This is a genomic window from Lysinibacillus sp. RC79 (assembly GCF_041262405.1).
Lineage (GTDB): Bacteria > Bacillota > Bacilli > Bacillales_A > Planococcaceae > Lysinibacillus.
Genome location: NZ_JBGCCD010000016.1, coordinates 1 through 57,671 on the forward strand (window position 1 = coordinate 1; position 57,671 = coordinate 57,671).

The 57,671-nt window shown below is 37.9% G+C and carries 51 protein-coding genes; 35 read left to right on the forward strand and 16 right to left on the reverse strand.

Translation table 11 applies throughout. The annotated features are described in order from the left end of the window. Positions 1–119 precede the first annotated feature (119 nt). The gene (locus ABH968_RS15670; protein ID WP_370045349.1) at positions 120–791 is read right to left on the reverse strand and encodes a LytTR family DNA-binding domain-containing protein; all 672 of its coding nucleotides are present in this window, start codon (positions 789–791) and stop codon (positions 120–122) included. Between the two features lie 214 nt (positions 792–1,005). Between ABH968_RS15670 and aceA the strand changes: the two genes are divergently transcribed. Together aceA and aceB are read left to right on the forward strand one after the other, a co-directional pair. Further along, on the forward strand, positions 1,006–2,289 hold the full coding sequence (gene aceA / locus ABH968_RS15675) for an isocitrate lyase (RefSeq protein ID WP_370045351.1): 1,284 nt from the start codon (positions 1,006–1,008) through the stop codon (positions 2,287–2,289). Positions 2,290–2,399: 110 nt separating this feature from the next. Further along, a complete protein-coding gene (gene aceB / locus ABH968_RS15680) occupies positions 2,400–3,998 on the forward strand; it encodes a malate synthase A (RefSeq protein WP_370045352.1) in 1,599 nt (532 codons plus the stop codon). A gap of 478 nt (positions 3,999–4,476) precedes the next feature. Here the strand turns inward: aceB and ABH968_RS15685 are convergent, their stop codons facing one another. After that, complete coding sequence (locus tag ABH968_RS15685; RefSeq protein WP_370045354.1) at positions 4,477–5,142, reverse strand: O-methyltransferase; 666 nt, start codon at positions 5,140–5,142, stop codon at positions 4,477–4,479. 126 nt (positions 5,143–5,268) lie between these two features. Between ABH968_RS15685 and ABH968_RS15690 the strand changes: the two genes are divergently transcribed. From ABH968_RS15690 to ABH968_RS15715, 6 genes are all read left to right on the forward strand, one after another. Beyond that, a complete protein-coding gene (locus tag ABH968_RS15690; protein WP_370045356.1) occupies positions 5,269–6,156 on the forward strand; it encodes a LysR family transcriptional regulator in 888 nt (295 codons plus the stop codon). 78 nt (positions 6,157–6,234) lie between these two features. Further along, positions 6,235–6,630, forward strand: a complete 396-nt coding sequence (locus ABH968_RS15695; RefSeq protein WP_370045358.1) for a GntR family transcriptional regulator — start codon at positions 6,235–6,237, stop codon at positions 6,628–6,630. A 3-nt stretch (positions 6,631–6,633) separates the two neighbouring features. Beyond that, a complete protein-coding gene (locus ABH968_RS15700) occupies positions 6,634–7,731 on the forward strand; it encodes a DUF1648 domain-containing protein (protein WP_370045360.1) in 1,098 nt (365 codons plus the stop codon). Between the two features lie 396 nt (positions 7,732–8,127). Beyond that, positions 8,128–8,799, forward strand: coding sequence for a response regulator transcription factor (locus ABH968_RS15705; protein ID WP_370045362.1), 672 nt, complete (start codon positions 8,128–8,130; stop codon positions 8,797–8,799). After that, positions 8,799–10,169, forward strand: a complete 1,371-nt coding sequence (locus tag ABH968_RS15710) for a sensor histidine kinase (RefSeq protein ID WP_370045519.1) — start codon at positions 8,799–8,801, stop codon at positions 10,167–10,169. Before ABH968_RS15705 ends, ABH968_RS15710 begins: the two co-directional genes overlap by 1 nt. A 75-nt stretch (positions 10,170–10,244) precedes the next feature. After that, positions 10,245–10,649, forward strand: a complete 405-nt coding sequence (locus ABH968_RS15715) for a hypothetical protein (RefSeq protein ID WP_370045364.1) — start codon at positions 10,245–10,247, stop codon at positions 10,647–10,649. Positions 10,650–11,157: 508 nt separating this feature from the next. On the opposite strand, the gene ABH968_RS15720 is transcribed toward ABH968_RS15715, so the two are convergent. Then, entirely contained in the window at positions 11,158–13,095 is a 1,938-nt protein-coding gene (locus ABH968_RS15720; RefSeq protein ID WP_370045366.1) for a tetratricopeptide repeat protein, read from the reverse strand. Then, entirely contained in the window at positions 13,092–13,394 is a 303-nt protein-coding gene (locus ABH968_RS15725; RefSeq protein ID WP_370045367.1) for a hypothetical protein, read from the reverse strand. The genes ABH968_RS15720 and ABH968_RS15725 overlap by 4 nt, the downstream gene beginning before the upstream one ends. A 243-nt stretch (positions 13,395–13,637) precedes the next feature. Here ABH968_RS15725 and ABH968_RS15730 point away from each other — a divergent pair, with 243 nt between their 5' ends. The 4 genes from ABH968_RS15730 (at position 13,638) to ABH968_RS15745 (ending at position 17,516) form a co-directional block, all read left to right on the forward strand. After that, the gene (locus tag ABH968_RS15730) at positions 13,638–14,348 is read left to right on the forward strand and encodes a glycosyltransferase family 2 protein (RefSeq protein WP_370045368.1); all 711 of its coding nucleotides are present in this window, start codon (positions 13,638–13,640) and stop codon (positions 14,346–14,348) included. Between the two features lie 89 nt (positions 14,349–14,437). Then, positions 14,438–14,698, forward strand: a complete 261-nt coding sequence (locus ABH968_RS15735; RefSeq protein ID WP_010857552.1) for a metal-sensitive transcriptional regulator — start codon at positions 14,438–14,440, stop codon at positions 14,696–14,698. Positions 14,699–14,953: 255 nt separating this feature from the next. Further along, positions 14,954–16,108 (forward strand): transglutaminase domain-containing protein, encoded by a 1,155-nt coding sequence (locus ABH968_RS15740; protein ID WP_370045369.1) that lies wholly within the window; start codon positions 14,954–14,956, stop codon positions 16,106–16,108. A gap of 103 nt (positions 16,109–16,211) precedes the next feature. After that, entirely contained in the window at positions 16,212–17,516 is a 1,305-nt protein-coding gene (locus tag ABH968_RS15745) for a transglutaminase domain-containing protein (protein WP_370045371.1), read from the forward strand. 357 nt (positions 17,517–17,873) lie between these two features. Here the strand turns inward: ABH968_RS15745 and ABH968_RS15750 are convergent, their stop codons facing one another. The 6 genes from ABH968_RS15750 to ABH968_RS15775 all read right to left on the reverse strand — a co-directional run bounded on the left by ABH968_RS15750 (position 17,874) and on the right by ABH968_RS15775 (position 24,833). Further along, positions 17,874–18,821 (reverse strand): N-acetylglucosamine kinase, encoded by a 948-nt coding sequence (locus tag ABH968_RS15750; RefSeq protein ID WP_370045373.1) that lies wholly within the window; start codon positions 18,819–18,821, stop codon positions 17,874–17,876. Further along, positions 18,818–20,332 carry an argininosuccinate lyase gene (argH, locus tag ABH968_RS15755; protein WP_370045375.1) on the reverse strand — a complete coding sequence of 505 codons (1,515 nt, stop codon included), beginning with the start codon at positions 20,330–20,332 and terminating at the stop codon, positions 18,818–18,820. Before argH ends, ABH968_RS15750 begins: the two co-directional genes overlap by 4 nt. A gap of 27 nt (positions 20,333–20,359) precedes the next feature. Further along, positions 20,360–22,081, reverse strand: coding sequence for an ABC transporter permease (locus ABH968_RS15760; RefSeq protein ID WP_370045377.1), 1,722 nt, complete (start codon positions 22,079–22,081; stop codon positions 20,360–20,362). Positions 22,082–22,092: 11 nt separating this feature from the next. Next, on the reverse strand, positions 22,093–23,163 hold the full coding sequence (locus ABH968_RS15765) for an ABC transporter ATP-binding protein (RefSeq protein WP_370045378.1): 1,071 nt from the start codon (positions 23,161–23,163) through the stop codon (positions 22,093–22,095). A 31-nt stretch (positions 23,164–23,194) separates the two neighbouring features. Then, entirely contained in the window at positions 23,195–23,467 is a 273-nt protein-coding gene (locus tag ABH968_RS15770; RefSeq protein WP_370045380.1) for a hypothetical protein, read from the reverse strand. Positions 23,468–23,732: 265 nt separating this feature from the next. Continuing rightward, positions 23,733–24,833: an extracellular solute-binding protein gene (locus tag ABH968_RS15775; RefSeq protein ID WP_370045381.1), complete on the reverse strand. Its 1,101-nt coding sequence runs from the start codon at positions 24,831–24,833 to the stop codon at positions 23,733–23,735. A 435-nt stretch (positions 24,834–25,268) separates the two neighbouring features. Between ABH968_RS15775 and ABH968_RS15780 the strand changes: the two genes are divergently transcribed. The 3 genes from ABH968_RS15780 (at position 25,269) to ABH968_RS15790 (ending at position 32,939) form a co-directional block, all read left to right on the forward strand. Further along, positions 25,269–25,499, forward strand: a complete 231-nt coding sequence (locus ABH968_RS15780; protein ID WP_370045382.1) for a hypothetical protein — start codon at positions 25,269–25,271, stop codon at positions 25,497–25,499. 995 nt (positions 25,500–26,494) lie between these two features. Then, positions 26,495–29,206 carry a leucine-rich repeat protein gene (locus ABH968_RS15785; RefSeq protein WP_370045384.1) on the forward strand — a complete coding sequence of 904 codons (2,712 nt, stop codon included), beginning with the start codon at positions 26,495–26,497 and terminating at the stop codon, positions 29,204–29,206. 595 nt (positions 29,207–29,801) lie between these two features. Further along, a complete protein-coding gene (locus tag ABH968_RS15790) occupies positions 29,802–32,939 on the forward strand; it encodes a leucine-rich repeat protein (protein WP_370045386.1) in 3,138 nt (1,045 codons plus the stop codon). Between the two features lie 74 nt (positions 32,940–33,013). Here ABH968_RS15790 and ABH968_RS15795 read toward each other — a convergent pair whose 3' ends face one another. Continuing rightward, positions 33,014–33,931: an EamA family transporter gene (locus ABH968_RS15795; RefSeq protein WP_370045388.1), complete on the reverse strand. Its 918-nt coding sequence runs from the start codon at positions 33,929–33,931 to the stop codon at positions 33,014–33,016. Positions 33,932–33,949: 18 nt separating this feature from the next. Then, positions 33,950–34,513: a GNAT family N-acetyltransferase gene (locus ABH968_RS15800; protein ID WP_370045390.1), complete on the reverse strand. Its 564-nt coding sequence runs from the start codon at positions 34,511–34,513 to the stop codon at positions 33,950–33,952. Positions 34,514–34,689: 176 nt separating this feature from the next. On the opposite strand from ABH968_RS15800, the gene ABH968_RS15805 reads away from it, so the two are divergent. The 8 genes from ABH968_RS15805 (at position 34,690) to ABH968_RS15840 (ending at position 42,451) form a co-directional block, all read left to right on the forward strand. Beyond that, complete coding sequence (locus tag ABH968_RS15805) at positions 34,690–35,637, forward strand: carbohydrate kinase family protein (protein WP_370045391.1); 948 nt, start codon at positions 34,690–34,692, stop codon at positions 35,635–35,637. Between the two features lie 20 nt (positions 35,638–35,657). Then, a complete protein-coding gene (locus ABH968_RS15810; protein ID WP_370045393.1) occupies positions 35,658–36,089 on the forward strand; it encodes a protein-tyrosine phosphatase family protein in 432 nt (143 codons plus the stop codon). Between the two features lie 502 nt (positions 36,090–36,591). Beyond that, a complete protein-coding gene (locus ABH968_RS15815; RefSeq protein WP_370045395.1) occupies positions 36,592–38,277 on the forward strand; it encodes a hypothetical protein in 1,686 nt (561 codons plus the stop codon). A 404-nt stretch (positions 38,278–38,681) separates the two neighbouring features. Further along, a complete protein-coding gene (locus ABH968_RS15820) occupies positions 38,682–39,362 on the forward strand; it encodes an acyltransferase (protein WP_370045397.1) in 681 nt (226 codons plus the stop codon). Between the two features lie 131 nt (positions 39,363–39,493). Then, positions 39,494–39,697: a PLDc N-terminal domain-containing protein gene (locus ABH968_RS15825; RefSeq protein WP_049663636.1), complete on the forward strand. Its 204-nt coding sequence runs from the start codon at positions 39,494–39,496 to the stop codon at positions 39,695–39,697. Continuing rightward, positions 39,694–40,587 carry an ABC transporter ATP-binding protein gene (locus ABH968_RS15830; protein WP_370045399.1) on the forward strand — a complete coding sequence of 298 codons (894 nt, stop codon included), beginning with the start codon at positions 39,694–39,696 and terminating at the stop codon, positions 40,585–40,587. Before ABH968_RS15825 ends, ABH968_RS15830 begins: the two co-directional genes overlap by 4 nt. Next, positions 40,584–41,366, forward strand: coding sequence for an ABC transporter permease (locus ABH968_RS15835; protein WP_370045401.1), 783 nt, complete (start codon positions 40,584–40,586; stop codon positions 41,364–41,366). Before ABH968_RS15830 ends, ABH968_RS15835 begins: the two co-directional genes overlap by 4 nt. A 380-nt stretch (positions 41,367–41,746) precedes the next feature. Beyond that, positions 41,747–42,451 carry a CBS domain-containing protein gene (locus ABH968_RS15840; protein ID WP_370045403.1) on the forward strand — a complete coding sequence of 235 codons (705 nt, stop codon included), beginning with the start codon at positions 41,747–41,749 and terminating at the stop codon, positions 42,449–42,451. 18 nt (positions 42,452–42,469) lie between these two features. Here ABH968_RS15840 and ABH968_RS15845 read toward each other — a convergent pair whose 3' ends face one another. Continuing rightward, positions 42,470–43,195, reverse strand: coding sequence for a DUF421 domain-containing protein (locus ABH968_RS15845; RefSeq protein WP_370045405.1), 726 nt, complete (start codon positions 43,193–43,195; stop codon positions 42,470–42,472). A gap of 118 nt (positions 43,196–43,313) precedes the next feature. On the opposite strand from ABH968_RS15845, the gene ABH968_RS15850 reads away from it, so the two are divergent. Next, positions 43,314–44,519 carry an MFS transporter gene (locus tag ABH968_RS15850; protein WP_370045407.1) on the forward strand — a complete coding sequence of 402 codons (1,206 nt, stop codon included), beginning with the start codon at positions 43,314–43,316 and terminating at the stop codon, positions 44,517–44,519. Positions 44,520–45,075: 556 nt separating this feature from the next. On the opposite strand, the gene ABH968_RS15855 is transcribed toward ABH968_RS15850, so the two are convergent. Then, entirely contained in the window at positions 45,076–45,762 is a 687-nt protein-coding gene (locus tag ABH968_RS15855) for a histidine kinase (RefSeq protein ID WP_370045409.1), read from the reverse strand. A gap of 973 nt (positions 45,763–46,735) precedes the next feature. On the opposite strand from ABH968_RS15855, the gene ABH968_RS15860 reads away from it, so the two are divergent. The 11 genes from ABH968_RS15860 (at position 46,736) to ABH968_RS15910 (ending at position 56,448) form a co-directional block, all read left to right on the forward strand. After that, on the forward strand, positions 46,736–49,150 hold the full coding sequence (locus ABH968_RS15860; RefSeq protein ID WP_370045410.1) for a Na+/H+ antiporter subunit A: 2,415 nt from the start codon (positions 46,736–46,738) through the stop codon (positions 49,148–49,150). Next, on the forward strand, positions 49,137–49,559 hold the full coding sequence (locus tag ABH968_RS15865; protein WP_349661496.1) for a Na(+)/H(+) antiporter subunit B: 423 nt from the start codon (positions 49,137–49,139) through the stop codon (positions 49,557–49,559). Before ABH968_RS15860 ends, ABH968_RS15865 begins: the two co-directional genes overlap by 14 nt. Before the next feature lie 3 nt (positions 49,560–49,562). Further along, positions 49,563–49,901, forward strand: coding sequence for a Na(+)/H(+) antiporter subunit C (locus ABH968_RS15870; protein ID WP_370045412.1), 339 nt, complete (start codon positions 49,563–49,565; stop codon positions 49,899–49,901). Further along, a complete protein-coding gene (locus tag ABH968_RS15875) occupies positions 49,894–51,399 on the forward strand; it encodes a Na+/H+ antiporter subunit D (protein WP_370045414.1) in 1,506 nt (501 codons plus the stop codon). The genes ABH968_RS15870 and ABH968_RS15875 overlap by 8 nt, the downstream gene beginning before the upstream one ends. Further along, positions 51,399–51,881: a Na+/H+ antiporter subunit E gene (locus tag ABH968_RS15880; RefSeq protein ID WP_370045416.1), complete on the forward strand. Its 483-nt coding sequence runs from the start codon at positions 51,399–51,401 to the stop codon at positions 51,879–51,881. The genes ABH968_RS15875 and ABH968_RS15880 overlap by 1 nt, the downstream gene beginning before the upstream one ends. Beyond that, positions 51,881–52,165: a Na(+)/H(+) antiporter subunit F1 gene (locus ABH968_RS15885; RefSeq protein WP_249076134.1), complete on the forward strand. Its 285-nt coding sequence runs from the start codon at positions 51,881–51,883 to the stop codon at positions 52,163–52,165. The genes ABH968_RS15880 and ABH968_RS15885 overlap by 1 nt, the downstream gene beginning before the upstream one ends. Next, a complete protein-coding gene (locus tag ABH968_RS15890; RefSeq protein WP_370045418.1) occupies positions 52,143–52,502 on the forward strand; it encodes a Na+/H+ antiporter subunit G in 360 nt (119 codons plus the stop codon). Before ABH968_RS15885 ends, ABH968_RS15890 begins: the two co-directional genes overlap by 23 nt. Before the next feature lie 371 nt (positions 52,503–52,873). Continuing rightward, positions 52,874–53,674 (forward strand): transporter substrate-binding domain-containing protein, encoded by an 801-nt coding sequence (locus ABH968_RS15895; RefSeq protein ID WP_370045419.1) that lies wholly within the window; start codon positions 52,874–52,876, stop codon positions 53,672–53,674. 85 nt (positions 53,675–53,759) lie between these two features. Beyond that, a complete protein-coding gene (locus tag ABH968_RS15900) occupies positions 53,760–54,419 on the forward strand; it encodes an amino acid ABC transporter permease (RefSeq protein WP_370045421.1) in 660 nt (219 codons plus the stop codon). Further along, positions 54,412–55,134, forward strand: a complete 723-nt coding sequence (locus tag ABH968_RS15905) for an amino acid ABC transporter ATP-binding protein (protein WP_370045423.1) — start codon at positions 54,412–54,414, stop codon at positions 55,132–55,134. Before ABH968_RS15900 ends, ABH968_RS15905 begins: the two co-directional genes overlap by 8 nt. 498 nt (positions 55,135–55,632) lie before the next feature. Next, positions 55,633–56,448 carry a metallophosphoesterase gene (locus ABH968_RS15910; RefSeq protein WP_370045425.1) on the forward strand — a complete coding sequence of 272 codons (816 nt, stop codon included), beginning with the start codon at positions 55,633–55,635 and terminating at the stop codon, positions 56,446–56,448. Between the two features lie 13 nt (positions 56,449–56,461). On the opposite strand, the gene tatC is transcribed toward ABH968_RS15910, so the two are convergent. Together tatC and tatA are read right to left on the reverse strand one after the other, a co-directional pair. Then, the gene (gene tatC / locus ABH968_RS15915) at positions 56,462–57,307 is read right to left on the reverse strand and encodes a twin-arginine translocase subunit TatC (RefSeq protein ID WP_370045427.1); all 846 of its coding nucleotides are present in this window, start codon (positions 57,305–57,307) and stop codon (positions 56,462–56,464) included. 11 nt (positions 57,308–57,318) lie between these two features. After that, entirely contained in the window at positions 57,319–57,522 is a 204-nt protein-coding gene (gene tatA / locus ABH968_RS15920; protein WP_100546241.1) for a twin-arginine translocase TatA/TatE family subunit, read from the reverse strand. Positions 57,523–57,671: the final 149 nt, after the last annotated feature.

Genomic DNA, 57,671 nt, shown 5'->3' on the forward strand with positions numbered 1-57,671 from the left:
GAAAGCGAAGCGACAGCAACAAATGTTTTCTGTGCGAAAGCGAAGCGACAGCAACAAATGTTTTCTGTGCGAAAGCGAAGCGACAGCAACAAATGACATCAATTACGCTAAGGTGAAATCTAAAATTCAAGGGCGTTTCTTAGATTATTTAAATAAGATTGGCTAACGGGTAGTTCACTTCCATCCTTTAGAGTGACAATAAAATTGGAAGTAAGATCACGAGCCATTTTTTTTATGAAATGAATATTAACAATATAAGATCTGTGAATGCGAATAAAAGATGACGGTAGACGCATTTGAAGTTCTTTAAGAGTAATACTTGTTTTAAATTGTTCCCCCTCCACATAAAACCACGTTTTTTTCTGCAGGCTTTCAATATGAGAGATTTTTTCAATTGCAACAGGATTCCATTCCTCTTCTTGCTTTCCAGTTAAAAATTGAAAGGGCTCCAATTTCTTTTCGGTAAAGGTTGAAGGTAATACTACAACAAGTGCTGCAGGCACATCTAAAAGGTTTATAGGATAACCTATCCCATAATACGGCGTTTCGAATAAGGAATTATCTAAAACGGCATCTGTTCGTTTCCTCGTGCGTAGTACTTGCTCGGCAATGCTACCAGACTGTACTTGTTGACCTATTTCCAAGTTAATGTTTTGATGTCCAGAATGAAAATAGATATAGGAGTTTTTAGCAGCAATTGCAATGGATGAATTGGCTGGAACCCAGTCTTTTAACATTGAAATAAACTGTTGTGAAATATCTTTTGGCAAAGAAATAAACTCATTGTTCATTGTGAATATCCCCCTTGTTTGTAAACAGTTTACCAAATTTCGTCGCCTAAAAAAGCGGTTTCATCATTAAAATTTGGTATTTTATCTAAAAATAATGAAAATTCAGATGTTCTGTTATATATTAATTTACAACAAATAAACCTGTTATGGAACAGTCGATTAAAAGTTTTTTAACAGAGTATATTGTATACAAAGGGGAAGGTGGAATTTCAATATGTCAACACGTCAAGAAAAAATCCAAGCATTAGAAAAACAATGGGCAGAGAACCCTCGTTGGGCAGGTATTGAACGCGCATATTCAGCTGAAGAGGTTGTTAAGTTACAGGGCTCTGTTGTACTTGAACAAACTTTAGCAACTAAAGGTGCGGATCGACTTTGGAAATCTTTACACGAAGAACCGTTCATTAATGCATTAGGTGCATTAACTGGTAATCAAGCTGTACAACAAGTAAAAGCAGGATTAAAAGCAATCTACTTATCTGGCTGGCAAGTTGCTGCTGATGCTAACCTTTCTGGTCAAATGTACCCTGACCAATCCTTATATCCAGCAAACTCTGTACCAGCAGTAGTTAAGCGTATTAACCAAGCTTTACAACGTGCAGACCAAATCGATCATGCTGAAGGACGTGTAGATCAATTTGATTGGTTCGCTCCGATCGTAGCAGATGCTGAGGCTGGCTTCGGTGGCCCTCTAAACGTATTTGAGCTTGTAAAAGGAATGATTGAAGCTGGAGCTGCTGGTGTTCACTTAGAAGACCAATTAGCTTCTGAGAAAAAGTGCGGTCACTTAGGTGGTAAAGTGTTACTTCCAACACAAAATGCTGTTCGTAACTTAATTGCTGCTCGTCTTGCAACAGACGTAATGGGTGTTGATACAATTTTAATCGCTCGGACAGATGCTGATGCTGCTGATATGGTAACATCTGATATCGATCCGCGTGATGCTGAGTTTATTACTGGTGAACGTACTCCAGAAGGCTTCTTCCGTACAAAACCAGGTATCAAACAAGCGATTGCTCGTGGTTTAGCTTACGCGCCATATGCCGATTTGATCTGGTGCGAAACTTCTAAACCATCTCTTGAGGAAGCTCGTGAATTTGCGGCAGCTATTCATGCTAAATTCCCAGGTAAATTGCTAGCATACAACTGCTCACCTTCTTTCAACTGGAAAGCAAATTTATCAGAAGAAGAAATCGCAGAATATCAACGTGAGCTAGGTAAATTAGGTTATAAATTCCAATTCGTAACATTAGCTGGTTTCCATGCATTAAACCACTCTATGTTTGAGCTTGCGCATGATTATAAAGATAATGGTATGGCTGCATACTCTAAACTACAACAAGCTGAGTTTGCATCAGAATCAAAAGGCTACACAGCTACACGCCATCAACGTGAAGTAGGTACTGGCTACTTTGATGATGTATCTCAAGTTATCTCTGGTGGTACTTCTTCTACAACAGCTATGGCTGGTTCTACAGAAACAGAACAATTCGTATAAGTTTCATAAAGTACGTGTATTCCTAAATTCATAATCATAGATTAGTCTCCTTCGCTCCTCCTAAAGCGGGGGATGACTACTTAAAATCGCAAAGGTGGGGGAAACAACTGATGGAACAAGCAACAACAGGTAAGCTTAAAATTGTTGGGGAACAAAACGAGCAAACAAAAGAAATTTTAACACCAGAAGCCCTTGAGTTTGTTCTTGCCCTGCACGAAAAATTCGATGCTCGTCGAAAAGAGCTATTAGAGGCTCGTCAAGAACGCCAAAAGCGTCTTGATGCAGGTGAGAAACTCGACTTCTTACCAGAAACAAAGCAGATCCGTGAGGGAGATTGGACAATTGCACCACTTCCAGCAGATTTGCATGACCGTCGTGTAGAAATTACAGGACCTGTTGACCGTAAAATGGTTATTAATGCATTAAACTCTGGCGCAAAAATGTTTATGGCTTGCTTTGAGGATGCATCTGCTCCGACATGGGAAAACATGATTGGCGGTCAAATTAATATGCGTGATGCTATTAATAAGACAATTGAGTTTACACAAGCATCTAATGGTAAAACGTATAAGTTAAGCGAAAATACAGCTGTGTTATTAGTTCGTCCACGTGGTCTACATTTACTTGAAAAGCATGTACTAGTGGATGGCGAACCGATCTCTGGTAGTTTCTTTGATTTTGGTCTGTATTTATTCCATAATGCTAAAAATGCATTGGCAAAAGGTACGGGGCCTTATTTCTACCTACCGAAGCTTGAAAGCCATTTGGAGGCACGCTTATGGAATGATGTCTTTGTGTTTGCACAAGATTATATCGGAATTCCACAAGGGACAATTAAGGCTACTGTATTAATCGAAACAATTTTAGCAGCATTTGAAATGGATGAAATTTTATATGAACTACGTGAACATTCAGCTGGTCTGAATTGTGGACGCTGGGATTACATTTTCAGCTATATCAAACGTCTACGCAATCAACCTGATGTAATTTTACCGGACCGTGGGCAAGTAACAATGACTGTACCTTTCATGAAGGCATATACGTCTTTATGTATTCAAACATGTCATAAACGTAATGCTCCTGCGATGGGCGGTATGGCAGCACAAATCCCGGTTAAAGGGGATGACGACGCGAATGCTGTAGCGTTTGCAAAGGTTGCAGAAGATAAACGTCGTGAAGCAACAGATGGCCATGATGGAACTTGGGTAGCGCACCCAGGTATGGTTGCAACGGCAATGGAACAGTTTGATGCGATTATGACGACACCAAACCAAATCCATAAAAAACGCGAGGATGTAAATGTTACAGCAGAAGATTTAGTAGCTGTTCCAGAAGGTACAATTACACTAGAAGGTCTTAGTATTAACTGTAGTGTAGGGGTTCAGTACATCGCTTCTTGGCTACGAGGCAACGGAGCTGCACCGATTAACAACTTAATGGAGGATGCTGCAACTGCAGAAATCTCTCGCACACAAGTATGGCAATGGATTCGTCATCCAAAAGGAATCTTGGATGATGGTCGTGGCATTACATTGGCCTTTGTACTAGGTATCTTGGAGGAAGAGCTTGTGAAAATTAAAGAGGCTGTTGGGGAACAAGCTTATAACGGTGGTCGCTATGAAGAAGCTGCTGAGCTGTTTAAATCTTTAATTGAACAAGATGAATTTGTGGAATTCTTGACGCTTCCAGGTTACGAAAAATTAGCTTAACTTGCTTTCAGCAATCGCTGAAAGAAATGATTTAAGATACGAATCTACTAAACGAACATATCCAAACTTTCCTAAATCGTTGTGGACTAAACTCGAATGGAGTTCACCTTATTCCACTAATGTAACGGGCGGGGTCTGTTCCCCCGTTCCTTACTGAAAAATGAACACGGTTACAAAAAGGGGTCTATTAATAAAAAGAGATTTAAATGGGGTGAAGGATGTCTTACGAGCTTAGATGGGGGCTTGTAAGGCATTTTTTTATTTTCCAAAAACATTGTAAGGGGGAGCAAACATGCGAAATAACGAAATACTATAGGTTCCTGGACCGATTAATAGGGGAAAAATTAAATGAAATAGGATGTACAGTTGATATCGAACAAGCTGTTGCATGTTTGAAAGAAAAATTAGCAATAGTTACGAAATAGCTATTGTTGAAAGGAGATGTCTCGAATTAATCATGAGACATCTCCTTTTTCAATTATTTAACTACGGCGAGTACAAAACCATCATAGCCTTTATTGCCAACTGTTTGGATAGCTGTAGATTCAATTCGAGATTCTTCTTGCAATAAATCCATAAACTGTCGCACACCTTGTACCCTTTCATCTTCATTTTTTTCATCAATTACAGCACCATCACGCACTACATTATCAGCGATGATTATTGCTCCTGATTTGGCCAATTCTAATGCCCACTTCAAATAGTGTGGATTATTGGGCTTATCTGCATCAATAAAAATTAAATCGAACAAAGGCACTGCTTTTTTCAAAATAGGCAATGTATCTAATGCCTTTCCAACTATAATTTCAACTTTATGTTTACAGCCAGCTCTTTTAATATTTTCCTTGGCTACTGAGGCATACTCGGGATCAATCTCAAGTGTGTAAACTTTACCCTCGTTCGGAAGGGCACGTGCCATCCAAATACTACTATAGCCACCAAGGGTTCCGATTTCTAAAATGTTTTTTGCCCCTTTTATTTTAGCTAGTAAATATAATAGTTTGCCTTGAGTAGGTGATACATCAATTTCAGGAATACCTGCTACTTTATTAGCTTGTAATACTGCTTCAAGTTCTGTGTCTGCCGGTATTAGTTTTTCCATAAAGTACTCATCTACATTATTCCAAACATTTAAATTGGTCATCAAACAGTCCCCGTTTCGTATTTTTTCTTGCAAGCTTGCATGTAAAGTGTATGATAGGATGAATCATAATAAAAATATATTATTATTATTAATTCATAACTTTAGGTTATGTGGTGAGGTGAAATCATGAATATTCATGGATTAAAATTGTTTTATCAAGTTGCTACTACAGGTAGTTTCACGAAAGCGGCAGAATTACTTCGTATTAGTCAGCCAGCAGTTTCAAGCCAAATAAAAAAATTTGAGCATGAGATTGGCGTTCAATTATTTAAACAACAAGGACGGGGCGTAGTATTAACTGAATTTGGGGGAGCTTTAGCAGAAAAAGCGAAAAATCTTGTTACGCTTGAAGGGCATATTAATTCATTCATTGAAGATTATCGTCTTGCTAAAGCAGGAACAATACATATAGTTGCTACATACTTACCAGCTAACTTTCTAATTCCTAAGTGGGCAGCTACCTTTAAAGGGGCAAATGAAGACGTAAATTTAGTCATTACGACTACAAACACTAAAGATGCCTTTGAGCAGTTAATACAGTATAAAGCTGATATTGCTATTTATGGTGGTAGTATTTTAGAAAGACCGGAAGAAGTAGCGTGGGAGGAGCTTTTTGAGGATGAATTATGGTTTGTAGTCGCACCTGATCATCCTTATGCAAATCAGTCTATTTCACTTGCTGACATGATGAAGGAGCCTTTTATTATGCGTGAGGAAGGAAGTTCAATGAGAGAGTATCTTTTTTCTTTATGTCAAACGTATCAAGTCAAGCCACCTAAAATCGCACTACAATTTAATGGAATAAATGAAACGATCCGTTCAGTTATGGCCGGCTATGGTGCAAATTTTATTTCGTCGCTAGCAGTTCGAGAGCATGTTGATAATAGGCAATTGGCGAGGGTTTATGTAAAGGATGTTCATATTAATCATAAAATTGCAATTTGCACTAGAAAGAATGAAAAGCACAGTGTACTTGTGCAAAAGTTTATAGAAACTGTTAAGAACTCTTTATAATTGCAATTTCCCTTTCTTTATGCACAAAAAATGATTATTTGTTATATTATCTATATAACAATTATGGAGATGATATTAATGTTTATTCAAATAGAGCCACAATCTGATGTACCAATTTATGAACAGGTAACCCGGCAAATTATAGAGGGGATTGCAAGGGGGGATATGAAGCCAGGAGATACTCTGCCATCTGTACGTAATTTAGCAGCTGATCTGGGTGTAAATATGCACACGGTTAATAAAAGCTATCATGAGCTGGAGGAAAAGGGAATCATTATAATTAGAGCCAAATCAGGTGCTATTATTCGTTCAGCAGAGGAGCGAGCGTTAACTCCTGAACAATTACAACAAATTGAAAAAAACTTAAAGCCTGTTGTGGTAGAAGGAATGGTGCTCGGCGCAACAGTCGAGCAGATCGAGCACATGATAAAAAAAGTATTTTCTGATTTGCAAATACCTGCAGAAGGGGTGTAGCAAATGCTACTTTTCGTTTTCTTAACCGTCTACCTCTTAACATTAGCTCTACAAGTATTTGTTCCATATATAGTACGTGAGACAATCATTTTTGGTGTTACTGTACCTGAACAAAATGTAAAACATCCCGCATTACGTAATATGAAAAAGCATTATGCTCAAATCGTCGGAATATCTGGTGTCATGTTATTACTGATGATGATTGTTAGCTATTATTACTTTGCACAATCTGAGTTCATGCAAAGTATTTTACTGCTAGGATGCTTATTTACAATGCTTGCAGTCAGTATGACATTATATTGGATAAACCATCAAAAAGTTTTAAAACTTAAAAAGGAAGAGCAATGGGGCTTAAATATAAAACAAGTGCGTGCAGTTGATTTAACGGCTCGTAGTCGTGATGAAATGCTTCCGTGGCCATTTTATGTAATCCCTTTTGGTGTTACGGTGTTTCTAATTATTTTTACAGTCCGACATTATGACCAAATACCAGATCACATTGCTGTACATTGGGGACCTAGCGGTGAAGCGGATTCTTGGAGAAGCAAAACATATTTTACTGCGGTTTCACTGCCGCTTGTTATGCTGATGATGCAATGTATGATGTGGGGAATTGTAGATTCTATAAAGCGTTCAGCAATCAAGTTGGCTGTTAATCGTAAGGAAGAATCCTTGGAAGATCAGCTAAAAAGTCGAAAGTATATGAGCTGGAGCATTATGTTATTAAGCTATGCCTTTACAATATTATTTACAGTATTACAGCTAAGCAATATCTATCCTTCAATGACTACAGGAAATAGGCTATTACCGGTATTTATTTTATTTTTATTCCTCGTTTTTGGCTCAGTCCTTGTTTACGCATGGAAAAAACGCAAACTGAGGGTGAATTATGGAGATAATGTTGCTTCAGAGGTAATGGATGTGGATGAGGATCGCTATTGGAAGGGTGGATTAATATATATGAATCGTCAAGATCCTTCCGTTTTTGTAGAGAAACGCTTTGGGATCGGTTGGACGATGAATTTTGCAAATCCACGAGGCTATATCGTAATTGGTTTGCCGTTACTTATATTGCTGTTTATTTCTTTCTTTTCGTTATAATATAAATGAAAGTTGTTATGAGAAAAATTCGCTACACTCCTGCGGGACAGCGAGCCACGCAAGGCTTGCAAATCGCCCGCGGAATGGAGCGGATTTTTTGATCAATTATGCCTCGGCATAATTGCGTCCGGAATCGGCTTTGTGCCTGCACAAAGAACTCCTTTCCGATTCCGTGACATCCGCCGGAGGCTTTAACTTCTTTCAGCAATTATTTTCTGTAGCGTCAGCTACAAATGTCTTTTGAACCGAAAGCGTAGCGACAGGTACAGGTGTTTGGACACTCGCTGAAAAGGGACTTAAAACCGCATTCATCTCACCGCTTATAGAGGTAGAAGGCTTCTGCTGAAAGAAGTTAAAATAGTGTACCAGAAACAAGTTAGATGGAGGTAGACTTGAATGAAAATTCTCGTTGTAGATGATGATGTACATATTTTACAGCTAGTGAATATTTATCTGACAAGAGAGGGCTATCAGGTGATACAGGCGGAAAACGGACAACTGGCTCTTAAATTACTTGAAGGAAACTTGCCTGATTTGGCTGTCGTAGATGTTATGATGCCGGGAATGGATGGCTTTACACTAACCAAGACATTGAGTCAGGATTACGATATTCCTGTATTGTTATTAACAGCAAAAGGCGAGCTTGAGGACAAGGAACGAGGGTTTTTGGCAGGCTCAGACGACTATGTTGTGAAGCCTTTTGAACCTAAAGAATTGCTGTTTCGCATAGCAGCGATATTGCGTAGACTCGATAAGAAAAATCAGGTAACCATCAAGGTGGGTAGGCTCGTTATTGATCGTCGAAGCTTTGAGGTTGTCATTGGGGAAGATACACTTGTTCTGCCTTTAAAGGAATTTGAACTATTGGCATTACTAGCATCCCGCCCGAACCAGGTGTTTACACGTAGTTTTATTATGGAGCAAGTGTGGGGCTATGATTACGATGGAGATGAGCAGACTTTAAATACGCATGTGAAGCGGATTCGTGAGCGTCTTCATCGTTATGAATCAGGTGTTGAGATTACAACAGTGCGTGGCGTTGGCTATAAGCTTGAGGTTATTGCATGATAAAAACGTTATATAGTAGATTTGTTGTCACGACGATGCTCGTTATGATCGGCAGCTTGTGTATCGGCTTTTTAGCGACAAATACGTATTATCATCAAGTTGTGAAGGAAAAAAACGATGCTAAAAATGTGAAAATTGCGCAGGATATTGCAAAATACATTGAGTCTTCAAAGCCTAACGATTTAGATAATTATTTAAAGACTCTTGGTGAAATAGGTTATCAAATTTATGCAACAACTGATGACGAAGGACATTTCTTCGGCGGTGAGTATCGTGATAAAACACTACCGTCTAATACGGTCAAACATGTTTTAAACGGGGAAATTTATCATGGTATGCGTGATTTTCCAAAAGAGACTTTTGTGACAGGATTTTTTGCGAATGAGTTAATTAATACGATAGGCGTGCCATTCACTTATGAAAATAAGCAGTATGCACTGTTCATTAGACCTGATATTCGCTTGTTGTTTTCTGAGGTGCATACGATACTTGGCGGACTAATTCTTGTGATGACAGTACTTAGTCTATTGGCAATGCTACTTTTTGCTAAGGCACTAATTCGCCCTATTACACAGCTAACAGAGGCAACACATCAGCTTGCACATGAAAAATTCGATGCGCTACTGGATATAGATCGAGCAGATGAGATTGGACAATTAGCGGTTAGCTTTAATGTCATGACAGAAAAATTACAGGAAAATGATCGAATACGTAAAGAGTTTATAAGTAATGTATCCCATGATTTTCAGTCGCCATTGTTGAACATTCAAGGCTATGTAGATTTACTAAAGAATCCCTTGCTGACCGACAAGGAAAGGCAGGAATATACAACGATTATTGAGCTAGAAACTAAGCGTATGTCGACATTAACTAAGCAATTACTTTTACTAACGTCACTCGATCAATCTACAAGGTTGTTAAAGCTTGAATCTTATCGTTTAGATGAGCAATTAAAGGAAACCGTAAGAAAATACCGCTGGCAACTTGAAGAAGCAAATGTACAATTATCGTATCAACTTGAACCAGTAACATATGATGGTGCTGCTGGGCTATTACAAAATGTTTGGGATAATTTATTGACGAATGCCCTTAAATATAATGTCGAAGGTGGAGAGATTCATATTCACTTGCAAGAATCCTCGACCTCAGTTGAAGTGCTCATTGAGGATAGTGGCATAGGAATGACTGCTGAACAATTACAAAAGGTATTTGATCGCTTTTATCGAGTTGATGCGTCCAGAACAAAACAAGGTACTGGGCTTGGACTTGCCATCGTGAAGCAAATTTCTGAGCTACATGGAGGAACGGTTCACATGGACAGTGTTATGAATTCCGGTACAAAGGTGCGTGTCCACTTACCAAAACTGTAATGAGGAGTTCATGTAAAGTTCATGTTCGCGAGATAAACTGCTAACTAAGTTGAAAAAGCTTAGGGGGGTTATCGTTTGGAACAAAAATGGAGTATACGCCTTATTCGTCTTGCTGCGATTTTCGCCTTATTTGGTACGTATCTAGGCTCACATATGTCTGGCTCAGGTAGTTATGAATATAGACCGATACATGCACATATTTTGCTAGTAGGTTGGTTAAGTATGTTTGCATGGGGTATTTTCTATCGTGCCTTTAAAGTGAAATCACAAAAATTAATGACAGCACATGGTTGGACAGCTATTCTCGGTGTTTTTGGCTTAACACTAGGCATGTGGTTCTACAATTTAAATCCATTTAGTTTTAGCAGAACATTTACAACGGTTTTCTTTATCATAGGTGGGACAACACTGTTAATTAGCTTTGCTTTATTCATCGTTGTAACATTTATGGTAAACCAAAAAGAAGAAATGAAAAACTAATCAACATACCGTGTCACTGTCGTTGTTAGGAGGTGACACGGTATTTTTTAGGAAGAACAGCTTTATTCGGTTTATTACTAAAAGTTAGGGATGGCATTTTTTAAAACATATGCCATATATATAAGTTGATCTTCGTTACGACTGGGCGACTCCTTGGGGATCAGCAATAGAGGAACGAAGGCTAAAACCATCACGTCCTGTGATAACGCCTTCGTGACCTACATCGGTGCTGCTGCCGCTTCGCTTTCGCGCAAAAAACATCTGTTGGCCCGAGACCCTGGAGCGAGCAAATTAGAGGAACGAAGGCTAAAAGCATCACGTCCTGTGATAACGCCTTCGTGACCAACATCCTTTTGGCCCAAGTGGCTCATCGGACGCCCCCAGGAAGCTTTGCTCTGTGCGAAAGCGTAGCGGCAGCAATTGTTTTATCTGTGCGAAAGCGTAGCGACAGCAACAACAAAGCGCCCAGTCGGAACGGAAATCAACCCCACGCTATGCTAATAGTCTTTTATTTTAAATTTTCAAGAGATTTCTTAAGCCATTTTGTTGCCTCGGTATAATCCTGTGCAACACCATGCCCTTTTTTATAAAGCATACCAAGCTGGAATTGTGCTTTTTGATGCCCTTGATTGGCAGCCAATCGATACAGTTGGGCTGCTTTCGTAAAATCTTTCGGTACCCCTTGTCCATGACTGTGCATTTGAGCAAATTGATATTGTGCTTTGGCATGTCCTTTAGCGGCAGCTTGTTCAATCCATTTTGCGGCCTCGGTATAATCCTGTTCGACACCTTTTCCCTTATCAAATAAATTACCGAGCTGATATTGAGCACCTGAATGTCCTTGGATGGATGCTAGTCGATAGCAGCGTCGTGCCTCTTCTAAGTCTTGCTCGATCCCCAATCCGTGCTCATATAATAATCCTAATTGATATTCAGCCTGAATATGGGACTGATCAGTAGCGGCTCTCCACCATTTTATTGCTTCAACATAATTCAATTCAGCTTCATATAATAATCCGAGCTCATACTGAGCATCAGCATAACCCTTTTCAGCAGCTGCTTTAAAGTGAGGGAGAGCTTTCTCTGGTTGCTGAAGTTGGTATACATAAATACGTCCAAGCTCAAATCCTGCACTTATATGTCCATTGTTAGCGGCTAACTGTAACCATTTTTCTGCTAAAGTTATATCGTTTTCTTTGACATAGAGCACACCGAGACAGTATTGAGCATTTAAGTGTCCTTTATGTGCTGCGAGTTTAAACCATTTTATAGCCTCTATGTGATCCTGAGGAATACCTTGACCAGTGTTGTATAGCATTGCCAATTGAAATTCCGCATTTGTATGGTCTTGAAGTGCAGCTAAATGGAACCATTGCACAGCTTCTTCAAGATTTTGCGAGATGCCACGACCTTTAAGGTACATATAGCCAAGATTATACTGAGCGCTTGCATCACCAGCTAATGCAGCCATTTCAAAATAGGCTATAGCTTCCTCATAGCTTTGCTCGACACCAGTTCCATTGTGATAAAGGAATCCAAGGTTATTTTGAGCACTTGTATTTCCTTGATTGGCTGCTAACATGTACCATTTTGCTGCCTCAGCAAAGTTTAGTGGCATCCCAAGTCCTTGATTGTATAGAACTCCCAGATTGTACTGTGCATCTGCGTTTTCTAAATCCGCAGCAGCTTTATAATATTGAGCGGCTTCTTCATAATTTTGTACAACACCATGGCCTAAATGATAGAGCACGCCTAAGCTATAAAGTGCGTTTGCATCATTTTGCGCAGCGGCGTGTTCATACCACATTTTTGCAACAGCATAATCTTTCTTAACACCACGGCCTTGATTATAAAGAGCACCTAAATTATATTGAGCACTTGCATTCCCTTGTTTTGCAGCAAGCTCAAACCAGTTTGCAGCACTTTTATAAGCCTCGGTTGATTGGTCATCTTGAAGCAGCAAATTTACATCAAAAACTGAAGTTATATCTTCAAAGCCAGGTGCTATGCGAATCATTTTTGCCTTTAAGCTACGGTCATAGCGTTCGATAAACCATTCTACAATATCACTTATATAATCAAGAACAATTTTTGCCGACTTTGCTTCCACAACTTCACTACTATTACTAGAAGTCATTTTGCTTACAAGATTCATTAATAAATAAATACGACGTGGATGAATTTTTGCAACAAAGTTACGATTATTGAGTAACGTTCGCATGTTTTTTAGCTTCGGTTCGGTATGCATTTCCAGCTTATAAAGCTCAGATAAAATTTCCTCCAGTACTAGGAGTGATTTTTGAAGAGATATAGCTGGCTTTGAAATGGCGAGCGAGCTAGCATCCTGTAAATTTTTAGCCAATTTAACCAAGTATAAAGCTTTTAATTTCGTACATTGATCTTGGAGAATCTCGTATTGTATGACGATAGCAATCACCACTTTCATAAAAATGGGTCATCACCATAACGTGGGGTTGATTTCCGTTCCGGCTGGGCGCTTTGTTGCTGACGCTTCGCTTTCGCACAGATAAAAACATTTGCCGCTGACGCTTCGCTTTCGCGCAGAGCAGAGCTTCCTGGGGGCGTCCGATGAGCCGCTTCACTCGCGATGCTCGCTCCAGGGTCTCGGGCCAACAGATGTTTTTTGCGCGAAAGCGAAGCGGCAGCAGCACCGATGTTGGTCACGAAGGCGTTATCACAGGACGTGATGGTTTTAGCCTGCGTTCCTCTATCGCTTATCCCCAAGGAGTCGCCCAGCCTCCACTTCAATCAACTTATTTACATGGTATACGTCTTGACCAATAGTATTCCCAACTTTTGGTGATGAATCATAAATGTCCTCTTTTTTCATATATCGGGAAAATACCGTTATTGTTGAATTGTCCTCGATACATGATACTATTTGTTATAAGGAGATTCGTTGATATTCGAAGTAGCAATTACTAAAAAATACATCTGCCAAAGTTTCATGTTATCCGGGGGATAGAAATGATGAAAAATATTGCAGCAATTATACCAGCCTATAATCCACAACAATCACTTATAACCTATGTCCATCAATTATTAGCCACTACCATTAGCCAAATTATTATTGTCAATGATGGCAGCGATCAAAAATATACAAGTGTATTTGAAGAGTTGAAAAAGATTGACTGCTGTCGAGTGCTAGAGCATGATCACAATATTGGTAAGGGAGGCGCACTAAAAACAGCCTTTGCCTATGTAAGGGCGCAAAGGGGTATGTTTCAAGGTGTCATTACAGTAGGTGCTCATGGCCAACATACGTTACAAGATGTAAAGTTAGTTTTAACGATGACAAAGGTATTTTCTGAAGGAATTGTGTTAGGAGTACGTAACTTCCATTCTTCAGACAGCACGTTTTTATCATATTGGGGTAATCGTACAACAAGTTTGTTTTTTGAGATCCTTTATCATAGAAAACTAATGGATACACAAACAGGTTTACGCTTTATTTCTATAAAGGAGCTACCATGGCTGATAAAAGTAAAAGGTGAACGATATGACTACGACACAAATATGCTAGTCGCTGCACTTGAAAGAAAGTGCCCAATTTTTGAAGTAGAGATAGGTCAGTTACGAATAAAGAAAAATACAGTGATCCAGTATGATGAAATAACAAATGCAGGGTCAATTATTACTAAAATGCTTATGAATTATTTAAACCCAAGGAAAAAATAACTATAGGTTTAATTTTGAAATAATGTGCTAGGATAAAGATTAATAATTACTCAAGAACGTAGCGAGTATAGAAAGAAGGAACAATGATGATGGAGTATTCAGATCAAGTGAAAAATCGTGTAAAACGGATGGAAGGCCAGCTACGTGGTATTTTGAAAATGATGGAAGAAGAAAAGGACTGTAAGGCAGTCATTACTCAATTATCGGCAGTACGTTCAGCAGTAGATCGAACAGTGGGTGTCATAGTTAGTACGAATCTTTTAGAATGTGTACAAAATGCTGAAGGTGATGGCGAAAAAATGAATGAAGTTATTCAAGAGGCAGTCAACTTAGTAGTAAAAAGTCGCTAAAATAAAGAGAAGCCTGCTCGATAGAAAAGGCCATTAATATATAGAAAACTCACTGAAAACAGGTGAGTTTTTATTTTTTTACAAAAATATAGTTTAATTCGATACTTCTATTATTTTTAAGGGAGTTTATACCTATATATTATTTATTGTGTATACAGTTAAAAGTCATGGCTAGTGAACTTGTCCGATAGATTTATAGTTCCTTCCTCTGTTATTCTAATTACAAGAATATAACAAATGGGAAGGTGATTTATTGTGAAAAAGTGGTTAATAAGTGGAGCAGCATTATTGATGTTAAGCCCAACAGCAGCCTATGCGCAAAATGCAGACGCTCGTTCAGTAAATACTTCCCCAGCGAATGCTTATAATGTAGTAGCTAATACGAAAGTAACAACTTGGGATCAATTCACAACAGAAATCGTAAAGCAATTAAATAATTTCGCTCCCGAAATTAAAATTACATATAGTGGACCAATGACTGATTTTAAAAAGAACTTTATGGAGTCCTTTGAAAAAGCACAGGAGCAAGCAGTCTATGCGAGTGGTCATATGGAAAGCACCGCTATTTCTGCAGACTCAACAGGCAATGTAACATTTAAAGTGAAATATTTGACAAACCAAGCACAAGAAGCGGCCGTACAAAAAAAGGTTGATCAAATATTAAAAACGATTATTAAGCCTTCAATGACAGAATTCGAAAAAGTAAAAGCGGTTAATGATTATATTGTGTCAAATACTACATATGGTACTAAAACAAAGGCTAGTCCCCATAGTACTTATGCATTGTTAACGGAAGGGCAAGCTGTATGTCAGGGTTACGCGTTAACAGCCTATAAAATGTTAGAACAAGCTGGATTCGATGTGAAATATGTTGTTGGTACTGTTAATAGTAACGAGGCACATGCATGGAATCTAGTGAAAGTTGATGGTAAATGGTATCATTTAGATACAACATGGAATGATCCATTGCCAAATCGTTTCGGCGCTTCTTCATACGATTATTTCTTAGTAACGGATGCACAGCTAAAGAAAGATCATAAATGGGTAGCATCAAATTATCCTGCTGCAACAAGTACAAAATATAGCTATATGCAAAATGTTCATTTTGCATATCAGGTTAATAATACACTGTATTTTAGTAATACAGCAGATAAAGATAAATTGTACAAGCTTGATTTAGCAAGTGGTACAAAAACAAAAGTCATTGATAAACGTGCCTTATATATTACAGGAGCGGATAACTTTTTATATTTCAGTGATTACAGTAACAGTGGTTACTTATCAAAATTAAATCTTAAAACATTAAAAACTGAGGTGCTCGTGAAGCAAGCAGTTTCTGATTTACGAATTAATGATAATTATTTAGTTTATAATGTTAATGGCAAAGAACAGAAGCTTAAAATAAAATAAACTTCAAATACTTATCTATTGATAAAATGAAAGCACAAAAGGACTTCCAAGTGAGTCCTTTGTGCTTTTTTTGTATATAATGAAAACAGGAAAACGGTTGGAGGTGAGGATTTTGTGGAAAAAATTAGCCATTATCGTTATTATTATTATTTTTATTGACCCCATTTATACGGCTGGTAAAGCAGTTGTACAACAAGTGATAACTTGGTCAAATAATGATGAAATAGAAACGATACTTCTTTCAACAAAGGAAAAAATTATAGACGTTACTGCTAAACTTTCAGAGAATACCTCTATTGAAACGGCCACACCTATAGATGAAAAGCCAGAAGAGGGAGCAGCCGTTACAGCTCCTGCAGCCAAAAAACCTGAAGCAAAGCTAGTTGTAACAAATGCAAAGGAAATGGCTGATGCGATGTATGCGTACTATAGTAGTTTTTCACCTAAGTTTGAGATTCAATATAAAGGCAATACACAACGAATTGAACAGCTAGTGGAAGAAGCCTATGAAAATGCTATAAAACGAGATGATTATGTATATGGGCATATTAGTAAACACTCAATTCGTTTTGAATATGGAGGAAGAACGGCCACAATCTTTGGAGAGCAAAGTTATTTAATGACACCAGAGCAGGCAGCATTTGTTGAAATGAATGTGCAAGAGATTGTAGCCTCTATCAATAAAAAAGCATTAAGTGATGTAGAGAAGGTTAGGGCTGTCAATGATTATATCGTTGCTAATACCGCCTATACGGATCAAACGAATTCAAGTCCACATAGCGCTTATACAGTGCTTGCGGAACATGGTGGCGTATGTCAGGGCTATGCATTGCTGGCTCATTCGATGTTACAAAAGCTAGGTATAGAAACAAAATATATAGTAGGCTATGTCGGACAGGAAGGACATGCTTGGAATTTAGTAAAGCTGGACGGTCAATGGTATCACCTTGATACTACATGGAATGATCCAGTGCCTGATCGGAAAGGGGCGGTACGCTATCAATATTTTTTAGTGGATGATCGAACAATGGCAAAAGATCATACGTGGATTGCTAACGACTACCCGAAAGCAACGAGTACGATGTATAACTACTTTCACAATGTAGATTTCGCTGCACAGGTAGGGCAACAAATATTTTATAGTAATGTATCTGACGATAATAAATTGTACGTCCTTGATTTAAAAACAGGTAAATCGCAACGCGTCTCTAGTTCACGTGCACAGTACGTCGTTTATGCAGATGGTTGGCTATATTTTAGTAATTATTCACACGGAGCGTATTTAACAAAGATTCGCCCAGATGGAAGCGGAGAGAAAATATTAAATAGGGAAGAAACGAAGGATTTATTTGTGCAGAACAACTATTTATATTTCACGACAAATGAACTGAAAAAAATGGCACTTTAACGTTATGGCGCAATTGTAATCTGTTGTTATTGCAGTTTCGTTTTATCACAATAAATTAGAGTGACATGCCAGAAGATGCATGCTTTGTGTAGTGGTTGATTGGAGTGGAGACTGGGCGACTCCTTGGGGATTAGCAATAGAGGAACGAAGGCTAAAACCATCACGTCCTGTGATAACGCCTTCGTGACCAACATCGTGTTGGCCCGAGACCCTGCAGCGAAGCGAAGCGGCTCATCGGACGCCCCCAGGAAAGCGCCCAGTCGGAACGGAAATCAACCACTCGTTTTGCAGAAGAGAAATGGATACTCTGATTTCATTGAACATAATAGTTTTCAACAACATGAAGGGCCTATGACATTACAAACTGTCATAGGCCCTTTTTGTTCGCTCCATAAGATAATAGATTGGTTGATGCTGACATAGAGAAACTTTAATTTGTGGATACATCGATTTCATTTCCTGTGAAAAAATTTTTAAAATTAATGGATTATGCTTAATAGCACCACCATTACAATAAAGGCTAAATGCTTGGCCTTGATAGTCAACTTTTTTCAACACGGCGCAAGCAAGGAGCACTAATTCATGGGCAGCACGCATTGATATTTGAATGGCACATGAATCCTTTTTGGCCACGGCATCTGCTAAAAATGCCCCCATCTTTGCAAGCTGTGCGTTCGTGTAGGATGGATGGAACAGCCATGTAGCTAACTCTGTAACATCTTGGATCCTTAAGTAATCATAGACAGCATTTTTTAATATGGTCGGCTCACCGCGTCCGTCTTCCATGCGGAAAATGGCACGTATGACTTCTTGCCCTAACCAATAGCCACTGCCTTCATCTCCTGCGCGATGCCCCCAACCACCTGCACGTACTATTTGTGTACCATCAAATGCGTACGCAATGGCTCCTGTTCCAGCAATGAGTAATGCGCCTGCCTGTCCAGTAGTAACACCAAGTAAAGTGGCTTGTGCATCATTTTCTATAAGAAGCGTATCTATTTTTAACTGTAATGCCGATACAGCACTATGAACGATTGCTGATACAGTTTCATGATCTTTGGGAGAATCAATCCCAGCCATTGCAAAGGTAGCTACAGCAATATTTGAGTAATTTTGCTTTTGCAAAAAGTCCTGCACGTTTACTAATAACGCTTGCAATATTTCTGTAGCAGACTTAGCACCGATTGCTTGATAATTCGAGCCACTTGTTGATGTTGTATATTTTATTTCACCAGACTCGGCATGTACGAGCGCACATGCCGTTTTTGTAGCACCACCGTCAATAATAAGTAGCCATCCCATCATTGATTCCATTCCTCTATATATACTGTTAATTGTTTTTCTGCTTCAATAATCATAGACTCCTTCAAACGAATCCACTCATAAAGGTTATGAGTATTTTCCTTGGAGCGTTCAAGAGATGCTTTCATCGTTACGGGTGCCGGACCACCAGGTAATGTACGTACAGCAACGAAGGTCTCTGGTTTTAATGTGTTATAAAAATCTTCCTCGGAAATTTTTAATGGTTTACCAGTAATTAATTTAGATTGTGTATTGGTAAGACCCCATGTAAGACTTGCTAGAGATTCCTCACCATGAGAGAGCAATACTTTAATACATTTACTAACTATACTATGTGCTTGGCGGAATGAAATACCTTCCGAGCGCACTAGCGTATCGGCAAGCTCTGTCACATTGGCAAAACTATTTTCTGCTCGACTTCTTAGTTTTTTCTTGTTTACATCCATCGTGACAACAAGTGAACCAAATAGTTTATAAATACCTATTAAACGGTCAATGGCGCGCCATAAATATGGTTGCATATCATCCTCTGTGTCTACGATATCTCCAAAAGGTGTATTATGTACCATTTGTAATACTGTACTAGCATCACCAACAACCGCTGAGAGCAATGAACGCGTATGCTCGATCGAAACAGGGTTGCGCTTTTGTGGCATGATAGAGCTAACTTGCACGTACGGGCTTGCTAGCGTAAATGCATTGAATTCCTGTGTAGCCCATAATAAAAAATCTTGGGATGTGCGGCCGAGATTAAGTGCCGCAAGCTGAACAATACTCGCTGCCTCTGCAATATAATCTGCACCAGCAACAGCATCCCAAGCATTTTCGATAATATCATCGAATGCCAATAACTCACGCATACGCTCTCGATTTATATTGAAGCCTGTTGTCGTTAATGCCGCTGCTCCCATACTACTGCGATTCACCGTTTTGTAGACATGTTGTAAACGTTCAAAATCTCGTTCAAGTTGATCGATGACAGCTTTCAAATAATGTGCAAAGGTCGTAGGCTGTGCTTGCTGCGTATGTGTATAGCCAATCATAATCGTATCGACGTGCTCCTCAGCAGCTGCGATTAAATCATCTCGTAATGTCAGTAATTCTTGCATAAGCAACAATAATTTTTTTCTTAAAGTCATGCGATAAATGGCAATACCCATATCATTACGACTTCTACCAATGTGAAGATTCCCAGCAACATCGCCAGCAAGCTCTATTAATTTATTTTCGATGCGGAAAAACAAATCCTCATATCGCGGGCTGTAATCCTCTATACGATAATAGTTCAAGTCTAGTTTTTTTAAAGCAGTACCAATTTCTTTAGCTTCTTCTTTTTTTACTAGACCCTGTTCTTCCAACATTTTTAAGTGTGCAATATTGATTTGTAGCATAATTGTTAAAAAGTTTTTCTTGGCTTCATCGTAAGCCGGCTGTAAGACAATTTTACGATAAATATTAGAGGGGAAGTTCATCCCATCTTCTTGCTGGGTTTTGTTGCGGAAATCTTCAAACATATGAATTGCCTCCTAGTAGATTGGCAGTTATATGGCCGAACCAGCACTGCCTTTAGATAACTTCTCGGAAATAATAAGTACAATTAAAATTAAACAAATTTGTAAGACGCCATATGCACAAGCAGTTCCAAATTTAAAGGAATACAACTTTTGGAATATCGCCACTGATAATGGGATTGTCGACGTACTGTAAATAAGAATAGACGCTACGAATTCGCCAAAGCTTTGAACAAGTGCTAGTAACGTACCTGCCAAAATCCCCGTAAATGTAAGTGGTAGGACAATACGTCTAAATGAATACCACCATGTTGCACCTAAACTTCGTGATGCTTCTTCGATAGATTGATCTAATTGCACAAGTGATGCTGATGTCGATCGGAAAACAAGCGGTAAATGTCTAATAAAATAAGCTAACGGCAAAATCCAGAACGTCCCGATAAGAACCTGATTAAAGGCGAATATATTTTCCGTACTAAAAGCTGCGATTAAATTGACAGCTACAACCGTTCCTGGCAATGCCCATGGAACCATGATTAAAATATCGAGTAATGTTTTACCTTTAAAGTTTAACCGTACCATAGCATAGGCTGCCGCAACACCGAAAATGATATTGCCGAGTGTTGCAATGAGCCCCATTCGAATGGAATTCCAAATCGGTCGCCACGTCCGTTCATCTGTAAAAAGTGCTTGATAATGATCCAATGTATAGTCTGTTGGAAGAACTTGTGTTTTCCATGCACCATCAACGGAAAATGAAATTAATATAAGCACTAAAATCGGCAAAATTAAAATTAATGTACCTGTGAAAGATGCAATAGTCGCCATTATTTTCATGCTTTTTGAAGACACTTCGGATCGATGAACACTAATACCTTTACTGAGATTTTGATAATTTCGGCGGTTTTGATACCAGCGCATAACAATTAAAAAGGTAATGGACACAAAGGATAAAATCATAGATTGTGTCGCTGCCATATCTAAATTTCCATTCGTACGTGATAAATAGATTTGCATTGTCATCGTGCGTTCGACACCGAACATTAAAGGTGCAGTGTAGGATGCCATAGATATCATAAATACGAGTAAGGATGAGGCAACAATCGAGGGTGTCAACATGGGCAAAATAACCTTTGTCCATACTCGAATACGCCCGGCACCTAAGCTAGTTGCGGCTTCTTCTAAGGCTGGATCAAGACCTTTTATAGCTGCTGAGGCGGTTAAGTAGAAGTAAGTGTACATCGTGAATGTATGTACTACGATAACCCCCCATATGCCTTTTAATGAAAAAGGTACTTGCTCTAAACCAAATAGGTGCTGAAACGCACGTGGGAAAATCCCACTCTCTCCATACAAAAATGTAAAGGACAGCACACCTACTAACGGCGGAAGAGCCATGGGTACCAATACTAAAACAGAGAGTATCCGTCTGCCTGGGAAATCATAGCGTTCCAGTAGAAATGCCATAGTTACACCGACGATTGCACAGCAAATAACACTGATAACGGATATATATATACTAGTCCACAATGCCTCTAAATTTGCTGGGCTAGCTATATTAAAAAAGTTTTTATAATTAGATAGCGCGTCAGCACCAGAAAAGCTTTCTTTAAAAGTTTGATAGAACGGGTATACTACATAGGCAAACAACACTAAAAATAAAGGTGCAACTAAAATATAGACAAACCAATTTGATCTAGTTAGTCGTGTCCATGCATTTCCTTCAGAAGGTTTGGGGTGTGTTTTTTCCATGTTAGTACCTCCTATTCCCCTAAAAAATACAGTGAATCTTGGGCTATATTTAAAGTGATTTCTTCACCGATTTTTTTAAATTGACCGTTCATATTAATAATCATTACTTTTAGTGAAAAATCTAGACATTCCACAATGTAGTTCACACTAATTCCTGTAAATTCAACAAAAGTGATTTTACCTGTTAAGTTGTTTTCACCAGTACCTTGATTGATAGATTCAGGACGAATAGAAATAAATACTTTGTCTCCAATCATATGCGTTAAAGTGGGGGAGCTTTGTTGCTTTCGCCCAGTGAGAACAAGTCCACTCACGGTTTTTACTTGTATATCGTCACCATTAACAGCACCGATTGTCGCTTCAATTAAGTTTGTCTCACCAATAAAATCTGCTACGAAGCGGTTTGAAGGTCGATTATAAATCTCTTGAGGAGTACCGATTTGTCTGACGTTCCCATTTTCCATGACCATTATCCGATCGGACATGGACATAGCTTCCATTTGATCATGCGTAACATAAATGGTTGTAACACCGAGTTCAGATTGAATACGTTTTATTTCAACGCGCGTTTCTTCGCGTAATTTAGCATCTAAATTCGACAATGGCTCGTCGAGTAATAAAATGTCAGGCTCAATCACAAGTGCTCTTGCCAATGCAACCCGTTGCTGCTGCCCACCAGATAATTCATTAATTTTCCGATTCCCATATTGCGATAAATGTACAAGCCCTCTAATACGGTCAACCTTTTGCTTGATCTCCCCCTTCGAAAATTTTCGTACTTGTAATCCAAAGGAGATATTTTCGTCTACCGTCATATGTGGAAAGAGGGCATAATTTTGAAACACCATACCGATGTTTCGTTTATTAGGTTGAAGCCTTGTCACATCAGAATCATCAAAAAGAATTTTCCCTTCGCTTGGGTAATAAAATCCGGCTATCATCCTTAGCGTTGTCGTTTTTCCACAACCACTTGGACCGAGGAACGTGAAAAATTCACCAGCTTTAATATGAAGATCTAAATCTTTTACGCCATGAATTTGACCGAATTTCTTAGAGACATTTTCTATTTTGACACTTTTCAAGTGAAATGCTCCTTTCTCGTTAGAAAATTAGTTACATGAAGCCTCGAGCAAAAATTACTCGAGGCTTAAAAATATGAACAATATTCGTAGATGTTTGTTTTATGATATTAAAAGGCATCACCATAACGTAGGGTTGATTTCCGTTCCGACTGGGCACTTTGTTGCTGCCGCTTCGCTTTCGCACAGATAAAACATTTGCCGCTGCCGCTTCGCTTTCGCACAGAGCAGAGCTTCCTGGGGGCGTCCGATGAGCCGCTTTTGTTGCTGCCGCTACGTTAGCACTACGCTTTCGCACAGAAAACATCCGCTGCGCTCCAGGGTCTCGGGCCTACAGATGTTTTTTGCGCGAAAGCGAAGCGGCAGCAGCACCGATGTTGGTCACGAAGGCGTTATCACAGGACGTGATGGTTTTAGCCTTCGTTCCTCTATTGCTGATCCCCAAGGAGTCGCCCAGTCTCTACTCCAATCAACTTATATACATGGCATACGTTTTAACAAATATCATTCCTGATTTTTTGTGAGTAACCTGTCAGCAACATAGGACAGGTTCACAACTTTTTAGTCCTCGGTCACTTTTTTCCGCGTCCTTTAATATTGTTATCCCAATGCTCCATCCATTCAGCTTCTTTCTCAGTCATGAGCTGCCAATCTATATCAAACGTTTTTAAATCTAAGTCTTTATACCACTCCGGCATTGCCGCTTTATCGATATCTGAGCGAGTAGGAATTTGATAGTAATCGTTTGCTAGTTGAGTCACCATACCTTTTTCAAATAAGAATTCGACGAAGAGCTTTGCATTTTCTAAGTTTTTAGCATTGTTGACAACTGCAACACCATCAACTAAAATCGGTGCACCACTTTTCGGATAAATATAATCAAACGGATAATCAGTCGTATATTTCTTTAATAAAATATCTTGCAAATTCCATAAAGAAACACTGCCTTCTTGTCGTGTCATCTTTAAATAAAGTGCATTTGGATCTTGTGTATATTCCTTCGTGTTGGCATCTAATTTTAATAACCAATCGTATCCCTTCTCAGGTGAATCTGCTCCTTGACGTAAAATCATAGATGAATAAATAGTACGCATCGTTCCAGATGCTAACACACCACGAATTAATATTTTATCCTTCCATTTTGGATCTAATAAATCATCCCAATCTTGTGGACCCGTTTCTTTCGTTAATACATCCTTGTTAATCATAATGACCTCTGGCAGTAACATTTCGCCAAACCAACGACCATCTGCATCTTTATAAGCCGCATCAATGGAGTCGTTAAAGCTAGGCTTCCAAGCTTGAAGCAAATCTTCATTGGCGCCTACAGTTAGTGCAGATTGCGTACCGCCCCACCAAAAATCAGCCTGAGGATTTGCTTTTTCACCACGTAGGCGTTCTAAAATTTGCTGTGCGCCCATCGTTAAAAATTCCACTTCAATGTCCGGGTACTTTTCATTAAACTGATCGATTACCTTTTGCACCATTTCTTCATCGCGCCCTGTATAGATAACAAGCTTTCCAGATGGCTTAGCTGCTACATCGGTCTTTTCAGAACTGGACGTTTTGTCGCTATCTTTTGTATCTTTTGTAGAAGCCTTGTCACCACTACAAGCAGCTAAGACAAGAAGCATCAGCACAAGTAAAAAACTGAAAATACGTGTTTTCTGCATAATCTTCCCCCTTCCTAATAGTGAAAAACTTACATACTATTAGTATAATCCTAAAACCCAACATTAATGTTAGAATAATTAAAAAATTATCATTAGATTCATCATAACTAAGTAAATACTAGATAGCAAAGGTGCTTCACTAAAGTCGAAAACCCTTTAAAATAGAGAGAATTAAAGCTTTTCAGAATAGATTATCAAAATATGTACGAAAGTGAACAAAAGTTGATTTTGGTGATTTTGAAAAGCATGCTACGCTTTAAAATATGGACATCAATAAAATTTTAATTAAGTAAAGGGGTTTATCGGGTTTTGGTAGGCTCCAGATTTAGATTAATGATGCGATCGCTAATCCCAAAGTGCCACATACATGATTGGGTAAACGGCCAAAAAGTTAAAAACTATTAAAATCTATAGAGAATATTAGAGGATGCTAAAATGACAAAAGAAGAATTTGAAGAGTTTAAAAGCCTCATTGCAATAGGGGAAGAATTTAATTTTGATTATAAAAATGATGAGTATTGGATTAGTCATAATGGTGATAAATCGTTTCTGTCAAGAACTAGAGACCATTACGCCCAAGAATTTAATGGATATGAAGAACTCTTTGAAAAGGCCACGATAGACGGTATGAAAATTACTGAACTATATCCAAAATTGAAATGGTAATAATCAAACAATTGATCACTTTACTGAAACAATAGAGAATGCTGTTTATGAAGGTTGTAAAGCATTTGGAATGAGCAATAGCATGGCGTAAGCTGTTATTTTGTTTATAGCAATTTAATTGAGATAGTGTGGATAACTATTAAATTAATTAAAAACAAACGTGTTATTTTGTATTTAATCATAGTCATTTTGTTTTTATTATTAGATAGAATTTCGCGACAAACTAGGGTTTTAATCGTACAAGCTATTGGGATTATTATTTTGATTTTCATCCCGATTTTGTTAACGATTAATTGATAATATAAAAAGTAAAATACAAGAAGATCAACATGATAAAAAATAATAAATTAAGAGAAAAAGTGTTTCTTTAATAGGAGTCGTTAGTATACCAGCTTTAATATTGCTAGAGTGAAGCCCCACATATTTTATGTGTAAAGGGCTTCACTTTTTTTTACAAAAATCTTTAAGAAGAGGCGGTATCCATTTTAGTTCAATTGTGATCTGTTCCCTACCAAGTAGAAAATGAAAAGACTAAAAAATGCTTTAAGGCTTAAGCCCTGTATCCCAGTGGTTTAAGCCTTTTAATCGTTCTTGGATAAATGATTTATTTGTCTATCTAAGTCATATTAGATGCGAATTTGAAACTCTGAAAAGTGGATATTATCAATTTTTGTTTAAAAACCAACAAAAATTGATTTTGTTGATTTTGAAATTAATGTTATATTTTTTTGTGCTAAAAAGGCAATAACTTGATTTTTAAAAAATAGAATTGGGAGAATCTCCGAGCACTCGGATTATAAAGTATTACCACTAAGTGAGGCATTTCATATTTTTACTTGGACTTGGTTGGATTTGGATAGATTAGATTATCAACAAATGCTCTAAAACAAGTAAATATTGATTTTAATATATTAATAAAGTTTATAACTGCTTAATAAAGGGTATCCATTTAATGGGTAATATTTATTTTAAAGTGTTGAAAGGAGATTACTAAGATGAAAAAAGCCTTTATATTACTAGTTATCATGCTTTTAGTGTTCTCTCAATTGTCATTGAGCAGTCTATCTGTGTATGCGATAAGTAATGACGAGAATGATATTGTATTGCCGAGTGAACATGAAAGTAAGAGCGAAGTACCAAACAACGAAGACGAAACCAAAACTTCCGATAGTGAGAATATTGTTGCGCAGAATAATGATGAGGCGGACAGTAGTGAGGATAGTACCAACTTTGAGAAAAATAATGAGGGAGATACTATAGAGGATAATCAAGATGAATACTTAACAAATGATGTAGGCAATGGTGTTGCCATTATAGGTTATCAAGGCGATAAATCGGATATCGTAATTCCTAGTGAATTCAATGGTAAACCAGTTATAGAAATAGGATACAGAGCATTTGCTAATAAACGACTCACAGGTGTATCAATACCGTCAAGTGTGACAACGATAGGAGAGGGTGCATTTGCTCAAAATCAATTAACAAGTGTAGAAATACCATCAAGCGTATCAACGATAGGAGATCGTGCATTTTCTGATAATCAATTAACAAGTGTAGAAATACCATCAGGCGTGATAACGATAGGAGAGAGTGCATTTTCTTATAATCAATTAACAAGTATAGAAATATCATCAAGCGTGACAACGATAGGAATCGGTGCATTTTCTGATAATCAATTAACAAGTGTAGAAATACCATCAAGCGTGACAACTATAAGAAGCAATGCATTTTATAAAAATCAATTAACAAGTATAGAAATCTCCTCAAGGGTGAAAAAAATAGAACCATATGCATTTGCTAATAATCAATTAACAAGTATAAAAATCCCCCCAAGCGTGACAACGATAGAACTCGGTGCATTTTATGAAAATCAATTAACAAGTATAGAACTACCCCCAAGCGTGACGACGATAGGAAACAGTGCATTTGCTTATAATCAATTAACAAGTATAGAACTATCCTCAGGCGTAATAGCGATAGGAGAACGAGCATTTTTTAGTAATCAATTAACAAGTATAGAGATCCCCGCAAGCGTAAAAACGATAGAAAACTATGCATTTTCTGATAATCAGTTGACAAGTGTAGAAATCCCCGCAAGTGTGACCACAATAGAATCGGAAGCATTTAGTTATAATCAATTAGATTTTATAACCTTTCATGGAGCACATGAATTCCAATGGGCTACAACTCCTTTTAAATTTCAATATAAGAGTGGGAAATCTTTTTTAGGATGGTTTGAAGATGAAGATTATAAGATAAATTGGAGTAACACTGTATCCAAACCAATGACTGTTTACGCTAAGTGGAGTCCCCTTGCTGTCATGTTTGATACCGATGGCGGAAATGAAGTGCCATCCCAAACAGTAGAACATGGTGAATTAGTGAAAGTACCATCCTCTCCAGTAAAAGCGGGATACACATTTGGGGGCTGGTATAAAGACAAAGGACTGATAGAAGCATGGAATTTCGAGCAGGATGTAGTGAAAAAAGATATCACACTATATGCTAAATGGTCGAAACAAAGCTACATCGTTACTTTTGATGCCAATGGCGGAAGTGAAGTTCCATCCCAATCAGTAGGGGCTGGAGAGCTAGTAAAAGCCCCATCCACTCCAGTAAAAGAAGGGTACACATTTGCGGGTTGGTATAAAGATAAAAGGCTCACGGAAGCGTGGAATTTCAATCAAGATGTAGTAACAAAAGATATAACGCTATATGCAAAGTGGTCGAAAGCAAGTTATATTGTAACTTTTGATGCCAATGGCGGAAGCGAAGTGCCATCCCAATTTGTAGGACATGGTGAATTAGTAAAAGCGCCAGCTGCTCCAAAGAAGGAAGGTTATACATTCGAAGGCTGGCATAAAGATGAAGAATTGACAGTACAATGGGATTTTGCAAAAGACGTAGTGACAAAAAATGTTACCTTATATGCGAAATGGACAAAGGATAATGTGTCAGAAGGTAGCTATATTGTTACGTTTGATTCCAATGGAGGCAGTAAAGTTCCTTCGCGAACAGTAGCATATAAAGCTTTAGTGAAAGCCCCTTCTAAACCAACGAAGGAAGGCCATATATTTATCGGATGGTATAAAAATAAAGAATTCACAAAAGCATGGGATTTCGCGAAAAATGTAGTCACAGAAGACTTAACGTTATATGCTCGATGGATGCAGGAGAATACTGGCTGTGACATTACTTTTAAGGATATTGACAATAACTGGGCGAAAGATATGATTCAAGAAGTTGCTAGTCGATGCATTATTAAAGGTTATCCAGATGGCACTTTCCGACCAAATGATTTGGCTCAACGTCAGCATGTGGTGCTTATGATTGATCGTGCATTACAACCAACACCAATTCGAGGGGCTGTATCATTTTCGGATGTACCTAAAAGCCATCCATATTATGAACAAATCACACGACTACAACGAGCAGGTATCGTGGATGGTTCAAACGGAGCGTTTCGACCAAACGCTTATATCACACGTGCCCAAATGGCGAAAATACTAGTGCTTGCATTTGATTTAACGCCAGGAGGCAATAGCTCGTTTAAGGATGTCGATCCATCACATTGGGCGAGTGGATATATTGCGACTCTAGCAGACCATAACATTGCACTAGGCGATGAAAACGGCAATTTTAGACCAAATGAAAACTTAACACGCGCACAATTTACAGCGTTTATGTATCGAGTGCTTGGTTTATAGAATAAGACTTTAAAAAGAGGGATGTATCGTATATTCGATCCATCTCTTTTTCTATGTGCGCCCGGCATGCGTATGAATTATAGGTAAAAGGATAAGTAAGTCCTTTCTTTGAGAGGGGAATATCAAGTGAACATCACTCGATCCAATCTCAAAAATAAAGTTGAACATAATTATCATAATGATGCAAATAACCAGTTTATCAAAATATGTTCAAAAGTAAGCAAAGATTGATTTGCATCTTTTCATAGAAGGTTCTAACCTAAATAGCATCATTCTTTAAGATAAAAGGATGCCTTTTTTGCTTTTTTCATTACACGTGATTCAAATTCGCACTCGGTCATTGCAAGAGATGAAAAGTAAAAAAAATACTTAAAAGAGGGAAAATATGTTTAAAGAAGTTCGTTTAGAGGTATAGGTTAAGTGTAAAAAGTAAATAATCTTGTATTTGTGGTAATAGTATTGATGTTTCTAAGTTTCTTTTTCATCTAATACTAAATCGCAAGCTGATCAGAGCAAGAGGAAGTATTTTTTGGAACGTATGTTGACCCTGATTTAGAAGTGATACCAGAGTTTAGTTTTGAAAGGAGATTACTAAATGAAAAAAGCCTTTTTATTATTAGTTTCCATGCTTTTGGTGTTTTCTCAATTGTCATTAGGCAGCCTATCTGTTTATGCGACAAGCAATGCAGAGAATGATATTGTAACGCCGAATGATGAAAATAAAAGCGAAGCATTTAACAACAAAGAAGAAACCGATACGTCAAATATTGAAGACGTTAATATAGCGCCAGGTGAAAATGAAGATGGGAACGAAGCATCAAGCAATAAAGATGAAACCATAACGTCAAGTGATGAAGATGAAAATGAAGATGAGTTCATAACGAGAAGTATGTTCAATGGTGTTGCCATTACGGGCTATAATGGTTCTTCAAAGGATATCGTTATCCCTAGTGAAATAAATGGTCAACCAGTTGTAGTGATAGGGACAAGCGCATTTTTTAACAATCAATTAACAAGTGTTGTGATTCCTTCTAGTGTAACAAAGATAGAAGCATTCGCATTTGCACATAATCATTTAAAACATGTAGAAATCCCGTCAAGTGTGACAACGATAGAGGCAAGCGTATTTGCTTATAATCAATTGACGAGTGTAGAGATATCCGAAGGTGTAACGACAATAAAAGGGTCTGCATTTAATTATAATCAATTAAAAAGTGTAGAGATTCCAGAAGGCGTAACAAATATAGAAGCATATGCATTTGATCATAATGAGCTCACTAGCGTTGAGCTTCCATCAAGTTTAACAACGATAGGATACAATGCATTTTCTTATAATCAATTGATAGATATAAAGATTCCCTCAAATGTGAAATCGATAGCGTCAAGCGCATTTAGATACAATCAGTTAAGAAATGTAGAGATCCAGCTTGGTGTAACAACGATAGGGTCATATGCATTTGCTAATAATCAAATAGCAAACGTGGATATTGCGTCAAGTGTTGAACGTATCGGACAATCGGCATTTGCGGATAATCAACTAACAAAATTAGACCTCCCATCAAGTGTGACAACGATAGAATGGGCTGCATTTAAAAATAATCAATTAATAAGCGTAAAGCTTCCATCAAGCATTAAAACGATAGAGCACACGACATTTAATAACAATAAATTAACAGACATAGAAATTCCATCGAGTGTGACAACGATAGGGCCACATGCATTTGCTAAAAATCAATTAGCAAGCGTAGAGATTCCGACAAGTGTGACAGCGATAGAGTATGGAGCATTTTATAAAAATCGATTAACAAGTGTAGAACTACCATCAAGTTTAACAAAGATAGATGATTTTGCATTTTCGGATAATCAGTTAACAAGTGTGGAAATCCCTTCAGGTATCACGACGATAGCTCAGGGTTTATTTGAAAATAATCAATTGAAAAGTGTAGAGATTCCATCGAGTGTAACATGGATTGGAGCATTCGCATTTAAGAATAACCAAATAACAAGTATAGAGATTCCATCAAGTGTTAAAGGAATAGGAACAGATGCCTTCAATTTTGACGAGTTTGATTTTGTAACATTTCACGGAACACCTAAATTAAATAACTTACCATTCGAAAGTCAACTTAAGCGTGAAGAAAAGGATAAAACGTTTAGTGGATGGTTTGAAGATCAGGACTATACGATAGCATGGAATAACTCTGTATCACAGCCAATGACAATTTATGCAAAGTGGAATTCAAATTACATTGTTACTTTTAACTCAAACGGAGGAAGTGAAGTACCATCTGAAATAGTATTAGAAGGTAAATTGCTACAAGTACCAGCTAATCCAGTAAAGAAAGACCATACATTTGCCGGCTGGTATAAGGACACAGAGCTTACAACAGCGTGGGATTTTGCAAAAGATGTTGTAACAGAAAATATCACATTGTATGCGAAATGGACAAAGGACAATACTTCTGAAGGCGAATCTGGTGAAGCTACATCAAGCTATATCATCACTTTTGATTCCAATGGAGGAAGTGAAGTACCATCTAAAGAAATTTCTAAAGATGAATTGCTGCAGGCACCCCCTACACCTATGAAGAAAGGTTACTCGTTTGTGGGGTGGCATAAGGATGCGAAGCTTACAAAAGCATGGGATTTTGCAAAGGATGTTGTAATAGAAAATATCACATTGTACGCAAAATGGACAAAGGACAATACTTCTGAAGGCGGATCTGGAGAATCTACGCCAAGCTATATTATCACTTTTAATTCCAAAGGAGGAAGTGAAGTTCCATCTAAAGAGGTTTCAAAAGGTGAATTGCTACAAGTACCGCCTACACCTGTGAAGGAAGACCATACATTTGACGGCTGGTATAAGGACGAACAACTCACAGAAAAGTGGGATTTCAATCATGATGTAGTGACAGCTAATGAAATATTATATGCTGAGTGGACGAAGTATAATTCTTCTAACGGGGGATCTGGCCAAGGTTCGCAAAGCTATATCGTCACTTTTAATACAAATGGTGGAAGTGAAGTACCGTCCATAACTGTAGCCTATAAAGCATCCATGCAAGCGCCTTCTAACCCCATGAAGGAGGGCTATACATTTGCTGGATGGTTCAAGGATGAGGAACTCACAAAAGCATGGGATTTTGCTAATGATGAAGTAATAGAGAATACAACATTATATGCAAAATGGACGGAGCTAAGCAGTGGCTGTAACATTACATTCAATGATATTTCCACGAACTGGGCAAAAGAAATGATCGAAGAAATTGCGAATCGATGCATTATCAAAGGCTATCCAGATGGCACTTTCCGACCAAATAATATGATTCAACGTCAGCATGTGGTGCTTATGATTGACCGTGCATTACCACTAGCACCAATAAGAGATGCTGCATCATTTTTGGATGTACCTAAAAGTCATGTATATTACGAACAAATTACACGACTACAACGAGCGGGTATCGTGGATGGTTCAGACGGGGCATTTCGACCAAACGTTTATATCACACGTGCCCAAATGGCGAAAATACTAGTGCTTGCATTTGATTTAACGTCAGGAGGCAATAGCTCGTTTAAGGATGTTGATCCATCACATTGGGCGAGTGGATATATTGCGACTCTAGCAGACCATAACATTGCACTAGGCGATGAAAACGGCAATTTTAGACCAAATGAAAACTTAACACGCGCACAATTTACGGCATTTATGTATCGAGCGCTTGGTTTATAAAAGTTCATACAGAAATAAGGGAGATGTATCAAAAAAATATGATACATCTCCCTTTCTAATTTAGATTAAAGTATTTACTTACTGATAGGCTCTAAAGATTTTTCCTTTTGTCGTCGTTGCGAAAGTATCGTCGGTAGCATCATACCGACAATAACCAAAATAATACCGGCTATTTGTAAAGAAGTTAATGGTTCATGGAGAACAATAACAGAAACGGTTACAGCAACAGGTAACTCCATAGCACTTAAAATAGAGGCAAGAGCTCCTCCCACTTTCGGAACAGCTATAGAGAATAAATAAATTGGCAAAATAATACCGAATAGCCCCAGAGCAAGTCCGAATTTCCATAATCCCCCGGCGAATAATTTGCCGTTCCAAAGAACTTCAGGATTTAGGAAAATACTAATCACAATAAGGGCGACAAAGGAAACGATCAACACGCGCGATGTAGTTGTAATACCATCCACGTGACGAGAGTTAAATTGGATAAAGCAAGCAAAAGTAAAGGCAGCAGCAAAGCCTAGCAGCCAGCCTTGAATAGGAATATCACTTAAATCTACATTTAGTACGCCAGCAGCTAAAATAGTTCCAGCGAATAATACAATGATTGAAATCACTTCAGTTCGACTTGGTAGGCGTTTATGAAGTGCGCAATCTATTAATAAGCCTATCCACGTGAATTGGAATAGCATTACTACGGCAAGAGAGGCGGGTAGATACTTTAATGATTCACCGTATACAATCCCTGTAGTACCGGTAAATATCCCGGCGCACACTAAAATAAGCAGCCCCTTTTTAGAAAGCTTTGGTAATTGCCTTTGTGTCACTATAAAAATAGTTGCAACAAGCATAAAGCCAATAATATATTGACTTGATACTGCCTCTCCTGTTGTAAAGCCATGCTGCATAGCTACTTTGACAATTGTCGATAGTATTCCGTAGCTACTAGAAGCAATGACAATTAAAAGAGGGTATAATAAATTTTTCTTCATGTTTTTTTGTTTCACATCCTAAAATTGCTTTACCATATGATGAAATGGCTCATCAATTATGGACCATGGCCCTGTAATGACAAAGCCCATGCGTTCATAAAGGCGACGAGCGTCCTCTTTTTGTGTTTCAACATTTAATGATAATTTTGTAAAGCCACGTTTTTGTGTTTCCTCTATGGCAAATTGCAGTAATAATGTTCCTATTCCTTTACCACGAGCTTCTGGTGCTACACAAATAGTATCAATATAATATTCATCTTCATGAGCTTCTTGATCGATGATGATGGATGGCGCATTTTTTTCTTCAAGCCATTTTACGAGATTTGCATCCATATGAATGGCTTCGACACCATTATAGTAAACAAGAATTCCTAATACTTGCTCATTCTCAGCAGCAACAAAAGTATTTAAATAGGAATGTCGATTGTCCTCACGCTTGAATAGTACAGTAAGTTCTTGTTCAACGGCTTTCGCTGTCTGTTCACCTGTTAAACGGTTGGCAATATCACCAATCGCATCAATAATTAGTGGTACAACGGCATGGGCATCCTGTGGTTGCGCTTGTCGAATTGTAATACTCATTGTCAAAATCCCTACCTTTCTATAGGCAAGTATAACAAAGATAGAGGATGACTCAAGTTTTTGAGAAAATAGTGATATTAAGTTGGCATCTTTACTATTTTTCCGAAAGTTTAAAATTTTATACGATATCAGATTTCGTGTTAATCTATAATGACTAGAGCTTCGGGAGGACAACAATGACAAAGGAAGATAAGGATTATATTTTAGTTTATGGAGATGCTTTTATTGACTATATCGCAGATGATGTAACAAACACATCTTTTACTAAATATATGGGTGGTGCAACGGTAAATGTTGCTGCGGGAATTAGCCGTATCGGTGCTCCATCTGCATTAATTACGATCACAGGAGATGACGAAGGCTCTCAATTCGTTCGAGATGGCCTTGCACAAGAAGGGGTAAGCCTGGATTATGCAGTATTTAACCCTGCGAAGCGTGTTAGCGGTGTCTATGTACATTTAACAGAAGCATGTGAGCGAATTTTTAAGGATTATGTCGATGAGACGCCAGATTTACAAGTAGAAACAACACAATTAAATGAAGCAGCTTTTAAACATGCATCTGCTTTAACTGTGTGCTCGGGTACAATGTTCCATCCTACAGCCCTTGGTACAACACGTGCTGCTGTAGAGATGGCAAAGGAAAAAGGGGCAATTATCGCAATGGATGCGAATATTCGTCCGCTACGCTGGAGCAGTGAGCAGGTTTGTCGCGAAACTATCACGTCATTTTTTGAGCACGTTGATATTTTAAAGGTTACTGATGAAGAATTATTTTTCCTGACAGAAACAAATAGCTTGGAAGAGGGCATTGAGCAATTAAACAGTTATTTAGTGCCCATTATTTTAGTAACAGTAGGGGAAAATGGCACTTATGCAGTATTAAACGGTGAGGTTATCCATGTACCGACAGAAAAGGTTGTGCCAGTAGATACTACAGGTGCTGGAGATGCATTTATGGCTGGTGTATTACGCGATGTTCATTGCAATGGTTTATCTACAACGGAAGAAGAACTTGTTCGTTGTGTAAGCTTTGGTAATAAGCTAGGTGCTTTAGCAGCTACTAAAGCAGGAGCATTAACAGCTCTTCCATATTATGATGATATTAAGCATTTACTTAAATAGTCGTTTGGAGCGTGCATACAATGGATAAAAATTACGATGTATTAGTGAAGGATCGATTATTCTTTGGTGGTGCAAAAGATGCAGATTCAGCTTTTGAACAAGAAACGGTTGATATCGTGATTGATGTTCGAGTAAATGGCTTATCTAATGAGGAGCAGGAAGAGGCTTCATATGTGTACAAGCATATGCCAATTGCTGATGAGGACATAGAAGTTGCACCATCTATTCAAAAGGTTGCGAAAGAAATTGTTTCTGCCTATGAGAATGGGCAGAAAGTGTACTTCCATTGCGGAAGTGGGGGAGGTCGCGCAGGAGTGGCAGCCACTGCTGTATTAATGGAGCTTGGCATGGCCAATTCTCTAGAGGAAGCGGAAGAGGCCGTAAAGAACGCCCGTCCACAAGTAACAATTCGTCCAAAAATGGCAGATGCTTTGCAGAAGCTATACAAATAAATGAGAAGATGTACCAAAAGTTTTTTTCAACTTTGGTACATCTTCTTTTTTAGATAATGAATTATTCTTTTTTTGCTCTTTGAAAGGTGGATGTCGATAAAAATTAAAAGTTTGGCGATAAAACGTGAAAGTTAATCGATAAAATTAACTTCTTTCAGCGGGTGTCCAAACATCCGCTGAAAGAAGTTAAAGCCTCCGGCAGATGTCACAGAATCGGAAAGGAGTTCTTTGTGCAAGCACAAAGCCGATTCTGGACGCAATTATGCCGAGGCATAATTGATAAGTTGGGCGATAATTCCTGAAAGTGCTCCGATAAAACTAAAAAGTTGGATGACATTATGTTAAAACGTATGTCATGTGGATAGGTGATTGGACGAGCCAATAGGGGAACGAAGGCTAAAACCATCAAATCCTGTGAAAAAATAATAAATTGGTTTATTTTTGGAAATATAATTCACTTTAATTTTTGTAAGTTAAAAATACAAATTTAGGAGTGAATCAATTGACTACATTTACACCCTTACAAGAGGCTCAAGCCTTCGCCGAAGCTTTTCTTTTATCTACAGAGCAGGTATCTTTAAACCACCCTTATAAGAAGGATAAAGGTCGATATCCAAGAGTGCGGAAATTTTTCCAAGACCATCTATTAAATGGTACAAGTGATGCGTCCACATATCAACAAGGTGTTGGACAATTAATGATGTTCTGTGCCCAGTTCGCCCAACAAAAGGCACTAGTCGGCGAGCGTGATGCAGTTTACAAGGAGATGGTTAATACTGTTATTCCTAAACTTTTGGAAAGAACATATAATTTTCCGACAATCAATCCATTAGCTGGCTTTATTTATCTTGGGGTAGCGATGCTTAAGAAGTTAGATGAATCTCAAAGCGATATATCACTTTCTAATGTAGATGAGTTGTTAGTGCGATACAGAGATTATTTTGCTAATGAAGTATTAAATTCTAAAGAATATCATGCTTTAATGTATCATCGTACTCCGTCTGCTTGGACATACAATGACTCAGAAAAAGCGTATCGTTTTGCAACTGGACCATATTCGGGGCAAATTGGATACTGGATAACTACTGCAGATTTATCCACCGATCCTCAAAAAGATTACTTAGAGATGCCAACAGTTCTCGATAGTTCAGGACAAGTTTCTTTTGCTGGTATTCAACCAGGAACAAGTGCTAGAGATTATATAGATCACCATTCCTTTTTCAACACTAAAAATCAGCGATTTATTCTTAATGCCTCGCTAAATGCAATTGCTTTATGGATGGCGGCACATGTTTATGATGTAAAAGTTAATGAGACTGGCGCTTCATTAAATCCTGCCTATAACATGAAAAACGCAATCAGAGATGTTCTTAGCTATACTCATTGGGGTTCCAATACTTCAGTTGCTAATGCTTCTAAAGGGTGTTTCCAACAAGAGCCCTTTAATGGTGCATTATCTGCTAGAAGAGTCCTTCCGGTTCATGGATTTTCCGAAGTAAACTTAGCAAATAGTATGCTACGAGCTCGATTTGATTCTCCGGCATATAATACATTTGCAATAACATTCTTACAAATCTTTGCAAGCTTGATCGAAAATCCAACAGCTTCATCATGGTACAATCTTGTTCCAAATTTTGATTCAGATTCTGGAGTTATGGTAACTCAGATGATTAATACCTACCAAGCTATATTTACAAACTATTCAACTATCAAAAATACTTTAATTAATAATTTGTTTAGCCTAGCTAAATATTGGGGTATGTACATTCCGGAAAATGCTATGTTAGGTTCATCCGAGTTGATTAAAAATCCGTGGCAAATACCTAATAAGGGTGAGGGGATCAATCAGGCCATGGTTGGATTGTTCAATGTTTATCCTGGATTCACAGGTCAGGGATTTGCAAGTAGTAACAATAAACTCGGAGAAGCAATTAAACTTCAACTTGAAGTTGGTCAAGCATTACATGGTCAAAGTTCCTTCCCATCGCACGGTCGTTCAGGCCTTTGGGATTTAGCCCGCTTAGATATATTAGCCGATGCTTCAAATACAGATGGGACTGTTAGCTCTGCTACGGACCTTACGACTACTGATAAAGAAACTCCAAACAGTGCCGGAGCACGTCGCGCATTCTACGCTTTAGCTATGGCGTTAGCAGTTGATGGCCATAATGGCTTGGATTCAAATTAATTTATTGTCCCATACGGGAGGAAGAAAACAGATAAACAATGGCTAGCTGCGATATAAGAGCTTAATCATTAACACATATAAATTTGGTAATATATCGAATTTATATGTGTTTTTTATACAATTGTGGTTTATATAAATTGATTGGAGTGGAGGCTAGGAGACATAATAAAGTAAAAGGATTCACACACAGTTTTGTGTATGAATCCTTTTTTGCTCTTTGAAAGATGGATGTCGATAAAAATTAACCAACATCGTGTTGGCCCAAGCGGCTCATCGATCGCCCCCGGGAAAGCGCTTAGCTGGAACAGAAATAAATCCGACTTATGGTAATTAACCATTAAAATAAGGTTAGTTGATGCTCTAGTTAATATATAGTTATTATTGTGTCTAGGGAGGTTCTTCAATTGCCTTTAAATAAAGAACGAATTGACGCAGTAAAATTTATGCGAGTAACAGCGATGTTACTTGTTATATTAATTCATGCTACTGGGGTTGCACTGAATAAAATCTCAAATGATAATTCCTCTTATTTTGTCTATTTATTTTTAAATCGCTTTACACGCTTTGAAGGGGCTGTCTTTGTATTTTTAAGTGGACTTACATTGTTTTATAATTACGAATCGAAACCCTTTACAAAACAAACATGGACAAACTTTTACAAACGTAGATTTTTGTTTATTTTAGGACCTTTCCTCGTTTGGTCTATTTTTTATGAGCTATTTTCCTACTATCAAGGATTCCGAATGTTTACAGGTTGGAAGGCAATGTTCACTTCCATCGTTACAGGGGGAGCCTATTATCAATTATATTTCATTTTAATTTTAGTGCAGCTATATTTTTTAATGCCGCTTTTCATATATCTCGTAAAACGCTTTTGGTGGTTTAAAAAATATTTATTATTCATTGGTTTTGCTGTTGAAGTAGCTGTTCAGAGTTACCTTGAAATGTTTGACATTTCCTTTACCGTTCCTTTATTTGCAATATACATTGCATCTTCTTTTCCCACGTGCATGGTTTTTATTCGGAAATTTACCAGCACCAAAGAAGAAAAGTTCGCTTTAGATATTCTTGAAATTATCAGTTGATAAAAATCAAAAACAGCCTTAGATCCTCAGAATTGTTGATCTTTGGCTGTTTTTGTTTGTGTAAAATTGTGCTATACATATTAGAACAATTTTTGTTATAGTAATGATATAACAAAGATGAGGTGATCTGTATGATGGAGGAGTTAGCGAAAGTTCCATGGGCAGTCATAGCACCACTAATTGTGGTTCAATTTATTTTAATGATTGTTGCTCTAGTCGACTTGCGTAAAATCCATGCAACAAATGGGCCTAAAATTTTATGGGTGTTTCTTATTATTTTTACTAGTTATCTTGGATCGATTGCGTACTTTATAGTTGGGAGAAAACAATCATGACGATATTACTTCAGGTAACAGGACTTACAAAGCAATTCGCAGAAAAAGTAGTTGTGGATGGAATCGAGTTCTCATTAGAAAAAAATACATCAACAGCTTTAATTGGACCCAATGGAGCTGGTAAAACAACGACATTATCGATGCTAACAGGTTTATTAAAACCGACCTCTGGAAGTGTAAAAATGCTGGAGGGTGATGTAAGAGCCAACATTGGTTTCTTGCCACAATATCCGCAATTCCATCCTTGGTTAAGTGCGTTAGAGTTTACTGAAATGGCGGCAAAGTTAAATGGTGTACCTGCAAAAAAGGCAAAGTTAGAAGCACAAAAAACACTTGAGTTTGTAGGTCTAGGTAATGATTTAAATAAGAAAATTTCCACTTTTTCTGGTGGCATGCGGCAACGACTAGGTATTTCCCAAGCAATTGTGCATAAGCCAAAATTGCTCTTATTAGATGAACCTGTGTCTGCTTTGGATCCGGTTGGTCGTAGGGAAGTTCTTGATTTATTGAAGGGCTTACAACAAGAAACAACTATTTTATATTCGACACATATTTTAAATGATGCCGAAGAGATGACAGATCAATTATTGTTTTTACGTGATGGAAAGCTAGTAGAACAGGGGACATTACGTGAAGTTCGACAACGTTTCGATGAACCAAATTATGTTGTAGAGTTTGGCACTGAAAAAGAGGCACAACTTTTTGCCAGTCAATCTGAACTTATAGGAGAAGCTAAGGGCAGTCATGTATATATAGAAATTATTGATGAAAAGCCGAGTATGCAGGAGCTGCTTCAACATTTAAGCAGTTGTCCTTATAAAATACGAAAAGTGGAGCGACAAACAGCATCACTTGAAGAGATTTTCATGAAGGTGGCGAGAAAAATATGAGAGGATTTAATGTACTTCTGCAAAAGGAATTCAGAGAAGCTTGGCGAAGCTGGAAGTTTTTATGGATACCTCTTGTATTTGCTTTGCTCGGTATGAGCGATCCACTAACAAACTATTATATGATGGATATTTTAAATGCGGTTGGTAACGTACCAGAAGGCTTTGAAATGTTGATGCCAGAATTAATGCCAGTTGACTTATTACAAGCTTCCATTGGGCAATTTCAAACGATAGGTTTACTCGTATTGATGGCTACTTTCGTAGGTGCCATTAGTAAAGAAAGAGCAAGTGGGATGGCTACTTTATTGTATGTCCGTCCTATATCGTTCGGCGCTTATTTTATGAGTAAATTTATCGTCGTGAGTACTGTTGGTTTTATTAGTATTTTAGCTGGTTTTGCTGCGAGCATATACTATACGGTCGTGCTTTATGGGACATTTGAGATTGGATCACTTGTGGCAAGTTTTTTCACGTATTTTTCTTGGCTACTCTTTGTGATAGCAGTGACATTAATGATGAGTGCGACGTTTAAAACAGTGATAGCAACAACATGTGCATTCGCTGTCATATTTATTGGGCAAATATTGGATTCTTTAGTGGGGGCATTCTGGACAATATCACCGTGGAAATTACCGTTATATGGCGTTCAATTAATGAGGGGCACAATGGAGATGTCGGATTATTGGTGGAGTCTATCTCTTACATTAGTTATCTCGATAATTTGTGTGTGTTTAGGAATTTTGACAATGAAGAAGAATGCATCGATGACGAAAATTTAAAGGAGATGTACCCTGCCAATAGAAAACTATAGTGTACTTAGCCACATGGTTAAAGTAAGAATTCCATGTCTGTTGAAGTGCTATTCGTACACATAAGTAACTTTATTTTTTAATGGTTTAATCATATTTAAGAGCATCAACCTGGTAGATTCCTACCGAGTTGATGTTTTTTTATCTAAACTAATTACTTATACCTTGTGTTCTTCTTTTGTTTTTCATTCGATTTTTTTTGGTCAACATTCAAATAGAAGAGGGAGAACTAAGAATAATAAGAACTGTTCTTGGAATATCCATAACTTAGGAATATAATGTAGCTATAACTCAGGATTTGTCAAATAACTCGGAAAATATGAAAATATCAGTAGGAGGATGTGGATAAATTGGCTACAGAAAATTCCGATCGCTTTCTCACAGCGTTTAATCGGATAGATCACAGGTTAAGAGATATTGTTGGTGCAAAGGACTTTATGCCTTTTTATCGTCTGATCGATCAAGCTAAGAAGAAGGATGTACTAGTTCGTAAATACGAAGACGACTTGCGCTCTTATGCAGATTTACGAAATGCCATTGTTCATCATCGCACGTCGTTAGAATATGTCATTGCTGAACCACATATAGACGTGGTGGAAAGAATTGAATATATAGATGCAACACTTGCTAAGCCAACACTCGTTGGTCAAATGTTTCATAAGAAAGTACTAGTTTTTCAGGAAAGAGATTCACTGAAACATGCTTTAAAAGTTATACGTCATCGTAAATTTACACAGTTCCCTGTATATCATAAAGATCAATTTAAAGGGCTTGTGACGACAGTAGGAATTACAAACTGGTTAGCTACGATGATGGGAGGCGATCAAATACCTAAGAAGATTCCGACCTTACATGATATATTAATGCATGAAAAAAATAGAGTGAATTATAAATTTGTAAGTAGATACATAAACATTTACGAAGCTGAAGATATTTTTAAACAAGGCGTAGAGCGGGGACGCCGCTTTGAAGCTTTATTAATAACGGAGCATGGGAAACCCCATCAAAAACTAATCGGCATTGTTACACCATTGGATATTGTAAAAATAGATTAAGCAAGACGAAACAAGCTGTTAAGGGCTTGATCGTCTTGCTTTATCCTTCATGCTTATATAGAGGGAGCCGTTTGCTTGAACCTGAGCAAAATAAACATCTTCGACGGATTGGACGTTTTGCTTTTTCAGCTTTTTCATAAGCCAATCTTCAGTTAATTCAAGTTCAACTAAGTTTTCATAAATAACCTTCCCATCTGAAGCTACTTCTGTTGGTATATAGGTTGGTGGTGTAACATCGGCCTTTACATCTTGTTTCGTAGCTGGTTGTTCAGCAGGCTTTGGTAGTACACTTAGTTTACCCGTAGTTTCAAGTAATGCGTATTGTACATCTTGTACAGAGAATACGGCTTGTTCCCTTAGCATCATCGCTAATTCATCCATATGCAAACGATTCTTCTTTAAGGCAGACTCTAAAATAATTCCATTTTGAATAAGGATTGTTGGCTTGTCATCAACAATCACACGAGCTTTTTTAGATTTAATGGTAATGATGGTCATTAAATATGTTAAAACGCTCCACCAAATGAGGGCAATGAGTCCATCTAAAAAGGGTGTCTCAGCCTGTGCTGCTATTTCTGATGCAATGGAACCAAATGTGATACCTGTTGTATAGTGGAAGAATGTAAGTTGTCCAAGCTGTTTTTTTCCTAGTAGTCGGGTTACGATGAGTAACGCAAAGAAGGAAAGTGTGGACCTAAGTATCATTTCCCAAAAATCAGCTTTAAAAAATTCGTCTATATTCATACATAAATCAACTCCCTTAAAACTGCTATTTCAATGAATAGCTTGTGCAAAAAGGTTAATAGTATGCGACGATCTCTTATAAATGGAGATTGAATAAAATTGGAAAGTAGGTGGCGACATGAATAAGAAAATAGAGAATTTAAATAATCCGGTCTATCCCATTATGATTGCAATAGCTGTTGCCCATCTTATCAATGATACGATGCAGGCTGTTATTCCAGCGATGTTCCCGATATTGAAGAGTGATTTAGGGTTAACTTTCACACAAATAGGTCTTATTTCGTTCGCATTAAATATGTTTGCTTCTGCTTTGCAGCCTGTTGTTGGTTTTGCTAGCGATAAAAAGCCGATGCCTTACGCTCTACCGATTGGTATGATAAGTTCATTCATAGGCATTGCTATTATAGCGTTTACATCACAATATTGGATAATTATTATTGCAGTATTATTTTTAGGGTTTGGCTCAGCTATTTTCCATCCTGAAGGTTCACGTGTTTCATTCATGGCGGCAGGCTCAAAAAGAGGACTTGCTCAATCGATTTATCAGGTTGGCGGTAACTCTGGGCAAGCACTCGCACCACTAATTAGTGCTTATATTTTTGCTTTGTTTGGACAACGTGGTGCCGCGATTGTCTTAGTAGTGGCAGCAATAGGTATTTTTATATTGAGCAAAATTGCAGTGTGGTATAAAAAGCAGTTGGAGCAAGAACGTGTGGCAAAGAAAAAACGAGTGTTGGTTTCTAACTTGCCTCCATTAACAAAGAAACAAGTAGGCATTGCGTTGACGTTACTATTTACTATTATTTTTGCGAGATCATTTTATACAACTAATATTACAAGTTTTTATGTATTTTATTTAATGGATCATTATGGTGTTAGTCTTCGCCTTGGACAAATTTTAATTTTCACCTTTATGGCATTTGGCGTCGTTGGCACATTTTTCGGAGGTTCATTATCAGATCGAATTGGTAGAAAAAACGTTATTTTATTGTCCGTTGTTGTACCGATGCCATTTTGTTTAGCGTTGCCTTATGTACCGTTATGGGCAGCAATGATATTTTTAGTAATTATCGGTACACTCATTATGATTAGCTTCTCGGTAACAGTTGTCTACGCACAAGAGCTTGTTCCGACAAAAATTGGGACAATGGCTGGTTTAACAACTGGTTTTGCTTTCGGAATGGGTGCAATAGGTGCAATGGTAATTGGTGTATTAATGGATCATAGGGGTATTGATTTTACGATGATGGTCGTATCTTTACTACCAGTATTATTACTAGTAGCATTTTTCTTACCTAAGGATAAACCGGCTTCAGCGGTGTAACGCTTAGGTAAGAGAGAAAGATAAAAACGCTACTCCTAATTGCATAAAGTTGTATGGTGATTTTTTGCGAGGAGCATCGAAACAGTTTGTTTTCCTCCAAGGTGAGGCTTGTCTTGGGAGAATAATTTAGGTTGGATCTTTTTAGTATTTTAATCAAAGTTATTATACTATTTTTGTTCAGCTTGCTATTAATACCAATGATGAGGAACTGTTGATTTTTCATGGAGAGTGGCGACTCCTGCGGGATGAGCTTGCGCTGAAAGCCCCGCAGGAACGTAGTGACGAGGAGAATCAATTATGCCTCGGCATAATTGCGTCCGGAATCGGCTTTGTGCATGCACAAAGAACTCCTTTCCGATTCCGTGACATCCGCCGGAGGCTGTAACTTCTTCCAGCAGGTTATCCAAACACCTGTTGAAAGAAGTTACAGTCAAGCCCGCGGAAAGCGCCAACTCGGAGTGAAAATCAACTTTTGATTAATGCTACATTTTAATTTATGTTCATTATTTTATCGATAAGCTAAAACGCGTTCTCCAGTTAGGGGAACGCGTTTTTATTATTGACGTAATGGGGATAAAAATTCAGCCGGAAGTTTTTCCTTATCTAGTACATAGCCTTCTGATACGTGAACTTCATGCATTTTATCATTGTAAGTGAATTTAAAAATACCATTATCAAAGTCAGTACCAATCTCTTTGAAAAATATCCCTTCGATTGATACATATTTAGGACAGGTAAATGCTACTTTTAAATCTTCATGTTCTTGGATTAAATAAGCACGCACACCTTTTTCATATGTATCGTTCGCATCGTCGTCAGTTGGACGTTGGACAGCTACGATATGAAAATCAACAAAAGGAACCTCTTTTAATAAAACGTTTAGGAAGGAACCCTTTGTAATCTCTTCCCAGCGACTTTGTGCGCTTTGGCCTACGATGATTTGAGAAATTCCGTAATCCTTTGCTACTTCTGCAATAACCTTTTGTATTGGGCGCTTTTCATTATCTTGTAATATGAATTTTTCAATTTCAAGCTCATCAGATAACTTTTTCCATTGCTCGATGTAGCTAGATTTCTCTGCATCAAAGGCATCAAGGGGTTGCGAATCGACTGAAAGAATATATAATGGACAATCTAACATTGTAGCCATTTTATGACCACGTCGTATTAATCGCTCACCGTTAAGCCCATAGTAGACACAAACTAATATACTTTCGTCTAAACGCCCTTTTACATGCTTCATAAAAATTAACACCTCTTATTCTTGTCGTTATTTTGTCAATTTCACTGTCGGTTTCGAAAAAATTATCCTAAAACAGCTAAAATCGATACTGATACAGTGCATTATGCTCATTTATATTGTATACTAAAAAACGTATAAAAGTTAATGATAATATATTGGGAAAACCTTAAAGAAACTGGGTATCTCTATACTTTACAGTTATTTGATTTATGCATTTCGTGCATCTAAACCAATTTGCTTCTATATGCCACACTATTATGCAGTTAGTTAAAAAGATAGTCAAGTGACTTGGTACGCCATAGTGACAGGAATAGTGTGTACATTTTATCTCTTCAAAAGTCATGCTATTTTCTAAAGGCTTTAAGAAAATACGCTATTGGTTATTCAGGCTTCCCAAGATATGAAGCTTATAGCCTGAAAAGTTCCCCCGGTTTTATGCAGTGCTATCACCCATAAAATATGCGCTGAATGTTGAATGAACTAGATTTGTCCTTATTTATTATTGTCTATTACTTCAACATATACCACTTAATTTCCAATTCAAGGAGACACACTTTATTACGTGATAAAAATCAAATTTCAAGAGAATTTCTAATATGTTAGTTAGCTTTATTCATCCAATATCTGCCGTCTTTTGGATGGCAAGAAGCATAAAGGCTTTAGGCCAACAGATGTTTTTTTGCGCGAAAGCGTAGCGTCAACAGCATGAAGTTGGTCACTCAGTCATTGCCACAGGACATGCGTTCTTAGACTGAGTTCCTCTATTTCAGCGAATGTTTGGACACCCGCTGAAAGAAGTTAAACGCTCTCCAGCAATTGTTATAGATTTTTGTGCGTGAAGCAAAGTATAAAACAGTAGTAACTTCAGTAGATTTGGGAATACTTTATTATCGGTTATTTTCTCATATATACAGTTTTTCGCACCATCTCAACCAGCAGTTGCTGAACGAAATTGTTAGTAGGAGGTTTTCACTTGGTTACAGTTCTCTTTGCGATTCTTTTACCAATTGTCTGTGCTGCACTTATTCCACTACTTTATAGGCGACTAAGGCGTGTTGCACATCTTGGCTGGTTTGTTTTATCCGTTCCATTCATCTTGTTTCTTTTACTCGCGCGCTATATTCCTCAAATTGCCGAGGGTAAAACGTTTATTCATACATATGAGTGGATTCCCTCTTTTAATATAAATTTCACAACTTATCTCGACGGACTCAGTATGATTTTTGGCTTGCTGATTACGGGTGTAGGTAGTTTAGTCATTTTATATTCTATTTTTTATTTATCAACGAAAGAATCTCTTCATCATTTTTACTGCTATTTATTACTTTTCATGGGCGCTATGCTTGGCGTCGTCTTTTCAGATAATTTAATGGTATTATACACATTTTGGGAACTAACAAGTGTATCTTCATTCCTGTTAATTGCATTTTGGCATCATCGAAAATCATCTCGTGCTGGTGCAAGAAAAGCTATGACAATTACCGTTTTTGGTGGCCTTTCAATGTTAGCAGGCTTTTTGATGCTCTATGTAGCTTCGGGTACTTTTAGTATTCGTGAAATCGTAGCCAATGTAGGCGTTATACGAGATCATACACTGTTCATCCCAGCGTTAATCCTTATTCTAATTGGTGCATTTACAAAATCTGCACAGTTTCCTTTTCATATTTGGTTGCCAGATGCGATGGAGGCGCCAACACCTGTCAGTGCTTACTTACACTCGGCAACAATGGTAAAGGCCGGTATATATTTAGTTGCGCGTTTTTCTCCAGTGTTTGGAGGAGAGGCTGTTTGGTTCTGGCTAATAAGTGTGATTGGCCTTGTAACGTTGTTCTGGGGCTCATTTAATGCTGTACGTCAGACCGATTTAAAGGCGTTATTAGCTTTTTCAACGATTAGTCAGCTCGGTTTGATTATGAGTTTATTTGGGCTAGGATCAGTAGGTCATTATTACGGTTATGCTGAAAATAGCGTTCTTTATACGCAGGCAAGCTTTGCAGCATTGTTTCATCTTATTAATCACTCCACGTTTAAAGGTGCACTATTCATGATGGTTGGTATTGTCGATCATGAGGCGGGCACACGCGATATTCGCCGTCTCGGGGGATTAATGGCCTTAATGCCGGTAACTTTCACAATTGCAGTCATTGGCGGATTTTCTATGGCCGGTTTACCTCCATTTAATGGCTTCTTAAGTAAAGAAATGTTTTTCGCCGCGGTACTAGCTATTCGCGATGTTGAGGCCTTTTCAATAACTGATTTGGGACTGCTCTTTCCAATAGTGGCATGGGTGGCAAGTATCTTTACATTTGTTTACTGTTTGATTTTAATCAGTCGAACGTTTTTCGGAAAACTACAGCTTGATAAGTTGGATAAAAAACCGCATGAAGCTCCGTTAGGTATGCTACTTTCGCCAATCATTCTATGCGTCTTTGTAGTTGGAATTTTCTTCTTTCCAAACGTGCTAGGGCATTATATTTTAGAGCCTGCTATGGCAAGTATTTATCCAACATTCCCATCAACTAGTGAATTAACACCACATATTCATGCTTGGCATGGCATTAATGCAGAATTGTTAATGACTATTGGTGTAATTATTATAGGGATCATCTTATTTAAAACGTTAAAAAGTTGGAAGCCTTTGTATCGGATATTCCCGCAAAGATATACGTTTAATACGTATTACAATCGTATGATTGAGTTCAGTGAAAATAGTTCTGCAAAGCTTACTAATCGTTATATGACAGGTAATTTAACACATTATTTTGTCTATATCTATGTATTTTTTATTGCTCTTATTGCAGGATATTTTATTTGGTCGGATGCTACTGCATTTAATTTTGCGAAGGATTCCACAATAGAGTCCTATGAGCTCATTTTAGTGTTTGTAATGATGTTTGCCGCAGTATGGATGATTTTCGCTAAAGGACGCGTAACAGCCATGTTATTGAATGGCGTTCTTGGCTATTCAATCGCATTTTTCTTTGTTATTTTCCGAGCTCCTGATTTAGCATTAACCCAATTAGTCGTTGAATCTGTGACAACTGCATTATTCCTTCTATGCTTTAAATATTTACCTGATTTAATGCCTGAAGCCTCCCGTAAAAAAATGCAATGGTCTAAGGTGATTATCTCCATTTTCGTTGGCGCAACAGTTACATTAGTAGGCTTAGCAGTTGTCCATTTCGATCACTTTGAGCCAGTAGCTACTTACTTCAATGATTCCTACGAGCTGGCGGGTGGTTCAAATATCGTCAACACCATATTAGGCGATTTCCGTGCATTTGATACGATGCTAGAAGTTGTCGTTCTTCTGATTGCTGGCTTAGGGGTGTATACATTAACGAAGCTAAAGCCACGAAAGGAGGAAGCGGATCATGAAAATAAATGACGTTATTTTACGTACGGTCACAAAGACAGTCGTCTTCATTATTTTAACCCTTGGTATTTATCTATTCTTTGCAGGGCATCATGCTCCTGGTGGAGGTTTTATAGGTGGTCTCGTTCTGGCTTCTGGCATTGTTCTACTGTATTTAGCATATGACATTGAAACAGTGCATAAAGGGATGCCATTTGATTTTAAAAAAGTTGCAGCGCTTGGCGTATTACTAGCGACAGGCACAGCAATCGGCTCACTATTTTTTGATGTTCCGTTTTTAACGCAGACACATAGTTATATAAATGTACCGATATTCGGGAAAATGGGCTTTTCGACTGTAACAATTTTCGAGGCAGGTGTGGCTTTAACGGTAGTAGGTGTTGTGGTCACAATTATTCTAAGTATAAGTGAGGATGAGTAGCCAATGGAGTCTTTAATACTAGTGTTAGTTGGTGTATTAGTAGCTGTTGCGACGTACTTAATCCTCTCGAAACAGTTATTACGTGTGATTTTAGGAACGGCGGTCTTATCACATGCGGCACATTTACTGATTTTAACGATGGGTGGACTGAAGAAGGGGAATGTACCACTTTTAGAGGAATCTGAAGGTCCCTACACAGACGCTCTGCCGCAAGCATTAATTTTAACTGCAATCGTGATTAGCTTTGCGGTAACGGCGTTCGTGCTTGTTCTCGGTTACCGAGCCTATAAAACGAACGGTTCGGCGAATTTTGATGAAATGAGAGGTACGCCGGATGAGTAATATGATTGTTTTACCATTAATTGTGCCGGTTATTACGGCGATTCTACTTGTGTTTTTACGTGAAAATGTTTTTTTACAGCGCATCATTAGTTTATTGACATTAAGCTTTGTTGTCCTTATTAGTGTCATTTTATTGCAAGAGATTCAGAAACAAGGTGTGATGCGTATTGATTTTAGTGGCTGGGCACCACCATTCGGTATTTTATTTGTTGCTGATTCATTCGCCATGCTCCTTGTATTAGTAGCGAATCTTGTGGCAGCCATTTGTTTGTTATATGCCATTTTTACAATCGGTAAGCGCTTTGAAAAGATGTATTTTTACCCGTTTGTCCTACTTATGATAGCGGGAGTTAACGGCTCATTTCTAACGGGGGATATTTTTAACTTGTTTGTGTGCTTTGAGGTTATGTTACTTGCTTCTTACGCACTCATTAGTTTAGGTGGCGATAAAGTTCAACTGCGCGAGGCGTTAAAATATGTGCTGATCAATATTGTTGCATCTTGGATTTTCCTAGTGGCATTAGCTTTTTTATATGGAACCGTTGGAACGTTGAATATGGCACATATTTCTGTCCGTGTTATGGAGGCAGGAGCTAACCCACTAATAACGACTGTGGCTCTTATTTTCTTAATTGTCTTTAGCTTGAAGGCTGGCCTATTGTTATTCTTCTGGCTTCCTGGCTCATACAGCGTACCTCCAACAGCTATAGCGGCACTTTTTGCAGCATTATTAACGAAGGTTGGAATTTATGCGCTCATCCGTACCTTTACATTACTTTTCCCAAATAATACTGAAGTGACTCATATGGTACTAGGAATTATGGCGGGACTTACGATTATTGCTGGATGTATGGGAGCACTGGCAGGGCGAGATGTAAGAACTATTGCCTCTTATAATGTCCTTATTGGTGTTGGCTTTATAGTAGCTGGTCTAGCCATCGGTACGGAGTCAGCTTTACAGGGCGTAACATACTATTTGATGCATGATATGGTAGCTAAGGCCATGCTGTTTTTAGCAGTTGGAATGATGATGTATGTTACGGGCGAAACGATTATTGATAAAATGAGTGGGCTTATTCGAAATTATCCTCTTTTTGGCTGGTTATTCTTTATTGTCATGTGTTCGCTTGCTGGGATACCACCATTAAGTGGCTTCTTAGGTAAGGTTTTAATTGGACAAGGAGCTATTGAGGGCGGAAATTTTGTTCTATTAGGGCTAGGATTTTTATCTAGTTTAATTGTTTTGTATTCGCTATTACGAATATTCCTCTCCTCATTCTTTGGAGAAACCATTATTAGTCTAGAGGATGAAAAGCCGTTACCAAAGCGTATGGTCTTGCCATTAACATTGTTGGCAGCTTGTACAATTGGTTTAGGGATTGGAGCTGAATGGATGGCTCCATATGTAACAGATGCAGCAAAAACACTCTACACGCCATCAATCTATATTGATGCAGTGCTGGATGGCACAACATGGCAAGGTGAGGTGAATAAATAATGGCGATGCAATTTATCTTAAATTTATTTATCGCAGCACTTTGGCTATTGTTACAGGATGAAGTTATACCGCAGTTTTCGACATTTTTAATGGGGTTTATCGTTGGAATAGGGATTTTATATGCTATGCATCGCTTTTACGGTACACAATTTTATTTACGACGTGTGTTTTCAATCATTAAATTATTATGGCTGTTTAATTGGGAGCTACTATTATCGAGTTATAGTGTATTAAGACAAATTACTACTCCGAAGCTCAATATTACCCCTGGTATATTTACGTATAAAACAGCGCTTAAAGGAGACTGGGAAATAACAGCACTTGCGTTGTTGCTCACTCTTACTCCAGGTTCAGTAGTGATGGAAGTTTCTGAAGAGGGAGATATGTTTTATATTCATGCAATGGATATTGAACAATCGAAAGAAGCTGTCATTCGTTCAATAGGAAAATTTGAACAAGCGATTATGGAGGTGACACGTTAATGATTGAAAAAATTTTACTCTTGGCTCTTGCATTATTCAGTGTATCGATTGCGTTGTCGTTGTTTCGTGTAATTCGAGGTCCTTCGTTGCCCGACCGTGCCATAGCGCTTGATACAATAGGTGTAAATTTACTTTCAGCAATCGCTATCGTCTCAATTATATTGAAAACAAAGGCGTATTTAGAAGCCATTTTAATATTAGGTATTTTAGCTTTTATCGGCACAATTGCGTTTACGAAATATATTGAAAGAGGTGTGATCGTTGAACGTAAATCAAATGATTGAATGGGCGGCAGTTATACTTATATTGATTGGCTCCATTGTAAGTGTTATTAGCGCATTTGGAATGATTCGTTTACCTGACGTATACACACGCTCACATGCTGCAACAAAAAGTTCGACATTGTCGGTCTTAACATGTCTATTAGGCGCATTTATTTACTTTTGGGTGCATGATGGCTATGTTAGTGTACGTTTAATATTAGGAATCCTCTTCGTCTTTGTAACCGCTCCTGTAGCAGGGCACTTAATCTGTCGTGCAGCGTATCGCTCTCGTGTACCTTTAGCAGAAGGTTCAGGGGAGGATGAGTTGAAGGAAAAGCTTTTTGCAGATGAAAAATAAGCGGCTGACCTCCATTTTTGGGGGTCTTTTGTTGAATAAAACTGCTTAAACATGTTCATCATCAAAAGTTGGGGATTGCATTTGGTATAAGTTGATTGGAGTGGAGCTCAGCCGGAACGGAAATCAACCATACGTTATTGTGATGAGCTTATTTTTTATAGGGGAATCTAAATAGATTGATTTATCAGAAAATTATGTGTATAATGTTTTATCGGAAAATTTTCAATTTAGCTTGATTATTATTTCAAAAGAGTATATCTTATTAGCAGATAGATTTTTTATTCTTTAAAGTGAATAAATATCCATTTAAATATTTTCAAGAACTTAAATTTTCATAGACAAAAAACATAAATAAAAGGAGATCATTGAATATGAAGAATAAATTTTTCATGCTAATGCTCGTTCTAGTAATTGGTACACTAGCAGCATGTGGCGCAAAAAATGATAAAGCAAGTGATAAAAATTCAAATGCAAGCGGAGGCACAGAACAAAAGCAAGTATTAAAAGTAGGTACTTCATCTGATTATGCACCATTTGAGTATGTTGACGCTGCAAAAAGTGAAGATATTATTGGTTTTGATATTGATTTAATTAAATTAGTTGGGGACAAGATTGGTGCGGAAATGCAAGTTCAAGATATTGACTTCAATAGTCTAGTACCAGCTCTACAAGCAGGTAAAGTGGATGTTGTGATTTCTGGTATGTCACCTAATAAAGAACGTGAAGAAGTTGTAGACTTCTCTGAAAAGTATAATCAAACAGAGCAAGTGATTATCGTGAAAAAGGATAGTGGTATTAAAAAAGAGGCTGATTTAGCTGGTAAAAAAATCGGTGTACAAACAGCTTCTATCCAAGAAAAATTAGGTAATACAATTGCTGAAAAAGTAGATGCAACAGTTGAAGGACGTACACGAATTCCTGAAATTATCCAAGACATGATGTCTAAACGTTTAGATGCTGGGATTTTAGAAGGTGGCGTAGCGAAAGGTTATCTGAAAACAAACGATAAATTAGTAGCGTTCCCTGTCGAAGAACAACCTGAAGACTTCAAGGCAATCGCTGTTCAAAAAGGTAGCGATCTTAAAGATAAAATTAACAAAGCATTAAAAGAATTAACTGATGAAGGTAAAATTAAAGAGTTAGAAGAAAAATGGTTAGAAAAAGTTGAATAAGTAAGTTGAACTGCGATAGCTCTATTTCGAGCTATCGCTTATGCTTTTCATTTCCTTAAAAGAGAACAAGAAAGGAGGGGACGCTGTGAATTTAGATTTTACAGCTATCATTCCCTCTATTCCTTATATATTAAAAGGGATAGGCGTTACACTTCAAATTGCATTAGGTGCATCAATCATCGGTTTTATAGTGGGTATATTACTAGCATTATGCAAAATCGGTAAAGTGAATGTTTTGCGTTGGTTTGCAGATTTTTATACATCGATTTTCCGTGGCACACCGCTCGTACTACAATTAATGATTATTTACTATGCGGTGCCACAGTTATTAGATATTCAAATTGACCCAGTTCCAACGGCTATTATTGCATTCGGGTTAAACTCAGGTGCTTATATTTCTGAAATCATTCGCGCTGGTATTAATGCGGTTGATAAAGGACAAATGGAAGCGGCACAAGCGCTAGGTATTCCATATGCAAAAATGATGAAAGATATTATTATCCCACAAGCCGTAAAAAATATATTACCATCTTTAGTGAATGAGTTTATTACATTAAATAAAGAAACAGCTGTTGTCACAGTTATTAGTGCACTTGATATTATGCGCCGAGCTTACATTGTAGGCGGTTCAACATATCGCTATCTTGAGCCCTTACTATTTGCGGGTGTGATCTACTACATTATGACGCTTGTCTTAACGTTCCTTGGTAAACGAATCGAGAAAGGAATGAGAAAAAGTGATTAAAATTGAAGATTTACACAAATCATATGGACAAAACGAAGTACTGAAGGGTATTTCAACAGAAATTAAAGAAAAAGAAGTAATTGCTATTATTGGACCATCAGGATCTGGTAAATCAACATTCTTGCGTTGCTTAAATTTATTAGAAGAGCCAACGAGCGGAAAGATTACAATTGCTGGCGACGTTCTGACGGACAAAGGGACAAACATTATGAAAATCCGTGAAGAAGTCGGTATGGTATTTCAGCATTTTCATCTTTTCCCTCATAAAACGGTACTTGAAAATTTAACATACGCACCGATTAATGTGAAAGGAATGGATAAGGCAGCGGCTATCAAAAAGGCTGAAGATTTATTAACGAAGGTAGGCCTATTTGAAAAGCGCAATGAATATCCAAGCCGTCTATCAGGAGGACAGAAGCAACGTGTTGCTATCGCTCGAGCACTAGCAATGGATCCAAAAGTAATTTTATTTGACGAGCCTACCTCAGCTCTTGACCCTGAAATGGTAAAAGAGGTATTGGCGGTTATGAAAAATCTTGCTGATACTGGGATGACGATGTTAATCGTAACGCATGAGATGGGCTTTGCACGTGAAGTGGCTGATCGTATACTATTCCTTGATGGCGGAAAATTAATTGAGGATGCACCACCAGAAGAGTTTTTCTCATCACCATCTACACAGCGTGCGAAAAATTTCTTAGAAAAAGTATTATAAATTAGAAAACGCATTTAGACTTTCTTAAAGGAGTGTCTAAATGCGTTTTTTTGTTCGCCTTAAATGTAACGTTTTGAGTTACTCTTTATGTACAATCTAATGATTTTATGTGTATGTGCTTACAATTACTTTGTTTTATGCTTATAATAGGAGGGTCAGAATTTTATCTTCATTCAGTAGAAGCTCCCACCTCTGAAGGTGATGAGATGAATGTGCATGTGTTCCTTTTCAGTGGGTATCCAAACATCCGTTGAAATAGAGGAACTCAGTCTAAGAACGCCACGTCCTGTGGCAACTACTGAGTGACCAACATCATGTTGCTGCCGCTGCGTTAACACTACGCTTTCGCACAGAAAACATTTGTTGGCCCAAAGCCTCCGGCGGATGTCACGGATTTTTAAAGGAATGAATTGTGCAGGCACAATTCAAAATCCGGACGCAATTACGCCAAGGCGAAATTGATCTGATGAAAAAGTAGCCTAGGGTGAGCGATTGCGATTGAAAAAATTATTATATGTAGCTTTTTTTGTTGTTTTTATAGTCATTTTTTTGTACGTAAACAATCATTGGCTGGTTGTAAGCAAGCATGAATTCGAGTCAGAAAAAGTGCCCGCCAGCTTTGATGGGCTACGCATTACGCAAATAACAGATTTACAGGATGCTCTCTTTGGCGAACAGCAAGAGAAACTCATTGCAAAGGTGAAGACAACAAATCCTGACCTGATTTTTATTACAGGTGATTTAGTTGATAGTAATCGTTATAATTTGGAGCGAAGCTTGCAGGCTGTTAGAGGATTAGTTAAATTAGCGGATGTCTATTATGTACTAGGAAACCATGAAGTAGCGACGAATAAAGTGAATGTAATTTATGAGGAACTATCATCGTTAGGTGTACATGTATTGTCCAATGAATCGACCATCATTGAGCGCGACGGGGAGCGCTTGGCGATTGTTGGCATAGAAGATCCGTTATCGGGTAGAACAACGAAAGAAATGCTAAAGATAGCAACAAAAAATGTTCCACCCAATGTATTAACGATTTTACTAGCGCATCGACCAGAAGTGTTTAATACGTATGTGGAGTTTGGAATTGATTTAGTATTTGCAGGACATGCACATGGCGGACAAGTTCGAATTCCTGGTATTGGCGGTCTTTTCGCACGAGGACAGGGAATATTCCCAAAATATACGGCAGGCGTTGTTGAGGAAGGAACAACAACTATGGCCGTTAGTCGAGGGTTAGGTAATAGTACAGTACCTATTCGAATTTTTAATCCACCAGAGATTCTTGTAATGGAATTAAAGAAAAAATAAGCACTGCGTCTTGCTACGCAGTGCTTTCAATTTGTTTACGCTCTATACGTTTAACGAGATAGATGCTTATTTCATATAAAATAATCATTGGAATTAAGACGAGTAGCTGACTAATAAAATCAGGTGGTGTAATCAAAGCAGAACCAACGCCCATCCCGATATAAGACCAGCCTCGTATTTTTTTCATGGATTCAGCCGTTAATATACCAATGGACGATAAAAAGAGAGCTACGATTGGTAGTTCAAAGAGTAGTCCGAGTGGTACAGTTGTCATTACTAAAAAATGCATGTATTCATTTGCTGATACCATAACATCAAAATTAGTTGCCCCTATACTTACTAAAAACGAGTAGCTAAGTGGATTAACAATAAAGTAACCGAAAGCTACGCCTAATAAAAAGAGTACAAGCATGACAGGTGCATAAAGACCGAGGAAACGGCTCTCTTCTTCTTTTAAACCTGGCTTAACGAAACTCCACAGAAAATGAATTAAAAACGGCATAGATAGCCCGAATGCTAGTGTTGTGGAAATCGTCATATAAAATTTGACAACCTCTAATGGCCCTAAAATAATTAGTGAATGTCCTCGTGTTACATAAGGAAACCAAATATTAATGGTAGAGAATACAATAATAAAAAATAAAATAAATACGATAAGCCCTTTAATAATTTGTTTTCGCAGTTCCGTAAGATGCTCAAGTAATGATGCTATTGGAAAAAGTGGTCCATCGACTTCCGTATCCTCTTCAATTGTCACTACTGGAATTTCAACAAAAGCCTCTACAGGTGTGAGAGGCTCAGCTTCTTTCTTATCAAGTGGACTTAAATATTTTCTTTTTCCTTCTTCATATGGATCCATAGGACAACCTCCTACGAAGCGTCAGATTTTTTTTCTTCTTTTTTCGCTGAATCATCCTCATCATCGATAAGCCCTTTCGTGGACTTTTTGAACTCCGCAAATGTTTTACCGACTGCACCGCCGATTTCTGGCAATTTTTTCGGACCAAACACGATTAAAACAATTACTAAAATGATGATTAACCCAGGTACACCAATTGCTCCAAGACCTCCCATAGTCTTACCTCCTTTTAATAAATTGTTTAGTATATCAATTATGCCTCGGCATAATTGTTGCTGTCGCTTCGCTTTCGCACAGATAAACAATGCGTCTGGAATCGGCTTTGTGCAAGCACAAATAACTCCTTTCCGATTCCGTGACACCC

Excerpts from the sequence above, each read along its gene's own strand:
- tatA (WP_100546241.1), bottom strand. The coding sequence starts at position 57,522 with ATGGGAGGTCTTGGAGCAATTGGTGTACCTGGGTTAATCATCATTTTA.
- ABH968_RS15865 (WP_349661496.1), top strand. The coding sequence starts at position 49,137 with ATGAAAATAAATGACGTTATTTTACGTACGGTCACAAAGACAGTCGTC.
- aceB (WP_370045352.1), top strand. The coding sequence starts at position 2,400 with ATGGAACAAGCAACAACAGGTAAGCTTAAAATTGTTGGGGAACAAAAC.
- ABH968_RS15895 (WP_370045419.1), top strand. The coding sequence starts at position 52,874 with ATGAAGAATAAATTTTTCATGCTAATGCTCGTTCTAGTAATTGGTACA.
- ABH968_RS15760 (WP_370045377.1), bottom strand. The coding sequence starts at position 22,081 with ATGGAAAAAACACACCCCAAACCTTCTGAAGGAAATGCATGGACACGA.
- ABH968_RS15770 (WP_370045380.1), bottom strand. The coding sequence starts at position 23,467 with ATGTTTTCTGTGCGAAAGCGTAGTGCTAACGTAGCGGCAGCAACAAAA.
- ABH968_RS15795 (WP_370045388.1), bottom strand. The coding sequence starts at position 33,931 with ATGAAGAAAAATTTATTATACCCTCTTTTAATTGTCATTGCTTCTAGT.
- ABH968_RS15750 (WP_370045373.1), bottom strand. The coding sequence starts at position 18,821 with ATGATGGGATGGCTACTTATTATTGACGGTGGTGCTACAAAAACGGCA.
- ABH968_RS15800 (WP_370045390.1), bottom strand. The coding sequence starts at position 34,513 with ATGAGTATTACAATTCGACAAGCGCAACCACAGGATGCCCATGCCGTT.
- ABH968_RS15690 (WP_370045356.1), top strand. The coding sequence starts at position 5,269 with ATGAATATTCATGGATTAAAATTGTTTTATCAAGTTGCTACTACAGGT.
- ABH968_RS15700 (WP_370045360.1), top strand. The coding sequence starts at position 6,634 with ATGCTACTTTTCGTTTTCTTAACCGTCTACCTCTTAACATTAGCTCTA.
- ABH968_RS15885 (WP_249076134.1), top strand. The coding sequence starts at position 51,881 with ATGATTGAAAAAATTTTACTCTTGGCTCTTGCATTATTCAGTGTATCG.
- ABH968_RS15780 (WP_370045382.1), top strand. The coding sequence starts at position 25,269 with ATGACAAAAGAAGAATTTGAAGAGTTTAAAAGCCTCATTGCAATAGGG.
- ABH968_RS15735 (WP_010857552.1), top strand. The coding sequence starts at position 14,438 with ATGGAGTATTCAGATCAAGTGAAAAATCGTGTAAAACGGATGGAAGGC.
- ABH968_RS15830 (WP_370045399.1), top strand. The coding sequence starts at position 39,694 with ATGACGATATTACTTCAGGTAACAGGACTTACAAAGCAATTCGCAGAA.
- ABH968_RS15790 (WP_370045386.1), top strand. The coding sequence starts at position 29,802 with ATGAAAAAAGCCTTTTTATTATTAGTTTCCATGCTTTTGGTGTTTTCT.
- tatC (WP_370045427.1), bottom strand. The coding sequence starts at position 57,307 with ATGGATCCATATGAAGAAGGAAAAAGAAAATATTTAAGTCCACTTGAT.
- ABH968_RS15880 (WP_370045416.1), top strand. The coding sequence starts at position 51,399 with ATGGCGATGCAATTTATCTTAAATTTATTTATCGCAGCACTTTGGCTA.
- ABH968_RS15785 (WP_370045384.1), top strand. The coding sequence starts at position 26,495 with ATGAAAAAAGCCTTTATATTACTAGTTATCATGCTTTTAGTGTTCTCT.
- ABH968_RS15720 (WP_370045366.1), bottom strand. The coding sequence starts at position 13,095 with ATGAAAGTGGTGATTGCTATCGTCATACAATACGAGATTCTCCAAGAT.
- ABH968_RS15705 (WP_370045362.1), top strand. The coding sequence starts at position 8,128 with ATGAAAATTCTCGTTGTAGATGATGATGTACATATTTTACAGCTAGTG.
- ABH968_RS15810 (WP_370045393.1), top strand. The coding sequence starts at position 35,658 with ATGGATAAAAATTACGATGTATTAGTGAAGGATCGATTATTCTTTGGT.
- ABH968_RS15775 (WP_370045381.1), bottom strand. The coding sequence starts at position 24,833 with ATGCAGAAAACACGTATTTTCAGTTTTTTACTTGTGCTGATGCTTCTT.
- argH (WP_370045375.1), bottom strand. The coding sequence starts at position 20,332 with ATGTTTGAAGATTTCCGCAACAAAACCCAGCAAGAAGATGGGATGAAC.
- ABH968_RS15835 (WP_370045401.1), top strand. The coding sequence starts at position 40,584 with ATGAGAGGATTTAATGTACTTCTGCAAAAGGAATTCAGAGAAGCTTGG.
- ABH968_RS15685 (WP_370045354.1), bottom strand. The coding sequence starts at position 5,142 with ATGACCAATTTAAATGTTTGGAATAATGTAGATGAGTACTTTATGGAA.
- ABH968_RS15875 (WP_370045414.1), top strand. The coding sequence starts at position 49,894 with ATGAGTAATATGATTGTTTTACCATTAATTGTGCCGGTTATTACGGCG.
- ABH968_RS15845 (WP_370045405.1), bottom strand. The coding sequence starts at position 43,195 with ATGAATATAGACGAATTTTTTAAAGCTGATTTTTGGGAAATGATACTT.
- ABH968_RS15855 (WP_370045409.1), bottom strand. The coding sequence starts at position 45,762 with ATGAAGCATGTAAAAGGGCGTTTAGACGAAAGTATATTAGTTTGTGTC.
- ABH968_RS15805 (WP_370045391.1), top strand. The coding sequence starts at position 34,690 with ATGACAAAGGAAGATAAGGATTATATTTTAGTTTATGGAGATGCTTTT.
- ABH968_RS15730 (WP_370045368.1), top strand. The coding sequence starts at position 13,638 with ATGATGAAAAATATTGCAGCAATTATACCAGCCTATAATCCACAACAA.
- ABH968_RS15850 (WP_370045407.1), top strand. The coding sequence starts at position 43,314 with ATGAATAAGAAAATAGAGAATTTAAATAATCCGGTCTATCCCATTATG.
- aceA (WP_370045351.1), top strand. The coding sequence starts at position 1,006 with ATGTCAACACGTCAAGAAAAAATCCAAGCATTAGAAAAACAATGGGCA.
- ABH968_RS15825 (WP_049663636.1), top strand. The coding sequence starts at position 39,494 with ATGATGGAGGAGTTAGCGAAAGTTCCATGGGCAGTCATAGCACCACTA.
- ABH968_RS15670 (WP_370045349.1), bottom strand. The coding sequence starts at position 791 with ATGAACAATGAGTTTATTTCTTTGCCAAAAGATATTTCACAACAGTTT.
- ABH968_RS15870 (WP_370045412.1), top strand. The coding sequence starts at position 49,563 with ATGGAGTCTTTAATACTAGTGTTAGTTGGTGTATTAGTAGCTGTTGCG.
- ABH968_RS15695 (WP_370045358.1), top strand. The coding sequence starts at position 6,235 with ATGTTTATTCAAATAGAGCCACAATCTGATGTACCAATTTATGAACAG.